Genomic DNA, 57,671 nt, shown 5'->3' with positions numbered 1-57,671 from the left:
ACCTACGGCGATGTGCAATTGTCTTTCGCGACGCTCGAGCTGGAAATCCATACCGATAAAGAAGATATCCGTGATGAGGTACAGAAAATTGTTGATTCGATCGAGGACGGCGTGACCGTTGTACCGAAGGAAGAACACTATGAACATCACGAAAACCACGAGCATGAACATCACTGTCATGACGGTTGCTGTGACCACGATCATGAACACGGCCATGAGCACCACGAGCATCATCACGATCATGATCACGGTCACGAACATGAACATCATCACGAGGGCGGAAAAATCAAGCTGATCCTACTGATCTTTGCGGCAGTCTGCTTTATCGCGGCATTAATCATGCACTTGATCGGAGGACTCGAGATCCCCTGCACCGCGTTAAGCGTTATCTCCGCAACACTTGCGGGCTATGACGTCGTGATCGAAGGCGTGAAGTCGGTATTCAAGCGCCGCATCGACGAGACCACGCTGATGACCGTCGCGGTGATCGCCGCGATGGTGCTGGGCGAATTTGTCGAAGGCGCGGCAGTCATGGTGCTGTTCGGCGTCGGCGAGCTGCTGGAGGATCATGCGGTTGAGAAATCCCGCCGTGATATCCGAAAGCTGGCTGATATCCGCCCGGATACCGCTTACCTCTGTGAAAACGGCAAGAGCCGCGAGATACCCGCCGAGGACGTCACGATCGGCTCGGTACTGGAGATTCCGCCCCATACGCGCGTCCCGCTCGACGGCGTGATCACAAGCGGCAGCACCACGATGGATACCTCCTCCCTGACCGGTGAATCCGCTCCGATGGATGCGACCGTCGGTACCGAGCTGCTCAGTGGCATGGTCAACAACGACAGTACCGTCTATATGCAAACAACCAAGGTATATGCAGACAGCGCGGCGACAAGAATCGTCAAGCTGGTTGAAGAAAGCAGTAAGAACAAGGGAGATCACGAGAAACTGATCACCCGATTCGCGGCTGTGTACACGCCTGTCATGCTCGGACTGGCACTCGTGATCGCGGTCATTCCTTCTCTCATTACCGGCGACTGGGCGGGCTGGATCCACAAGGCGCTGGTGTGCCTCGTCGCCTCATGTCCCTGCTCCATCGTGATCTCGGTGCCGCTGTCCTACTACGCGGGAATCGGAGCGGCGTCCAAGGCAGGCGTGCTGATCAAAGGCGGCAGATATGTTGAAGCCTTGGCGAAGGTAAAAGCATTTGCCTTTGATAAAACAGGTACCATAACAGACGATAAAATTTCTGTAAAAGAAATTAAGCCGACAAATCATTATTCTGAAAAAGAAATAATGCAACTTGCCGCTTCGGCAGAGGCGCACTCTGCACATCCGATCGCAGGCGCCCTGAAAGCCTATTGTGAACAGCATAATATTTCTTTGTTAGAATTAAACAGCCATAAGGAAATCAGCGGTCACGGCGTAAGCGCAGTATATAACGGCGACCTGATCACCGTTTGTAAGGCTGACGGAAAGGCGGGCACCTCCGTCCGTTTGAACGGTCAGGAGATCGGCGTGATCACCGTCAGCGAACATATCCGTGAGGAAGCTCCCAAGGTCCTCGATGAACTGAAAGAACTCGGCATATCCCATATCGCGATGCTATCGGGCGATAAACAGACGACCTGTGACGCGGTTGCCGCAGCTCTATCGATCGACAAGGTCTACGGCGGCCTGCTGCCCGAGGACAAGGTGCATACTGTCGAAAAGTTAATCCATGATAACGGCTCATGCTGCTTTGTCGGCGACGGTATTAACGACGCTCCTGTGCTGAGCATGGCGACCTGCGGCGCGGCGATGGGTCTGGGCTCAGACGCAGCGATCGAAGCCGCCGATATTGTACTCAGCTCCGAAAACCTCTCCTCTCTCCCCCGTGCGGTCCGCTTAGCACGCAAAACCATCGCGACAGTCAAGGCAAACATTACCTTCTCATTGGTTATCAAAGCTATCATTATTATTCTGACGATGATCGGCATACTGAGCAGTCACGCGCTGTGGTTGGCGGTATTCTCTGACACCGGCGTATGCCTGCTATGCGTGCTCAACGCGGTAAGACTGATCAAAAGCAAAAACTGAACCGGTACCACTCGTTTTCGGCAAACATAACCCTCAAAAACACGTCAATAATTAATTCTATTGACATTCCTACTCTTTTGCGCTACGATAAAGAGTAGGAATTTTCTTTATGAAGGTTGAATGATAATGAATCAAAATACACCCATTGCCGATACGGGCGATGTCAAAAAACAATATACGGTTTCACACACGCTTGTGAACGTTTATCTGACGTTGATGTTCAGCTTCTTTCCTCTGTTTCTCACCGAACAGTATGTGCATGCGAGGACGGATAAGTTTTGGCTTTACCTGATCCTAACCGCCGTTCTGATCATCAGCGTCGTGTTTAGCTCATCAATGAAAAGGCTCGGCGATAAAACGCCGGCTAAACCGAAGGGCTTTCTGCAATCCCTGAGCAGCACTGATATCATGATGCTGTGTTTTGTCGGTTTTGCGGCGATCTCAACCGTCACATCACCCCACATCTCGGATGCGTTCACGGGCTTCAAGGGACGCGACAACGGTCTGCTGCTGTTGACCGCCTACGCGCTGATGTATTTCATCATCACACGCAACTACCGCTACAAAGACTACGCCTTCGTCGGGTATCTGGTCGTATCGTCGATCGTAGCGCTCCTGACGGTGATCAACTACTTCTACATCGACCCGCTGAATATTTTCGCGGGCTACGGCGAGGATACCATCGTCGACTTCGGCTCCACTATCGGCAACAAGAATATCATTGCGGCGTTCATGTGCATGTTTCTGCCGATAGCGGTAGGCTTCTTCACCGTGACGGAAAAGCGCTACATGCGGATCCTCAGCGGATTCGCGATCATCTTCGCTTACCCCGGTATCCTGTGTGCGGATTCAAGCTCCAACATTCTGGGACTACTGGTGATCCTGCCGATCATGCTGATCATTTACTGCCGCAGCTATACCTACCTGAAGCGTTTCTTCGGCGCAATGACGATCCTGTTCATCTCCGGCAAGCTGCTGCATCTTTTTGCGATCCTCGTCGGGAATAAGAACAAGGGCTTTGAAGTATTCCAGCAGTTCCTGATCTACAGCCCGCAGATGTTCATCCCGATCATCATTTGCGGTACGATCTTTCTGCTGCTGTTCCTTGCAGGGAAAAACGGAGAGCCTAAGTATCCCGCCAAAGCACTGCAGATCACATTTAAGGTAGTTTTCGGCGTGATCATCATGGTACTGCTCGGATCATTCTTCTATTACAGCGTGATCGACAGAGAGTCCGATCTCGGCAATTATGAAAAGCTGCTGCGATTCAGCGACGCATGGGGTACTCACCGAGGATTCATGTGGCGGGTCAGCTTTGAAGAATACGGTAAATTCAATCTGTGGCAAAAGCTCTTCGGCGCGGGTCCCGATACTGCCTACTATGTTCTGGAGCCGCACTTCAAAGAACTCGCGGCACGTTTTGGCGACGCCTCTACGGACTGCGCGCACAACGAGCTGATCAACTACCTGCTCACCCAAGGCGTGTTCGGTTTGGCGGCATATCTGGGTCTGGCCGCCGCGACGCTTGTTCGCGGTCTGAAAACGGCGCGTAAGGAACCGCTGACGCTGGTATTCATGGGAGCAGTTCTCTGCTACCTCGTTCAATCGACGGTCAACCTCTACAATCCCATCGTAACCCCGCACTTCTTCATCTTCCTCACGCTGACGGAAGCGATCAGCAGAAGCACATCAACCGAATAACAGTACATATAACAAAAGCTTACGGATCATCAGAAACCGTAAGCTTTTCTTCTTCCTATTATTTTTTCATCGCGTCCTTTAGGCTTTTGACAGTGCCGTCGGGATAGGTGACGTCGACGTTATCGAGACGCTGCTTGACCTGAGCGCGGAAGCCCTTGAGGTAGATCTGATAGAGCTCCTTCTGGCGCTTTTGCTCTTCTTCGCTCAAACCTTCTTCACGTTTTTTCTTAGCGAGGGCATTGATCTCCGACAATAATTCCTGCATTTCCATAAGCTTATCCTTTCGCGCTGTCTAAATAATCCTGCAAGATGATAGAAGCGGCGACAGCGTCCACCTTCTGCTTGCGTTTCTTTCCGTATATGTTTCCCGAACTGAGATAGGCGTGGGCGGTGATAGTCGTGCCGCGCTCATCCTGCATCACATGAGGGAGTCCGGTACGCTCGGAAAGCCGGGCGGCGAGCTCACGGGCGCGGATAGCGCTCTCTCCTTCTGAACCGTCCATGTTACGCGGCAGTCCAATGACGAGGAGCTCCGCTTTTACGGAAGTTGCCTGTTCGGCAATCTTATCAATCAGTTTATCATCATTATACTCGGTGATCACACACAGCGATGAGGCGAGAAACCCGCTCTTATCTGATACGGCAAGCCCCGTGCGGGCGTGACCGAGGTCTACGGATAATACGATCATATGATTCTCCTGTTATAACAAAGATTGAACCCGCCGCAGCTCCGGCAAGCGATACAATACCAATTCATTCAATAATATTGAAGCTCTACCGTGACAGCACGGTTGGTAGGCATCGTAATATAGCCGATGTTAGACTCATCGATGCTGTAGTCCTCCAGATAACCGTTCACAGAAATGACATAGTCAAAGAAATACTGGGGTGATTCCTTAAACAGCTGCCGAACGGTATCTTCGAGATCCATTCCATCGCCGATATAAAAAGCAAAATACTGCTCGGAGTTTTTCGCCGCCGCAAGCAACGCATTCTTTACATCAACGCCGTCAAAATCATCGAGATGGGGCGTTTCGCGATAAAACCAGCTCATGGTCGGATCGACGCACTCGGGGATAAACATGTTCATCACATCTGCGCCGATATCATCCACCTCGCCGTTGATCTGACTGTCGTCAAGAGAAGTAAACATCGGCGCGTCCTCGTGATCGAGCGCCATCTGCTCGCTTGTCAGATTGAAGTAACAATAGCGCGAGTAGCTCTCCTCGCGATCATCCCAAGTCAGATCCACCATATACCATTTGTCGTCAAGCTTAACCGAGTTCCACATATGCAGCTCATCGCTCGATCTGCCGATGATATTGACGCAATCGACTCCGAGACCGTTGAGTAACATTTGAAAAGCGCGTGCATAACCCTCGCAGACGGTCAGCTTGTTCACCAAAGCACCGTAAACGGTGTATAGCTCGGGATCGTTATTATCGGTGTTTTCGACGTCTACGTTGGTATCATACGCGGCAATCCCCGCCAGGTAATCATGCACCCTCAGCTCTCGCTGGTATTCGGATAACCCATCGGGTACGGTCGCGTAGAATTCGCCCGCCGCCTGCCGAACCTTACCGAGCTTATCGGTGACTTCATCAGGAGACAGGCGCGAATAACCCTGCACGATCGTCATCTCATCGTTCGCATAATAGCCGATCGTGTTCGAAATCCAGAAGATCTCGGGACAATCGTCGCTGATCGCCTTCAGCGTAGTGCGAACCTGCGCTTCGGTCAGCGAATAACCGTCCAAGCGTATCTCGGGCATAGGATACTTCTGCGCTTCTTCACTGTACCGGGGCGAGACTTCATAGAAAGAATCAATCAGAATACCGTACAGCTTTTGCTCTCCTTCAAGCGGCAAAGCCTGATAAGAATAACGTGAAGGAACAGCCTCATATCCCTCGTTGTAAGTCGAGGGATCCGGCTCTATATTCAGATAAGGGTTATTATCGCCGTCTTTGATATCGGGATCCTTGATCGAGAGGGTCTTCATCAGCGTGCGGTGTACAGCCTGGCGGATCCTCTCACAGGAGCAAAGCGAGAGCGTCATTAAGGCGACAAGCAGCAGGGATAAAGCCCTGAATAATAGCTTTTTCAATATTTATCCTCACCGATCGGCAGGGTAGCGACAGCGTTCAGATCGCTCTTCGCTACATGACCCGCCAAGTATTCATAATAGCCCTGAGCGCCGACCATAGCGCCGTTATCACCGCATAAGGACTTTTCGGGCATAAATAGCTGATATCTGTCCTTACAGCGATGCATAAGCTCACGGCGAAGCAGTGAATTTGCCGACACGCCGCCCGCTGTCACAAGCGTCGTATAACCAAGATCATCCGCCGCCCGCAAAAAATTGTCGACCAAAAGACCGACAACCGCTTTTCGGTAAGAAGCGCAGACATCCGCAACGGGGATCTCCTCCCCCTTCTGCTGACGGTTGTGGATCAGGTTGATAACAGCGGTCTTGAGTCCCGAGAAGGAGAAGTCATAGGGTGATCCGTCCACACGCGGACGCGGCATCGGGAAAGCGGAGTCATCGCCGTCCTCGGCGATCCTGTCGAGCTCTACGCCGCCGGGATACGGGATACCCATAGCGCGAGCCGCCTTGTCGAAGGCTTCACCCGCCGCGTCGTCACGGGTACGACCGATCACACGCATATCGGTGTAATCCTTTACCTCGACAATATGGCTGTGTCCCCCTGATACAACAAGACAGAGAAACGGCGGTTTTAGTTCTTTATGTGAAATATAGTTAGCTGCGATATGTGAGCGCAAATGATGGGTCGGGATCAGCGGCTTTCCGGCAGCAAGAGACAATCCCTTCGCAAAATTCACGCCGACCAACAGCGCGCCGATCAGTCCGGGAGCATAGGTCACAGCGATCGCATCCACATCATCCACGGTACAATTCGCCGTTTTCAGCGCTTCATCGACCACGCCGACGATCGCCTCGGCATGACGACGGGAGGCGATCTCGGGAACTACGCCGCCGTAGAGCTTATGCTCCTCTACCTGAGAAGCGATAATATTGGAGAGAACGCTTCTGCCGTCCTCGACCACAGCTGCGGCAGTCTCGTCACAACTGCTTTCAATAGCCAGTATTTTCATAATTCTTCCTCATGATGATTGCATTTTCTTTGGGCTTATCATAATAGCCGCGCCTGATGGCGATCCGCTCGAAACCGAGTGACTCATACAGCGCGACAGCGGGCACGTTGCCCTCACGCACCTCTAAAAAAACGGTACAAAGACCGGTACAGTTCCGCAAAGCTTCATTAATCAGTGCGCGGGCGATGCCTCTGCGCCGATGATCGGGAGAAACGGCGATCTCAACGATACTGCCTTCGTCCATGATCTGCTCAAACGCGAGAAAACCAACTACCTTACTGTCCTCTACAGCGACAGTACATCGGGAATCCGCCTTCTCAAGCTCCGACTGTATCGACTCGACAGACCAACTGTTTTCGTCAAAGCATGTATCAAGCAGGTCTTTTACCGCCTCGACATGCTCGGGTTGCATCAAGGCGATCATGACAGTGTGGTCATCAGCGCTTTCACGGCGCCGACGATATCGTCACGGCACTTGCGATAGTCGTTCAGATCGCCGCCGTAGGGATCGGCGATATCCATACGCAGGTCATAGATGTCATCCGCGTTCGGCGCACGGTGCAGCACGCGCACATAGTCGGCGGGGATGCCGATGGAGCGCAGAATATCCGCGTGCTCTTCGCCAAGAGCAACAAACAGCGAATACTCGTTCAGATCGACCGCGGGCAGAAAGCGCGTGCGATGCATATTCAGATCCAGCCCGATCTCAGCAACAGCACGGATCGCGTTCGGCGACGCGGGTTGTTCTCCCACTGCCGCTACACCGGCGCTTTCGGCACGCCAGTCAAGCCCCTGCTGAACAGCAAGGGAGTTGAAGATCACCTCAGCCATCGGACTGCGGCAGGTGTTGCCGGTACAAACAAATAATAGCTTTTTCATCATTATTCTCCTTGTATCAAAACACTAACGCAAAGGAAAGTGATCGATGATACTCATAATATCAATATAGTGTAAAAAAGATACACTTGTCAACCTTTTGCCTCGTACCATGTCTCGCCCATCGAGGCTTCGGCAGTGAGGGGGATACTGAGCTTGACTGCATTCTCCATCTCCTCCTGCAGAAGCATAGCGACCTGCATACTCTCATAAGCGGGGGCTTCAACGATCAGCTCATCGTGAACCTGTAAGATCAGGCGTGCTTCTAAGCCTTCCTTTCTCAACCGTTCATCAACGCGTATCATCGCGATCTTGATGATATCCGCGGCTGTTCCCTGGATAGGAGCGTTGCGGGCAACACGCTCGCCGAACATGCGGGTGTTGCGGTTCGACGCGGAAAGCTCAGGCAGATAACGCCGTCTGCCCTCGAGGGTGGTGACATAACCGTCATTCTTCGCGCGCTCGATGACCTCGTTCATATAGCTGTCGATGGACGAAAAACGTCTGAGATAATTGTCGATATACTTCTGCGCCTCACGCACGGAAACGCCGATATCCTTCGACAGCGAGAAAGCGCCGATACCGTAGACGATACCGAAGTTGACCGCCTTGGCGCGGGAACGCATCAGGGGCGTTACCATGTTGATCGGCACGCCGAACACCTCGGAAGCGGTCACGGTATGGATGTCGATATTATCGCGGAACGCCTGCTGCATCGTCTTATCGCCCGAGAAATGAGCGAGCACGCGCAGCTCGATCTGGGAATAGTCCGCGTCAACCAGCACACAGCCCTCCTTTGCCTTGAAGAAGCGGCGGAACTCTCTGCCGCGCTCGGTACGCACGGGGATGTTCTGCAGATTCGGCTCGGTGGAGCTGATACGCCCGGTGCGGGTCTCGGTCTGGTTGAAGGAAGAGTGGATCCGTCCGTCGGGAGCGACCTTATCAATCAGCGAGTCACAATAGGTGGACTTGAGCTTCGCGACCGCGCGGTAATCGAGGATCTTCAGGATCACGGGATGCAGGGGGATCAGGCTCTCGAGCACCTCGGCGTTGGTGGAATAGCCGCTTTTGGTCTTTTTACGGGCGGGGAGGTTCAAATCTTCAAAAAGCGCTTTTGCGAGCTGCTTGGGGGAATTGATGTTGAACTCGTAGCCGACGTCCTCATAGATAGAAGCCTGCAGCTCCTGTACCTCGCGGCTGAGCTTCTCTCCGTAGGCACGGATGCCGTCCACATCGACGGCAAAACCGAGGTTCTCCATCCTCGCCAGCACCCGTGCGAGCGGGATCTCGATCTCATACAGCAGCTTATCGTTGCCGATCTCGTGAATATCATCGGCGAGGCGCTTACACAAGGCGGGCATCGCGTGGATATACGGGAGCCCCTCGGTCTCGTCCTCCGTCGCCGCTACAGGGATACTGTACTCGGCGCAGAGTCGCTCGAGCTCATAGCTCGAAGATGACGGACTGAGCAAATAGGCGGCAAGCGAGATATCGAAGGCGATATCGGGCTCGATCCCCTCCCGGTCACAGTAAGCGAAAATCGGCTTACTGTTATCTGTATATATTCTTTTGCCGCTGATTAACAACCTCTTAATTTCTTTAAAAGAATTAATTCTATATAATATTTCTTCTGTAGAAATATATGCAATAATCGGTTGAGATTGCCACGGGCTTTTTCCCTCGTGATGACTCTCTGTATGTTTTTCTTCAAAAGAAAATTTAACGTAAATATTTTTCTCTAAAAGAATTTTATCAAGTGTATCGGGATCGGCGTCTATCACCTTGAAGGTGCGTTGCGCATCCGGCGCGGCGGTCTTGTCCTCCGTAAGCTCCAGATCGAACTTCTTGATTAGGGAGAAGAGCTCCAGCCGCGCCATCAGTCGTGCGGCGGCAGTTTTGTCGCCCTCCCCTACCCGGTAGCTCTCAAGGTCGGTATCAACGGGAGCTGTCAGGCAGATCTCGCCGAGATCACGGCTCATAAAGCAATTGTCCTTCGACTTCTCGAGCTTTGCGCGCATGCCGGGCTTGATATCGAGCTCGTCGAGGTGGTCGTAAATATATTGAATGTTATCATACTTTTGGATCAGCTCAGTCGCGCCCTTCGGACCGATTCCCGCTACGCCGGGGATATTGTCGGAGGTATCGCCCTGGATCGCCTTGATCTCGATCAGCTTCTTCGGCTCGACGCCGTATTCTTCACAGACGACCTCGGGGGTATAAAGCATCGTACCGTTGAGGTTTTTAGAAAGGCGAACAGAAACGCTGTCGTTCACAAGCTGAAGACTGTCGCGGTCACCGGTGGCGATCACGCAGGTGTTACCGGAATCGGCGCATGCCTTACTGAGGGTACCGAGGATATCGTCTGCCTCATACCCCTCACAGGTAACGAGCTTATAGCCGAGATCGGTCAACAGCTCCTTGAGCGGCGCCATCTGCATATGCAGCTCCTCGGGCATGCCCTTACGGTTCGCCTTATAGAGATCGTACATCTTGTGTCGGAAAGTCTTAGCTTTAAGGTCAAAGGCGATCGCGACCGCATCGGGCTGAACATCCGCCTTCATACGCTCGAACATCGTCAGAAAGCCGTAGATCGCGTTGGTGAACTGACCGTCCTTAGTGGTCAGCGGCTTGATGCCGTAGAACGCGCGGTTCAATATGCTGTTTCCGTCTACTACTAACAGTTTCATAAAAGCACCTGCTTTACGGGACGTCGAGGCGCCGTCCCTCTACAAATCATAATCTATGTTGTACCTTACAGTTTATACACAACGTTGCCGGTGATCCAGTTGGTACGGTAGAGTCGCGGGACGCGCTTAGACACGGCGCAGAGCACTTCGTAGCTGATGGTGTCGCCCCAGCGGGCGATATCTTCAGCGGTGGGTTCACCATCCTTACCGTTGCCGAATACGACAACGACGTTACCGACCTCAGCTTCGGGGAAATCGGTCACGTCCAGCATGGTCTGATCCATGCAGATACGTCCGATGATCTTACAGTTCTTTCCGAACTTCTTGGTCTTATCCCATACGAACATATAACCGTCCTCGGCATAAGCGCGTATGTAGCCGTCCGCATAACCGACCGGCACGGTAGCGATCCGCATATCACGCTCGGCGGTATAGGTTCTGCCGTAACTGACGGTGGTACCTGCCTTGACGGTCTTGACATGAGAGATCAGGGTCTTGAGGCGCATAGCGGGACGCAGGTCAAGCGCATGGCGCATGCAGTCCGACGGCGCATAGCCGTACAGGATGATGCCCGCGCGAACCATATCGAGCCGCATCGCGGGATAATCCATGATCGCGCCGGAATTGGAGCAGTGGCGGATCTCAAAACGGATCCCCGCCCTCTCGAGCGCGTCTACGGTATGGACGTAGTTCTCATACTGTCTGAGTGTATAATCCTCACCGCGATCACCGTCATCCGCTACCGCAAAATGGGTGAAGATACCTTCGGGGATAATATGAGGTAAGGTACAAGCTTCTTTTATTTCTAATATAGAATTATTGTCACGGGGAAACTCCTGACACATAAAGCCGATACGGCTCATGCCGGTATCGAGCTTGATATGCGCCTTAACATCTACGCCGGACTGCTCGCACTGAGCCGACAGCTCACGGGCATAATCGAGGCTGTAGACTGCCTGAGAGATATTCTGACGTGAGAGATCGCGGCAGCGGTTCGCGGGCGTATAGCCGAGGATCAGGATAGGCTCCGTGATATCGGCACGCCTGAGCTCCAGCGCCTCATCAAGGTTGGATACGGCAAGGAAATCTACGCCAAGCTCATGATAGAGCTTACAGATCTCTACCGCGCCGTGACCGTAGCCGTCCGCCTTGACGACACAACAGAGCTTGACGCCCTCACCGATCTGCGCACGGATCGCCTCGTAATTATGCTTGATCGAATCCATATTGATCTCCGCCCAAAGCCGGCGGGTAAACAGTAAATTCTCTTCCAAATCTGTCACCTCGTAAAGAAATGCATATATAAGTATTATAATACAAACGGCGGCTTTTTACAATATATAGATAAAAATAATTGGCTTGACAAGGAATAGACCGAAGTATAGAATGGAGTACAGAATACATAAGGATGTGAAAACATGAAAAAAGCATCGAATCATACAAAGAGCAAGATCGTCTCGGCAGCGTGGCAGCTGTTCTATGATCAGGGCTTCGAGAATACGACCGTCGACGAGATCATCAAGCTATCCGGCACCTCCAAGGGATCGTTCTATCACTACTTCGACAGTAAGGACAACCTGATCGGCTCGCTTGCGTATCTATTCGACGAAAAATACGCGGAGCTGGAGCAAAAGCTCGACTATGACCGCGACGCGATCGAGAACATGATCTATCTCACCCGCGAGCTTTTCATGATGATCGAGAACAACATCGATATCGAGCTTTTATCACGTCTGTACGCGCAGCAGCTCTCTAAACGAGGCGAAAAAGAGCTGCTCGACCAGAGTCGGCTGTACTACCGCCTGTTAAAGAAGCTGGTACAGCAGGGACAGTCGCGCGGCGAGATCACACGCCGGAAATCCTCCGCGGAGATCGTTCGGCTGTACGCGATCGCGGAGCGGGCGCTGCTGTATGACTGGTGTCTTCACGGCGGGGAATATTCGCTCGCGGAGTATGCGGGGAACACCATGCCGCTCTTCCTCAGCGGCATCAGAGAGAGGCAATAAGTATAGGATTGCTGCCCAAATTTATTTTTCGTCAAGTATTCAGTCTGTTATAGAGTCTTGTTATAAAACAGCTTTATAACAGACTATTTATTATATTATCCTATAATTGTACTGAGTTTAGTCTATACTTTATTCTATCTTGCGTTTCACTCTTCGATGTGTTAAAATACAAAAGTGCAAATACAAATGACCGATCTGTTTTACGTCTATGACCGAACAAAATCGGTCCCTATATTTATTGGAGGGAAAAGAATGTCAACAAACACCATTATCATTCTGGTTGCTTTTGTCGTGTACATGGGAATCATGATCCTCATCGGCGCAATGAACAGCAAGCAGAGCAACAACGAGGACTACTTCCTCGGCGGCAGAGGTCTCGGCTCATGGACGGCAGCGCTCTCGGCACAAGCGTCCGATATGAGCGGCTGGCTGCTGATGGGTCTGCCGGGTGCGATCTATGTCGCCGGTACCGGCGAGGTCTGGATCGCGATCGGTCTTCTGATCGGTACCATACTCAACTGGTTCCTCGTAGCGCGCAGGCTGAGAAAGTACACCATCGTCGCGAACAACTCGCTGACCATTCCGAGCTTCTTTGAGAACCGCTTTCATGACAAGAAGGGCGTGCTCAAGATCGTTTCCTCGGTCATCGTCATCGTTTTCTTCGCGGTCTACACCGCCTCTGCTTTCGCTTCGGGCGCTAAGCTCTTTGCGAACGTATTCGGTACCGGCGCCGACGACCGCACTGCTTACATGATCGGTTTGATCGTCGCGGCTGTCGTTATTCTGGTCTATACCCTGCTCGGCGGTTTTAAGGCGGTCTGCTACACCGACTTTATCCAGGGGCTGCTGATGCTGGTCGCGATCCTGGCGGTTCCGATCATCGCGTATATCGGTATCAACGGCGACTTAACCGGCGCGCTGAGCGCAAAGGGCGTCAACGATCCCGCAGGCTTCGTCAGCCTGATGAAGGACGGTGACGGCAACCCGATCACCGCTGTATCCATCATCTCCAACCTTGGATGGGCGCTGGGCTACTTCGGCATGCCTCATATCCTCGTTCGCTTCATGGCGATCAAGAGCGACAAAGAAGTCAAGAAAAGCCGTATCATCGCTATCGTATGGGTCATCCTGTCTTTGGGAGCGGCTTCCTTCCTCGGTCTGATCGCACGCGGCTTCCTGAATGAGGATCTTGTCGCAAGCGGCAAGTCTGAGGTCGTATTCATCAAGACCATCCAGCAGATTTTCTCCAACAACGTCTTCCTTGTTTTCATCGGCGGCGTCTTCCTCTGCGGTATCCTCGCGGCGATCATGTCCACCGCTGACAGCCAGCTGCTGGTAACCGCCTCCGCGGTATCCGAGGATATGTACAAGGGCGTCATCAAGAAGGACGCGAGTGAGAAGAGCGCACTGAACGTCGGCAGGATCGCCGTCGTCGTCGTCGCGATCATCGCTTTCGTGATCGCTCTCGATCCCAACTCCTCCGTCATGGGTCTGGTATCCGACGCCTGGGCTGGCTTCGGCGCAGCCTTCGGTCCGATCATCCTGCTGTCCCTGTTCTGGAAGCGTTTCAACCTGCCCGGTGCTATCGCGGGTATGATCACCGGTTTCGCGACCGTTATCCTGTGGGACTACATCCCCTTCGGCGGCGAGACCCTGTACGCTAAGACCGGTCTGTACTCTCTGGTACTCGGCTTTGCACTGGCGCTGATTGTCGCGGTTGTTGCGACCCTCATCACCAAGGCTCCCTCGAAGGAGATCGTCGAGGAATTCGAGAAGGTCAATACTGTCGAGATCTGATATTTAATACTATTGCGAGGCATTTATGCCGCGGCAATCTCAACCGAATACAATCTTCCATCCGCTCCCGGTCATCGGGGGCGGTTTTTATATAACACCGGATACAGATGTAATGTTGAATGCGATTTCATCATGCCAAACATCATTTTTCTTTACGCAAATTAACAATGACACGATTTTTACCGATTATTACAAGAATGACACTAAGCACAAGATATTGTGGTATAGGGTTTTTCTGTCACAATAAATTGTTATAATTCTTTTAAAGATATCATTTTCAAAAATCATATCAAATTCCACAAAGAATTATTTATTTATCGTGTAAATTAACAATTGATTTCGCGGCGGTAATCTGTTATATTATGACAGGATTTTGACCCGTTCACAAGATATAGTGGCGGGCGTACTTTTTGTAACAAAAGAGTTACAGCAGAACCAAGATGAAGACAAAGGAGATTAAGTTAACATGATCCGTAAAATCGTGAAGCGTGACGGACGCGCGGTTGAATTCAACAAGGACAAGATCACAAATGCCATCTACAAGGCGGCGCACGCGATCGGCGGCAACGACTATGAGAGCGCCGAGAATCTCGCTGCAAAGGTAATGGAATACCTCGAGGCGGAGGATAACCAGACCCCCACCGTCGAGCATGTACAGGATACTGTCGAGAAGATCCTGATCGAGAACGGCCACGCAAGAACCGCAAAAGAATTCATTCTCTACCGCGCAGAACGTACCCGCGTGCGCGAAATGAACACCAAGCTGATGAAGATCTATGAAGATCTGACCTTTAAATCCGCTAAGGATAACGACGTCAAGCGTGAGAACGCCAACATCGACGGCGACACCGCAATGGGTACGATGCTCAAATACGGTTCCGAGGGCGCGAAGGAATTCTACCAGATGTATGTCCTCGATCCGAAGTTCTCGAAGGCGCACCGCGAGGGCGATATCCACATCCACGACCTCGACTTCCTCACTCTGACCACTACCTGCTGCCAGATCGATCTGTTAAAGCTCTTCAAGGGCGGCTTCTCCACCGGCCACGGCTTCATCCGCGAACCGAACGATATCTCTACTTATGCCGCGCTCGCGTGCATCGCGATCCAGTCCAACCAGAATGACCAGCACGGCGGTCAGTCCGTACCGAACTTCGACTACAGCATGGCGCCGGGTGTTACAAAGACCTATAACAAGCGTTATCGCGCAAATCTCAGCCGCGGCGCTGAGCTTCTTGCCGACGACGAGAATGCCAAGGATAGCATCGAGGCGATTTGTGCCGCCGCAGAGGCAGCTACCGGCGAGATGGCGAAGCTCGAATCCACCGCTGAGTATGAAGCGAAGGAGCTCGAACTTCTCACCGAAAAATACGGCGAGAAGATTGCCGGAAAGCTCCAGCGCTTTGCGAAGAAGCACGCGCTCGCCGAGACCGACCGCGCGACCTTCCAGGCGATGGAGGCTGTCGTACACAACCTCAATACCATGCACTCCCGTGCGGGCGCTCAGGTACCCTTCTCTTCCATTAACTACGGTACCGATACCACCCCCGAAGGTCGTATGGTCATCAAGAATATCCTGCTCGCGACCGAGAAGGGTCTGGGCAACGGCGAGACCCCGATCTTTCCCGTTCACATCTTCAAGGTCAAGGAGGGTATCAACTACAACCCCGAGGATCCGAACTACGACCTCTTCAAGCTCTCCTTCCGTGTATCGGCGAAGCGCCTCTTCCCCAACTACGCCTTCATCGACGCACCCTACAACCTCGCTTACTACAAGCCCGGTCATCCCGAGACCGAGATCGCATACATGGGCTGCCGTACCCGCGTCATCGGCAACCGTTACGATCCGAGCCGTGAGATCACCTACGGCAGAGGCAACCTGAGCTTTACCTCCATCAACCTGCCCCGACTCGCGATCCTCTCCAACAAGAACGTCGATTTCTTCTTCGATCAGCTCGACCGCATGGTCGACCTCGGTATCGCTCAGCTTCTCGAGCGCTTCGAGATCCAGTGCCAGAAGCACGTACGCAACTATCCCTTCCTGATGGGTCAGGGTGTATGGATCGACTCCGAGAAGCTCAGTATCGACGACGAGGTACGCGAGGTACTCAAGCACGGCACGTTAAGCCTCGGCTTCATCGGTCTGGCAGAGACGCTGGTCGCCCTGATCGGCAAGCATCACGGCGAGTCGGAAGAAGCCCAGCGCTTAGGCCTTGAGATCGTCTCCTTCATCCGCAAGAAGCTCGATAAGAAAGGCGAAGAGACCGGTCTGAACTTCACCTGTCTGGCAACTCCCGCCGAAGGTCTGTCGGGACGTTTCGTCCGCATAGACAAGGAGCGCTTCGGCGTGATCAAGGGCGTCACCGACCGCGAATACTACACCAACTCCTTCCATGTACCGGTCTACTATCCGATCAGCGCCTTTGACAAGATCAAGATCGAAGCTCCCTATCATGCGCTGACCAACGCCGGTCATATCTCATACGTTGAACTGGACGGCGATCCGTCCGAAAACCTCGAGGCATTCGAGCAGGTCGTTCGCTGCATGAAGGAGGAGGGCATCGGCTACGGCTCGATCAACCATCCTGTTGACCGCGACCCTGTCTGTGGCTACACCGGCATCATCGGCGACTACTGCCCGCAGTGCGGACGCAAGATCACCAAGGAAGGCTCCGGCGTCGAGCGTATCCGCCGCATTACCGGCTATCTCGTCGGTACCCTCGACCGCTTCAATAACGCGAAGAAGGCGGAGGTGCAGGACCGCGTCAAGCACAGTATTCTCGAAGATGATTGCGGCTGTGAGTTGGAAGCGATCTAATCCCAAAAACTAATTCACATAGGGCGGGGACTCACTCCCCGCCCTGTTTAGTCACATAAAGGAGCAAATCATGGATCATCAAAAAACACCCCTCAGGCTTGCGGGCGTAGTGCGTGAGAGCATCGTAGACGGTCCCGGTATCCGTATGACGGTATTCGTACAGGGCTGTCCGCATCACTGCAAGGGCTGTCACAACGAGCACACATGGGATTTTGACGGCGGCTATATGAGCTCTGTCGAGCGCATTTTGGAGGAAGCGGCAAAGGATAAGCTGCTGTACGGCATCACGCTCTCCGGCGGAGAGCCGTTCACTCAGGCTGAATCGCTCACGGTACTCGCCAAGGGCGCTCACGAGATGGGCTTGAACGTATTCTGCTTTACCGGCTATACCTTTGAAAAGCTCTACAGCATGTTTGACACTCACCCCGAGTACAAAGCGTTGCTGGAGCAATGCGACTGGCTGGTGGACGGGCCGTTCATCGAGGAAGAAATGAGCCTGATGCTCCATTTCCGTGGCAGCCGAAACCAGCGTATCCTGAATGTCAAGGAATCGCTCGCGCAGGGTAAGGCGGTATTATCCGATATCAATTGAACAAACAGCGAAAGGCGTCGGATCACTCCGGTGCCTTCTCTTCGTGTGTCTTTACAAAACCAGATAGAACTGTTGCGTTTGCAATAGCCTAACTGCTTTACTGTGCGGTCGCAAACTGCTGCTTGAGCTGATCGACCTTCTGCTGTTCGACCTGAGCGACGTTATACCAGCCCTTGTCGGTCATCTTCGCGAAGATCTCGCTCTGCATACTCAGCGAATCGTCATAAGCGGCGTTGAACGCACCCTGTACGTTGCTGTTAGCGGACTCGACCGCGCCGTGCATATACAGGTCGCAGCAGCCCTTCTCGAGAAGCAGAAGATTCTGCATCAGATTTCTGTCATCCATGTTTCTTTCCTCCTTACAGCAGTCCGTAGAAACGGCTGAAGATCTCTTTGTGGCGTGCGGCGTACTTCTCTACGCAGGATCTCAGAGCGGGATCGCTCAGGCTCTGCGCGGTCTCGGCGCACTTCTGCTGAAAATACTGCTCATGTCCGAGGGCGTCCTCAATATAAAGCAACTCTTTGTCGGTCATATCATTACCTCCTGAATATTTGGTAATGATAGTATGGGCGTACAAATTAAGATTATACAAACATACATCAAAAAAAGCCTGCTCCGAAGAACAGGCTTTTTTCTATAAAAGAATTTTAAACGATTAATACATACCGCCCATATCGGGTGCGGCGGGAGCAGCGGGAGCGGGCTCCTTGATGTCGGCAACAAGGCTCTCGGTGGTAAGAACCATCGCAGCGACAGAAGCCGCGTTCTGCAGAGCGGAACGGGTGACCTTGGTCGGATCAACGATACCGGCAGAGATCATGTCGGTGTATTCCTCGTCGAGCGCGTTGAAGCCGTAGCCAACCTTGCCCTCGCGCTTGATGTTCTCAACGATAACAGATCCTTCAAGGCCTGCGTTCTTCGCGATCTGCTTGATCGGGGCTTCGAGCGCCTTGAGAACGATCTGTACGCCGGTCTTGGTATCGCCGGTAGTAGTCTCGAGCAGCTTCTCAACCGCGGGGATCGCGTTGATCAGCGCAACGCCGCCGCCTGCAACGATACCTTCCTCAACAGCCGCCTTGGTAGCGGAGAGAGCGTCCTCGATACGGAGCTTCTTCTCCTTCATCTCGATCTCGGTAGCAGCGCCGACCTTGATGACAGCTACGCCGCCGGCGAGCTTCGCCAGACGCTCCTGCAGCTTCTCGCGGTCGAAATCGGAGGTAGTGGACTCGATCTGCTGACGGATATGGCTGACGCGGTTCTTGATCTCGTTCTGATCACCTGCGCCGTCAACAATGATGGTGTCTTCCTTGGTGATCTTGACCTGACGCGCGCGACCGAGCTGATCGATAGTAGTGTCCTTAAGCTCCAGACCGAGATCGGAGGTAATCACGGTACCGCCGGTAAGAATCGCGATATCCTGCAGCATCTCCTTACGTCTGTCGCCAAAGCCCGGAGCCTTGACCGCAACGCAGGTGAAGGTGCCACGCAGCTTATTCAGCACAAGAGTAGTCAGCGCCTCGCCCTCAACGTCCTCAGCGATGATGACGAGCTTTCTGCCGCTCTGGACGATCTGCTCGAGCAGAGGCAGGATCTCCTGGGTATTGCTGATTTTCTTATCGGTGATCAGGATGAGCGCGTCGTCGATCTCAGCGACCATCTTATCGGTATCGGTGACCATGTAGGGAGCGATATAACCGCGGTCGAACATCATACCCTCGACGACCTCGGAATAGGTTTCGGCGGTCTTGGACTCCTCGACCGTGATAACACCGTCGGTGGAGACCTTCTCCATCGCCTCGGCGATCAGCTTACCGATATATTCATCAGCAGAAGAGATCGTGGCAACGCGAGCGATGTCATCGGTACCGGAGATCGCCTTGCTGTTCTCGGTGATTGCCTTAACAGCCTCATCGACCGCCAGCGCGATACCTTTCTTCAAAACCATGGGGTTCGCACCCGCGGCAACGTTCTTCATACCCTCGTTGACAAGAGCCTGAGCGAGCAGGGTTGCGGTAGTGGTACCGTCACCGGCTACATCGTTGGTCTTGACGGAAACTTCTTTCACGAGCTGAGCGCCCATATTCTCAAAGGCGTCCTCAAGCTCGATCTCCTTCGCAATGGTAACACCATCGTTTGTAATCAGCGGAGCGCCGAACTTCTTATCCAGAACAACGTTGCGTCCCTTGGGACCTAATGTGATCTTAACGGTATCGGCGAGCTGGTCGATACCGGACTGGAGCGCCTTGCGGGCGTCCTCACCGTAAGCAATCTGTTTAGCCATAAGTCATAACCTCCCGAATTATTCTACGATTGCCAGAATATCACTCTGACGTACAATAGTGTACTCTTCGCCGTCGACCTTGACGTCGGTACCGGCATACTTAGACGCGATAACCTTGTCGCCGACCTTCAAATACATTTTCACCTCGTTGCCGTCTACGATTCCGCCGGGGCCAACTGCGATAACATTCGCGTACTGGGGCTTCTCCTGAGCGGCAGTGGACAAAACAATACCGGAAGCGGTTGTCTCCTCCGCGTCGTCGAGTTTTAAGACGACCTTATCGAGTAAGGGTTTGATTGTCATATCTATTCCTCCTTATAATGTTAAGCTGTGATTTAGCACTCTCTATCTTTGAGTGCTAAACATATTTTATACCATATTATTGGAAAAATCAAGGGGGTTTTTGCGATTTCATAAAAAGTTAATAAATACAGCTCTGCTATACAAAAAACCGCCTGCAAAACGCAAGCGGTATTCATAGTTCGGTTATTCCTTTAAGGTTTCGGCTGCCGCGGTCTCGGTCGGAATCTGAACCTCGGTGGGTTTTTCATAGACCTGTACCTTAGACTGTGCGGTAGCAGGAATCTTAATGCCGAGTTTATCGACAACCTCCTGATTGATCAGGTTATCACAGTCGTGCTTATAAATCACGCTCAGGGTCGCGGGATCCTTCTTGTTAAACAGGATATCGACCGCCATACCCGCCGCTTTTCTGCCGATAGAGCTGTGATTGACCACGCTGGTAGCGAAAGCGCCCTTCGCAAGCGTCGCTTCATCGCCGCAGATAACAGGGATCTTGTTTTCAATCGAAAAATCAGTAATCGTCTTGAGATGCTTATTCAGGAACTTATCGACAGGGATATAGACTACATTGGTCTTAGCCGTCTTGATTTTATCGAGCGTTGACAGAAGTGTTTTCTCACTATCTACGATATACTTCTCACAGGTCAGACCGATGTTCTCCGCTTCCTTTGAGGCGATGATACCCTGGGAAACAGCGTCGGTATCAGTGCCGCTGTACATAACCGCAATACTCTTGGCTTCGGGTAAGAGCAGCTTGACCAGATCGATCTGTTCAAAGCAGGGCGGAAAGCTCGATACGCCGGTCACATTACCGCCGGGCGCTTCATTGGTTGCGACCAACCCTATCTCATCAGGGCTGTTGACCGCACCGAAAACAACGGGGATATCCTTGGTGGTATCCTTCGCCGTCACACTCGCGTAGCGTCCGATGGTATAGAGAAGATCACAATCACCTGTCGCAAGCTGTTTGATTTTCGCCGCGCACTGTTCTTTATCATCCTCAACAATATAGACGATATCCAGGTTTCCCAGTACGCCGCGTTCATTGAGCTCGGAGATAAAGCCCTCATAGCACGCCTTGCTGGCGTCGCCGAGTCCGTTCTGAACGATGCCGACCTTATAAAGCTTCTCGGGCTGGGTCTCAGGTTCATCGGTCGTCGCAGGGAACAGCGTCTCAAGCGGCGCGACAGTCTCAACATTTCCGAGACCTGTAGGATAAAAGAACCGATAAACTGCGTAGCCCGCTCCGCCGATCACGGCAAAGATCAGGATAACGCTGATAGTAACAATGATCGTTTTTTTCATGAAATCCTCCTTTGGCAGTCGATCGACTGCATTGGATTCAGTTTTTCAGCCGTATTGAGCATCAAAGAGTTCTGTGCCAGGCTGCAGATCGAAGTATTATCCTTATATATAATAGTCTATTTTTATACAAATGTCAAATTTCAGCCGTTTTGCAAGAAATAACAGCCCTCGAAGGAACCATTCGAGAGCCGTATCCTTTTATTTGAAATACTGATACACCTGACATTTCAGCGTTCCGTTGTAGAGCTTACGGCGCTTGTCAGCCGGTCTGCCGAAAAGCTGCTCAAAGCTGTCATCAGGGGAAATGATCGTATAGGAATGGAAAGGCAGCTTTAAAAACTTCTCTCCCATCACGCGGTACAACTCACGAGCCTCGCGAATATCAAGCATCCGCTCGCCGTAGGGCGGGTTGGTGATCACGCTGACGCGCTCATGATCGTCGGTGTAATCGCGGATATCGCGCTTCTCAAAAATGATCCTGTCGCCGACTCCGGCAAGCTCGGCATTGCGTCGAGCGAGGGTGAGCACCTCGTCATCGATATCGTAACCGTAGGCAATGAAGGACACATCACGCCTCTCCCCCGCTCTCGCTTTGTCGCGTTCCGCTTGGATGACAGTAGGATCGACCTGGCTCCATTCCTCAAAAGCGAAAGAGCGATCGATGCCGGGCATAATATTCAGCGCCTTGCGCGCCGCTTCAATGAGGATGGTGCCGCTGCCGCAGAACGGATCGACGACGGTGTGATTCGGTCGCACACGGGCGAGCTCTGTCATCGCCGCAGCGAGCGTCTCCTTGATCGGAGCGCCGCCGGACAGAGAGCGGTAGCCGCGCTTGTTCAATGCTTCGCCCGTGGTATCAAGGTAAATACTGACGCGGTTTTTGAAGATACGAAACTGGATCTGATGGATACCGCCGTCCTCTTCAAACCAGTCGGTACGGTAAGATTCACGGAGCTTTTCGACGACCGCCTTTTTGATGATCTTCTGGCATGCAGGAATCGAATTAAGGGCAGAATCCAGGCTGCTTCCCTTGACCGGGAAAGCATTATGCTCGCCGATAAAGGCGCTCCAATCCGATGCCCTTACACCCTCGAACAGCGTATCGAAATCCCGTGCCTCGAACTCCGACATCAGGATAAAAATACGCGCGCACAGACTCGAACAAAGATTAGCTCGAATCATCGTCGCGTAGTCGCCGCTGAACAGTACTCTTCCGTTCTCGGCACGAACGCCCTCGATTCCTTTGAATTTCAGCTCATTTGCCGCTAATCCTTCAAGTCCCAGAAGACAGGGAGCTACAAACCGCATACTATCAACTCCATACAGAAAGCGGACAGCAGGAACGCTGTCCGCTTAGGGTTATTCATTCATTCGATCGGTTACCGGAGCGTTACTCGCCTACGGTCGGCACAAGCAGACCGTACTTGCCGTCGTCACGCAGGTAAACCACGTTGACCTCGTTGGTCTCAGCATTGGTGAACACAAAGAACTTGTGTCCGACCATGTTCATCTGCAGAATCGCCTCGTCGACCGAGATCGGCTTGACGGGAATCTCCTTGGTGCGTACTACAGAGTAATCCTCCTCTGCTACGGGCTCATCCACAGGAGCAACAAGCTCCTCGAGTGAGCCTTGTCTGAGGCGCTTTTCCAGCTTCGACTTATTCTTACGCAACTGACGTCCCAGCACGTCTACGCACTTATCAACAGCGTCGTTCATCTCAGGCATCGTCTTCTCAGCTCTGTAAACCATCGACTTGTCGCGGATGGTGATCTCAACAGTCTGAGAGTTTTTATCTACGGTAACAACAACAAACGCCTCAGCATCATCGGAAAAGATCTTGTCGAACTTTTTGAGCTTTTTCTCGACTCTGTCTTTGAAGTTGTCCCTCAGATTAACCTTGCGTTCGGTATAGGTAATCTTCATAATAATGCCTCCCAGCAATAATTTATTTACGACCGCCGCCGTTCCCACGACGGGAATAGCCGCGGCTCTCGCCACGCTTAAGGTCGGACATCTTGTCCTCAGAGGTACGCTTGAACTTGCTCATCATATCCTCGAAAGAACCGCCCGACGAGGAGCTCTGCCACTCGAAGTCACCGGGAGAGGTAACGGGAGGAGCGGGCTCGTATTTTCTCTTGGGTTTTCTCTGATCAAACTGCTTAGGCTTACGGGAGCCGGCAGATTTTTTTGCGCCGTCGACGGGCTTCTCCATCTGCTTTAAGGACAGCGCCACCTTACCGTCTTCGGACACGGACAGCACCTTGACGGTGACAGCCTGTCCGATCTTTAAAACGCTCTTGATATTCTCAACGTAAGAATGAGAAATCTCGGATATATGGATCATACCGCGAGAGCCGTCCTCCGTCTCGACAAACGCGCCGAAGCCGGTAATGCCTGTGATCTTTCCGTTTACAATTGCACCTACACTTAAAGCCATTCAGATTATAACCCCTTAATTAATCTATCAAACCGCATACGCGGGATAACGCTTTTACTCGCCGGTAACGTTAACAAAAACCCTCTCGCCCTCACGGATGTAATCGAGGTCATCACGGGCGATCTGCTCCACCAGCGCCGAAAAATCAGAGCCGGTAGAATCATAGAGCTTCTGCATCTCATCGTTCTTGATCTCCTGTACGGTGATCTGCTCCTCGAGCTGATCAAGCTCGGCACGGCGCTCACGGATCTGCGCCTGGATACCGATTATGGAAACCATCGAATAAATCAGGAAAGCGACCGCAGCCAAAGAAAGCAGCACAAATACGGGTCGGGAAATAAAGCTCCTACCCTCTTCGCGCTCCTTCTCAGGCGCCGCCGCCTTTACTTCTGCTTTTTTTGAACTTCTTCTGCTCATGTATTCTATCCTTTCGATCGGCTCCGGCCTTCACCTTTGCCGAGCGGTGAATTTTCAATCGACCGATTGCACAATGATACAACCTATCTATTATTACACCTACATTATACACTAAACCATGTGTCATTTTCAATAGCAAATCATAAGTTTTTTCAATTATTTTGTGAACCTTTTGTATAGTTTTGCGCAAAAATGAAGTCAAAGGTGTATAAATCTTGCCCATTATGCTGCCGACGGTAAATCGATAAAGCAGAAAAGCCGCCGCTTCGCCGGCTACTACAAAAACCCGTACCTCCCCTTTATTGAATGGTAACGCCATGATCGACGTTGCAAAACCGCACAACGCAAAGAACAGGATATCCGTTACTGTCACCGCAGTACGCCTCAGCTTAAACAACATTCGTAAAGCTCGCAGGATATCGTAAGCAGCTCCCATCACAAGCCCTAACGCTAATGACCACAGGAAATAGGCTCCCTGTGCCGAGAGTGATAACCCCATCAGCGGAACAATCGCGAACGCAGAGAACCCGACGAAGCGCCGAGGTACTGCAACGAAGTGATCCTGCCGTCGATCACGACGTCACCACTGTCGAGGCTGAGCTTACTGATATGCAGTCCGCTTCCCTTGACGACCAGAGAACAGTCGGAGAGCTTGACGCTGATGGTCTGCTCGTCAAAGCCCGGTACATCCTCCACACCGGTCAGGGTGAGCAGACTGCGGTTATCGAGCGTAAGCAGATGCGGCTTTTTAACGGTATTATCGGACAAAAAAATCCCCCCATAATCTTATCAATAGATTATATGGGAGGATCAAAAGATTTATGATTACTCGATTAAAGAGGCGTGTACATCGTGCCTGCGTCTTCCTTACGGACAGTCTCGGCAACCTTTTCGACGCGGAATTTGACGGAGCGGGACTCGAAATTCAGTTCCACCACATCGCCGACCTTCACATCATAGGACGCGCGGGCAACCTTGCCGTTGACTGTCGCCTTGCCCGCGTCGCAGACCTCGTTAGCGACGGTACGGCGCTTGATGATGCGCGATACCTTCAAATACTTAAAAACCTTTATCATCTATTGCGCTATATTTCGTATAGCTTTGTTGGGCTCCTTGACAGGCGCCAGCCTGTCTGCGTCTCCCGTCGCGCTATCCGAAACATATCACTAATATCTGATTAAATCTTTTTATCAAGGATTAGTATAACGTTATTATAGCTGCGAATCCGTCCAACGTCAAGTGGCTGCACTATTACGAAGAACGAAAAAGTCCCGACGAATCGGGACTTTCATATAGGACAGTAAGCACTGTCAACAGCGCGAGATGATCCGTGCCGTCGATTACTTTTCACTCAGAAGCTTGTTGAGCTCCTCCATAAAGGTGTTGATATCCTTAAACTGGCGATAAACGGAAGCAAAGCGAACATACGCGACCTCGTCGACGTTCCTGAGCTGATCCATGGTCAACTCGCCGATATGCAGTGAAGTCACCTCGCGGTCGAGAGAGCTCTGGAGCTGTGCCTCAATAAAATCGACCATTTTCTCGATCTGCTGGACAGAGACCGGGCGCTTTTCACATGCGCGCAGAATACCCCCGGTCAGCTTAGCGCGGTCAAAGACCTCGCGACTCTTGTCACGTTTGACCACAACGATCGGAACGGTCTCGATCACCTCATGGGTGGTGAAACGTTTGCCGCACTTGAGGCATTCACGGCGGCGTCGAATACGCTCGCCCTCATCCGCGGGACGGGAGTCGATAACCTTGCTTTCTTCATATCCGCAATAAGGACACTTCATCTTTACACCCCATATCATGTATTATATTTCTACAAAGAAATTATAATGCATAGATATAGTATTGGCAAGTAAATTTTTTGTAATCTGTTGTTACAAAACAGTAGGCTTACATCAAGGGTTTCAGCGCACGATCGAAGATACCGTTCATCTCGGCGATCGCGATACCGTAGTTGACCATGGGGATACCCGCCGATTCAGCTGCACTCTGGCGATACTGCATCTCCTTCTCATTGAGCATACAACCGCCGCAGTGGATGATAACCTTGTAAGGAGAAAGATCATCGGGGAAGCCGGTACCGGAGGTGAAATCATAAGAGATATCTGCGTTTGCATACGCTTTCAGCCAAGCGGGAAGCTTCACGGTGCCGATATCGCCGCACTGGCGGTGATGGGTACAGCCCTCAGAGATCAGTACCTTATCGCCGTCCTTCAGGGATTTCAGGGCGTTTGCGCCCCTGATCAAACCGTCCAGATTACCTTTATAGCGCGCGAAAAGGATCGAGAACGAGGTCATTGGGATATCGGCGGGAGTATCGGCGGCGACCCGCTTGAACGCCTGGGAATCGGTGATCACCAGAGCAGGGCGAGCTGTAAGCTTTGCGAGAGTCGCTTTCAGCTCCGTATCCTGACAACAGAGCACAGTGCAGTGGTGATCGAGCAGTTCGCGTAATACCTGCTGCTGGGGCAGAATGATACGTCCCTTGGGAGCAGATTCGTCGATCGGGATGACCAAAACGACGGTATCGCCCTCGGAAAGGAGATCGGCAACAATAAGCTTAGGCTTTGAATCGCTCTTGACCAGCGTTGCTAAACGCTCCTTCAACTCTCCTATCCCCTGACCTGTCAAGGCACTGACATACAGCTCATGCTCTTTGGGCTTTGGAGTTTCGGGCAAAAGATCGGATTTATTATACGCGATCAGATACGGCAGTCGGCGGCTCTTGAACTCTTCCAAAAGTGCCCGATCCGCATCGGTAATTCCAACCGTCCCGTCAACGACCAGAACAGCGATATCCGTCTTGCGGAGCACCTCGCGGGTGCGTTCGACCCTGAGCGCGCCGAGAGTGCCCTCGTCATCAAAGCCCGGGGTATCGATGATGACCACGGGACCCAGCGGCAGGAGCTCCATCGCCTTCTGCACGGGATCGGTCGTAGTACCGAGGGTATCAGACACGACGGAGATCTTCTGATTGGTAACAGCGTTGACGACGCTGGATTTACCCGCGTTGCGGCGTCCGAAAAAAGCGATATGCGGCCGCTCGGCGGAAACAGTAGTGTTTAACGACATAGTAATGCCTCCGGCAGATAATAGTTAAGTAGACAATGATTAATTCGAGTACGCAAATCGCGCAGTCAGATTTTTCGTCAGAGTGTCCAAACAATCCGCGTGCATACTGTCGTATGGATAAGGATTTTTGGGCAGTTTGGCGGAAAAGCTGCAGCATACTGTCGTATGGATAAGGATTTTTGGGCAGTTTGGCGGAAAAGCTGCAAGTGAGTTGCGTGCTCAGCCGTCAGGCGTGAATTAATCAGTGGCTACTTAAGAGATAACAGTGAAGGGGGCTGCGCCCTCACCCGATCAACAGGAATTCAAAACGCAAAGCGTTTCCCGCAACCGTAAACCGTTCACCATTAACCGTTCTCCGATCAGAATCTGAAATCTCTGCGGTTAGAGCTCTTGATATCCTCGATATTCTGCGCCGCGATCGCACGCACCTTCTCCTTGGGGATGCGCCTCAGTTCCTTCTCGATCATATCGAAGCCGATCGCCTTTGTCTCGGGAGAGGCGTAGTCTACAAGGTACTCGGCAAGCGTCATCAGCGCATTGGGATGGCAGCAATTGAGTATCTGTCCGCTCTTACACAGCGACATAAAGCGGTCGCCGGTTCGCCCCTCGCGGTAGCAGGCGGTACAGAAGGACGGGATATGGCCGCTCTGCATCAGCCACGCGACAACCTCGTCGAGAGTGCGCTGATCGGACACATCGAACTGCTCGGTATCATGGGGGCGGAGCTTCTGGGTATAGCCGCCGACGGAGGTACGCGAGCCGCCGGATACCTGAGAGATACCGAGACGCAGAAGCTTACTGCGGACGGCCTCGGACTCGCGGGTGGAGATAATCATACCGGTATAGGGTACCGCCAGTCGGATGCAGGCGGTGATCTTCTCGAAGGTCTCGTCGTCGATACCGCCGTCGAACTCGTCGGGGTCAATATCGTCGGCGCGCTTGACGCGGGGTACGGAGATCGTGTGCGGGCCTACGCCGTGGACAGCTTCGAGGTGCTCCGCATGCATCAAAAGACCCGCGAACTCATACTTATACAGCTCCAGTCCGAACAGCACACCCAGACCGACGTCGTCGATACCGCCGAACATCGCTCTGTCCATCGCCTCGGTGTGATAATCGTAATCGTGCTTGGGACCGGTGGGATGCAGGTGGAGGTAGCTCTCCTTATGGTAGGTCTCCTGGAACAGGATATAGGTGCCGATACCCGCGTCCTTGAGCTTGGTGTAGTTCTCTACGGTGGTAGCGGCGATATTAACGTTCACACGGCGGATCGCGCCGTTCTTGTGCTTGATGCTGTAGATGGTGTCGATACACTCGAGGATGTACTCGATCGGATTCATCACAGGATCCTCGCCGCTCTCGATCGCGAGGCGCTTGTGACCCATATCCTGCAGGGCGATGACCTCCGCCTTGACCTCCTCCTGGGTGAGCTTCTTGCGGGGGATGGTCTTATTCTTCATATGATAGGGGCAGTACAAACAGCCGTTGACGCAGTAATTGCTCAGATACAGCGGCGCAAAGATAACGATACGGTTGCCGTAGAAGGCGAGCTTGATCTCCTCGGCGATCTCATAGATACGCTTGGTGACCTCGGGATCCTCACAAGCAAGCAGAACGGAGGCTTCGCGGTGAGTCAGACCGTTGCAGCGGCAACCGCCGGCGGTCGGGATCGGGCGAGCCTTCTCGAGGATCGAGTTGATCAGCTCCATATTGTTCTTGTTCTTCTCCGCGTATTCCAGTGTTTCGCGAATCTCTTCATCGTTGATAAACTCCTCCGCATGGAGGGATTTCGGATCATAAACAGCCATGATAATATCTCCTTTATAATAATTACATTCAGTTGATGTTGCCGCAGCCCGCTACGGAGCCTAAAAGCAACAAGCTAAATAGAGGCGTATGCGGTCTTGACCGAGACGCCCTCGAGAGAGCCGATCCGACCGCTCAAAGCGGCGATCTTATCCTGTGGCGCGTCGACCGCTACGCTGATCAGCCGCACACCGCGCTCCTTATAGGGTACACCCATACGTCCGATCACATAGTCCGAGAAGTTCGACAGTAGATTGTTCAGCTCAGCGGTAGAGCTGTCGTTCTCGACGATAATGCTGATGACAGCAACTCTTGTTTCCATAATACCTCCTTTACAGCGGCTTCGTTTACCGCAGGCAAAGTGACAAAAAAGCCGCGCTCTGCGGCGCGGCAAATACACTTGTCCCATGATAGGATAAAAGTCAACTTGTCGGCGCCTTCTACTCAGGACAGCAGAGCTATCCTTTATGTCAGGTCATCCTATGATTCTATAGTACCACAACCGCGCGATTTCGTCAATGGAAATCAAGGAAAAGGGGCGCGAAATATTTGACATTTTCCGACAAGTTCTGTATAATCCAGTTAGTTCATACTAAGCAGTTGAGAAAGCTGCGGCTCCTTTAAAGCCGCGCAATGAGACTATTGAGTATAAAGAGGCATGCCTATGATCAGCGAAAGCGGCAGAGCGCGCATCTACAAATTTGATAATGTAAAGCTGTTGGTAATGGTGCTGGTCGTCGTCGGCAGCTTTGCCGAGGAGTTCACCGACAAGAGCGATATGTTCCGCAGCTGGTTCGTTTTTGTCAGCTCATTCACCGCGCCGATGTACATCTTCCTCAGCGGGCTGTTCCACAAGCAGTACAAAAAAGACAGCAAGCCGAATATCCAGAAGGCGGGTTACTATCTGATACTGGGAATCCTTTTGAAGATCATCATCTTCCTCATGCGCCGCTGGAACGGCGAGGACGTGGGATTGGATATGTTCGGCGGTGCTACGATGGAGTGGTACCTCTTCGTCGTATTCATGTATAATGTCACGATGTACCTGCTCAGGCGCGTAGATTATCGAATCGTGCTGATCGGAACGGTGCTCATCGGAACGCTGGCGGGATTTCTGCCGCTGAGAGATGAATTCTATCTAATGCGCTACTGCGTCTTTCTGCCGTTCTTTGCGGCGGGTTATTACCTGACGCCGCATACGGTACGCCGTTTTTCTCATAAAACGCAGGTCAAGCTGGCGGGCGTTGCCTTCCTGATCGTGTACTTTGTGCTGTGCTTCAGGATGCGTGAAGCGATCTATCCCCTTAGGATGCTGTTCACGGGGCGTAATCCCTACAATATTATTCCCATCGAGGGCTGTACCTTCTATCACAGACTGCTGTGCTACGGCATCTCGGCGGTACTGATCATCTCGGTACTCGCCTGTGTGCCTAACCGCAAGGTACCCCTGCTGACGCGCATGGGGCGCAACACACTGGGCGTCTATTTCTGGCACTATCCCGTGGTGCTTCTGCTCTGGCACGTGGGCGCGTACGACCTGCTGTTGCCGCTGGGCGATCCGTTGTGGAAGATCACGGTCCTGACGATCGCGGTCATCGTAGGCCTGCTGCTCTCAATGAGAGTATTCAGCATTCCGCTCAAAAAACTGGAAGCACTGCTTGCAAAGCTCCCCCTTGTTCCCTCCCTGATCCTGTACGGCGTGATCCTTGCCGCTGCTGTCGTCGTCAATCTGGTGACGGTTTAAAGCCAAACTTAAAATGACGAACCCCGCAAGGCTTTCAACCAAAAGCCCTGCGGGGTGTTTTTATACATTATCTCACCAGTTTATCCCAGAGGACGACCTCTCCTTTTACGAGGGTCTTTTGCATGTCGATCACGCGCTGGTTCTCACTGCCTCGAAACTGGAGCATCAAGCTGCGGCGCTCCTCCATATAGGGACCATCAACCAAGATGTCGACCAAGCGGAGCAGTTCATCAGTATCGGGGGTGTGCTTACGCCCGCCATCTACCAGATCACGATCATAGACAAAGCCGGTAAACGCCCAGACGGTCTTTTCGGGAAAACGCTCCTTTACCCGTCTGACAAACGGCAGCAAGGCAAGCTGATTCTCAGGCTCAAAGGGCTCGCCGCCGAGGAGAGTCAAGCCGTCGATATAGGAAGGCTCAAGACTTTCCAGAATCACGTCCTCCGTTTCTTTTGTAAACGGTTCACCGTAGGAGAAGTCCCATGTCTCGGGCTGGAAGCAGCCCTTACAGCGGTTGGTACACCCGGACACAAACAGCGTCGTGCGTACCCCTTCCCCATCGGCGATATCATTATATTTGATGTTGCAATAGTTCATAAAAGGTAAGAGGCAGAAATCGAAAGCCGGGAATAGAAGGCAGTATGATCACATAACCATTTCCGCCGGATAAACAACTCCTCGCTCCTCACTTCTCACTCCTCACTATTAAAGATGCAGAACGCGGTCGCGGATCTCCTGAGTGCGTCCCTGGTTCCAGTACTGAGTACCGATGTAGCCGCAGGTACGGCGGGCAACGTTCATCTTATCCTGATCGCGGTTGCCGCAGTTCGGGCACTCCCATACGAGCTTGCCGTCCTCCTCTACGATCGAGATCTCGCCGTCATAACCGCAGACCTGGCAGTAATCGCTCTTTGTGTTCAGTTCAGCGTACATGATGTTGTCATAGATGAACTTCATGACCTGCAGAACAGCCTTGATGTTGTTCTGCATATCGGGAACCTCAACATAGCTGATCGCGCCGCCGGGACTGAGTGCCTGGAACTTCGCCTCAAATTTAAGCTTCGAGAACGCATCGATCTCCTCGGTGACATGAACATGGTAGGAGTTGGTGATATACCCCTTATCGGTGATGCCTTCGATCACACCGAAGCGCTTCTGCAAACACTTCGCGAACTTGTAGGTCGTGCTCTCGAGCGGCGTGCCGTAGAGCGAAAAATCGATGCGGTGCTTCTCCTTCCAGCCCTTACAGGCGTCATTCATATGCTGCATCACCTTGAGGGCGAAGGGCTCGCCGTCGGGGTCGGTATGGCTCTTGCCGGTCATGTACTTGACGCACTCGTACAGTCCCGCGTAGCCCAGAGAAATGGTGCTGTAGCCGCCGTAGAGCAGCTTGTCGATGGTCTCGCCCTTCTGTAATCTCGCGAGAGCGCCGTTCTGCCACAGGATCGGAGCAGCGTCGGAGAGCGTACCCTTGAGTCGGTTGTGGCGGCACATCAAAGCGCGATGGCACAGCTCAAGCCGCTCGTCAAAGATCTGCCAGAACTTCTCCATATCGCCGCCGGAGGACAGAGCGATATCGGGCAGGTTGAGGGTTACGACGCCCTGGTTGAAGCGACCGTAGTACTTCGGCTGACCGTTCTCATCCACATAAGGGGTCAAAAAGCTGCGACAGCCCATGCAGGTGTAACAATGGCCTTCGCCGTTCTTGTCTATCTTCAGCTCCAGCATCTTCTTCTCGGAGATATAATCGGGAACCATGCGCTTTGCAGTACACTTTGCGGCGAGCTCGGTGAGATACCAGTAAGGCGAATCCTCATGGATGTTCTGCTCCTCGAGCACATAGATCAGCTTCGGGAACGCGGGGGTGATATACACGCCCTTCTCGTTCTTTACACCCTGAATACGCTGTTGTAAGGTCTCTTCGATAATCAGGGCGAGATCCTTCTTCTCCTGCTCGTTGCGGGCTTCGCCGAGGTACATGAACACGGTAATGAACGGTGCCTGACCGTTAGTTGTCAGCAGGGTGACGACCTGATACTGGATGGTCTGGACGCCGCGGTTGATCTCCTCGCGGACACGTCGCTCGACGATCGGCTCGACCTTCTCCTTAGTCGGTATCACGCCGAGTTCATCGAACTCCTTCAAGACCTGCTTGGTGATCTTCTGACGGGAGACCTGTACGAAGGGCGCTAGGTGGGTCAGCGAAATCGACTGCCCGCCGTACTGGTTAGAGGCGACCTGTGCGATGATCTGGGTCGCGATATTACACGCGGTAGAGAAGCTGTGGGGCTTCTCGATCATCGTACCGCTGATGACAGTGCCGTTCTGCAGCATATCCTCAAGGTTGACGAGGTCACAGTTGTGCATGTGCTGGGCAAAATAGTCCGCGTCATGAAAATGGATGATACCTTCCTCATGCGCCTTAACGATATCCTCGGGCAGAAGGATTCGTTTGGTTATATCCTTGCTGACCTCGCCCGCCATATAGTCGCGTTGAACGGAGTTGACGGTGGGGTTCTTATTGGAATTCTCCTGCTTGACTTCTTCGTTATTGCACTCGATGAGGGTCAGGATCTGGTTATCGGTGGTGTTAGCGACGCGCGCGAGCGAGCGGGTGTAGCGATAGCGGATATAGAGCTTGGCGGTCTCGTATGCGCCGAGCTTCATGATCTCGGTCTCGACGAGCTCCTGGATCTCCTCAACGGACAGAGCGCGGCTGACGCAGGCGCCGGTATCGGCGATCGTCTTGGCGATACCCTCGATCTGGGCGTCAGTGAGAAGTCTGCCGTTGATGTTGGCACAGTCCGCCTTACGGACGGCGTCAATGATTTTTTGCGGGTTAAAGGTCTCTTCAGAGCCGTTACGCTTGATAATCTTCATGTTGCTCTCCTTTGTTTCTGTTTATCTGATATCTGTTTTCAAGCACAGTACTATCTCAATATTTTGGTGTGGAACTCTAGTATAGCAACAATATATTGTGGTGTCAACAACAAAAACACAATATCTCGGTTACAGCTTCGTCATTATTACAGAGAGGAAATTAGGTGTTTAAAATAATTTTGAAATAGTTATTGACAAAACCGGAATCATCTACTATAATACAAACAAACAGCTGTTTAAAAATATTTTGAAATAGAATGCCATTGAGATTGAACAAGCATCGAAATGTCATATTCTGCAGGAGGTGACTGTATGCCGTTAGGAAAAACCTTTAAGACCCTGTCCGATCCTCTCAGACGGGAGATCCTGACGCTGATCAAGCAGCATTACCGCATGTCGGCGGGTGAGATCGCCGAGGCGCTGGGGATCTCGCCGCAGTCGCTGAGCTACCATCTGAAGCTGCTCAAGGAGAGCGGTCTCGTGTTTGAGACAAAGGAAAAGAACTTCATCTACTATGAGCTGAACGCCTCGCTGTTCGACGAGCTGATCTTGTGGCTGAAGCAGTTCTGAACAATCGACCATATCGATCCTCCCCTGTCGGGGTGCTTCCCATAGAAAAAGGAAGCAGAGAAAGGAGTATATCATGAAAAGATTCAAAGCGATCCTCACCGCTATCCTGGCGGTTTTACCGATGATTTATACCGCGATCACGGTTTTCTTCATCATGCCCGACACCGTCGCGGCACACATCAACATCCACGGTCAGGTCGACCGCTACGGTTCGAAGTATGAAGCTTTCCTCTTACCTGCGATCATATTGGTTATGTATATTATAATATTCTTTATTAGAAAATTCACAATGAAATCATCGACCGATGACGACCGGACGCTCCGCAACCTCGACATCGGCGATACGGTTGTCATGCTGTTGCTGGTCTTACTGAACGCGATCGACGTCTTTGTCCTGTTCATGATGATGAAGCCCAAAGCCGTAATGAACGCCGAGAGTATCGCGACCGCCATCGTCTCCGTCATCGTCGGCGTCGTCTTTATCCTGCTGGGCAACATTATGCCGAAAACCAAGCCCAACGCGTTCTTGGGAATGCGGCTGAGCTTTGCGATGGATACCGACGAGCACTGGTACATCGCCAACCGCGCCGGCGGTATCGCGATGGTACTCTCGGGACTGGTCACCATCGCGGCAGGGCTGATTCTACGCAATGTCGGCTATGTTTTTGTCATGGTGATCGCGCTGATTGTATTTTTAACAGTTGCAATTCTTTATTCTTATGTTAAAATAAAGAAGAAGTAACGAAGGGCGGCCGTTTCGCGGTAATTCCGAAGCCCTCAGTCAGCGTTGCTGACAACTCCCTCAGAAAAGGGAGTCGGAACAGGAGTGTCTTATGCGAATATTTCGAATAGCTGAGATGAATATCGCCGTAGAGGCGAAATATGAAGAAACCTACGAGTATATGAGGGATTTTCTCTCCGACAGCGATAACTATGAGTTGTATATCGAGCCGACAGACGAGATGATACAGTACGAACTGGAGCTGGGCGAGGAGATACACGGCACCGCACAGAGCTTGTATATCTGTGAATCGGTCGCTATTCTGCGCGTTATCTGCGATTACATCATTGAAAGAGAGGGTTTCTTTCTGCACTGCTCCTGTTTGAGCTGTAAAGGAGACGCGATCATCTTCACCGCTCCTTCGGGAACGGGTAAGAGTACCCATTCTGCGCTGTGGCGCAGGCACTTCGGAGATGACGTCATAATGATCAACGATGATAAGCCGTTGGTTCGCAGAAAGGACGGCCGTTTCTATATCTACGGTACGCCGTGGAACGGCAAGCACAGCATCGGGAATAACATCAGTGCTCCGATCAAAGCCATCGTTTTTCTGGAGCAGGCTCCCGAAAACAGGGCGACTCCCCTCTCCCCGATCGACGGGCTGAGCCTCCTTCTTCAGCAAACGGTCCTGCCGAGTAACAAAACACAGTTGTCTGTACTGCTCGATCTGCTCGGAAGACTGGTAGAGACCGTTCCCCTGTATAAGCTGGGCTGCACCATCTCGGACGAAGCGGTCACAACGATCTATCAAGCGATCTATCCGGAATAGGATAAATGGTTGAGACATATTTATAGACAAAGCCTGACTCCGCCAAAACGGAATCAGGCTTTTTTCTTAATTAGAATTATTATCTTTTGAAGATCCTTCCGCGGTTTTTGACCGCGCGGCGGATATCGAGCACAATGATACATACGGTCGCGATAATGATCACTAAAAGGATGATTCCTACGCCCCATACGGCGGCAGGGTTGACCGACCTTTTCTCGACACTGCTGACCTCTGCGGAAGCAGAGCAGGCTTCAACGAAACGTTTCTGCATATACGCGTAGATATCATCGTCGATGTTCGAGAAGGTGTAGCACTTATCGAGATACTCCTGCGGCGGGTTGAACAGCTCTGAGGAAACAATCTCTTCATCGAGCAGTTCGAGCGCGCCGGTGTTGGGAGTTCCGTAGCAGATATACTCCGCGTTAGCTGCCGCGATCTCGGGTTCGCACATGAAGTTGATGAACAGCTCGGCGTTCTCCTTGTTCTTGCAATTTGCGGGGATGCACATCGCGTCGTTGAAAAGATTCGACCCCTCCTCAGGCAAACAATAGGCCAGATCCTCGTTATTATCCATCATAGTCATGATGTCGCCGGCGTAGTAGGCGCACAGACCGCTCTGGCTGCCCTCCATCTCGGTGAACACCTGATCCATGACGTATTTCTTCAGCACAGGCTTCTCGTCGATCAGCTTCTGAGTCGCGCGATCAATATCCTCGCGGGTAAAGGTTGTAGAACCCGGATCAATCGGCGGATCGCAAAGCTGCATGGCGATCGCCATCGCGTCACGGGAGTTGTTGAACATCAGGATACCGTCGTCCTTATACTTTGGATCCCACATATCCTTGAAGCCCGTGATAGAGCCCTCTTCAATCATCTTGGTATTATATCCGATCGCGACAAAGCCCCAGGTATAAGGCACACTGTATTCGTTATCGGGGTCATACGCCATATTCTTGAAGCGATCGTCGATATACTTGTAGTTCGGAATATTGCTGAAATCAAGCTTTGCGAGCATGCCCTCCTCGCGCAGACGCGCAGCCATGTAGTCGGAGGGGAAGATCACGTCATATGTGGAGTTGGAATTGGTCAGTACGTTGTATAACTCCTCGTTTGTTTCAAAGTTGGTATAATTGACCTTAATATGATAGCGCTTCTGAAACTCAGCGATAACATCCAACATACCGTCGTCACCGGGAGAAACGTATTCACCCCAGTTATAGACGTTGACTTCACCCTGATAGCCGCCGTCATAATCCGCCTCGTCGCCTGTCGCGCCGGAGTTACCCGAGGAGCAGGCGGAAAGCGCAAGTACAGGCAGTAGGATCGCCGCGGATAGGATCAAAAGAAAGAATCGTTTCATCGAGCTTCCTCCTTATCCCTGCGTGCAGAAACAAAGTTCGAAGTCAGCAGAATAGCAATGACTATAACAAACATCAGCGCCGAAAGGGCATTCGCCTTGGGATTGATGCGCTGGTGGGTCATGGTGTAGATCTGGATCGGCAGGGTCTGGAAACGCGAGCCGCGGGTGAAGTAGGTGATAACAAAATCATCCAGCGAATAGGTGAAGCTGATAAGGAAGCCGGAAAAGATACCCGGCAGCAGTTCGTGAAGCACGACCTTGAAAAACGCCTGCAGCGGCGAACAGCCGAGGTCGAGAGCGGCTTCATAAAGCGAACTGTCCATCTGCTTGAGTCGCGGGGTGACGTTGAGGATTACATAAGGCGTACAGAAGCCTATATGTGCTAAAAGCACCGTCCAGAAGCCCATCTCAAAGCCCATCATCACGCCGGCGAAGGTGAACAGGAGCATCAGCGATACGCCCGTTACGATCTCGGGGTTAATGATCGGGATGTTGGACACGTTCTGGATTGCGGAGCGTACACCGCCCTTGAAGTTATAGATACCGATCGCCGCAAAGGTACCGAGGATCGTAGAGATAACCGACGCAAGGATCGCGACAAGCAGCGTATTATACAGACTGCCCATGATCTGGGCGTCGTTAAAGAGCGCCTCATACCACTTGAAGGTGAAGCCCTTCCATACGGAGGTCTTGCCGTCGTTGAAGGAATAGGCGATCAGATAGATGATCGGCAGATAGAGGAACGCCATGATGATGCCGAAATAGATCTTGGAACTCAGCTTTTTCATCAGCTCACCGCCTCCTCATCACCGAATCGGTTCATAAAGACCAGACACCCGAGGATGACCACCATCAAAACCAGCGCGATCGCGGAGCCGGTATGATGATCGCTCTGGAATACGCGCTCGATGACGTCGCCGATCATGAACTGGGTACCGCCGAGATACTGAGCGACGAGGAAGGTCGACGCGGTAGGAACAAATACCATCGTCACACCGGAGATGATGCCCGGGATCGACAGCGGGAAGATGACCTTGCGAAATACGCCGATACCGTTACAGCCCAGATCCTGAGCCGCTTCGATCAAAGAGGGGTCGATCTTGCTCATAACGGTATGCAGCGGGAGGATCATGAACGGCAGAAACTCATAGACCATGCCGACCACAACTGCTCCGGAATTACCGATCAGGGTAATGTCGATACCGAAGAAGTTGAGAATCATGTCGAGCGGACCGTAGTTCTGCAGGATCAGCACCCACGCGTAGATACGCAGCAGGAAGTTCATCCACATCGGTACCATCAGGAACATAACGATCGTGCTCTGCGCACGCTGAGAACAGCGTGAGATAGAGAACGCCAGCGGGTACGCGAGCACCAGGCAGATCACGGTAGAGATCAGTGCGATCAACAGAGAATACAGGAAAACCTCGCTGTAAACGGATGCGTTTTTGAAAGATTCAAGCGAAAAATGTCCTTTGGTATCGGTGAAAGCATAATACACCACCATGACAAGCGGTACGATGGTAAAGACCAGCATCCAGCCGAGATACGGGATCGCGGGGCGCTTTGACTTCATTAACGAACGCTGCTTGTGCGACGCGGCAGATACCCGGGGCCTTGCAGCGGAAGCAGAAGCGGTGGAATTACTACTCATCAGCCGCCACCTCGCTGATCTCAGCCTTGCTGAAATCGAAACAAAGCGGAACGTAGGTCGCTACCTGCTCGTCGATATCGCTCTGCATGATCCACTTACGCTCGTCGGACTCAAGGATGATCTCGTTATGCTCACCCTTCCAGATAACCGACTCAATATAGACCTCATCGAGCTGACCTACGCCGTCGCCTGCGATATACAGCGCGTTGGGCGGGAGGACGATCTTGAGCTTTGTCCCCTCCTTGTAGTAGGTATCGGGGATGGTGACCTCACTGCCCTCGAGCAGAAAGGTAGTAGTATTATTTTCTTTATCGGAATAATAAACCTCAGCAAAAATATCATTCGTGGGGTTTAAGAACATTTTATCCATGATATGGATGTTGAAAGGATCAACACGCATACCAATCCTGTCCCCCACCTTTTGTGCGACGGTGGAGTGGATGAGCCAATGGCAGTTGTTGCAGCGAACGCTGATCTCGAAGTGGACGCCCTTGAAGATGACGTCCTCTACAACGCCGGAGAGCTTCGCCTGATCGGGGGCGACGACCTCGATATCCTCGGGGCGAATCACAACATCAACGGGCTTGTTCTTCTCAAAGCCCTTATCCACACAGTCGAGCTCGACGCCGAGCAGACGGACCTTACAGTCCTCGAGCATGGTGCCGTTGATGATGTTCGCCTCGCCGATAAAGTCGGCGACAAAAGCGTTGGCAGGCTCATTATAAATATCTTCAGGAGTACCGACCTGAGCGATCACGCCGTTGTTCATAACGCATACGCGGTCGGACATGGTCAGCGCCTCTTCCTGATCATGGGTAACATATACAAAAGTCTTCTGGGTTTTTTGTTGAAGCTGCTTTAATTCGATCTGCATATCCTTTCTCAGCTTCAAGTCGAGCGCGCCGAGCGGCTCGTCGAGCAAGACGACCTTAGGGTCGCACACCAGAGCGCGGGCGATGGCGACGCGCTGCTGCTGACCGCCGGAGAGCTCGCGTACGGGACGCTTCTCATAGCCCTTGAGGTCAACGATAGCAAGCATCTGCTTTACCTTTTGCTCGATTTCGGATTTCGACAACTTCTTCAGCTTTAGGCCGAAGGCAACGTTATCAAACACGTTCAAATGCGGGAACAGGGCGTATTTCTGAAACACCGTGTTCACGTTGCGTTTGTGAGGCGGCAGGTCATTGATCTGTTCCCCCTCAAAATACACCTCGCCGCTCTGCGGGGTCTCAAAGCCCGCGATGATACGCAGGGTCGTGGTCTTGCCGCAGCCGGACGGACCGAGCAGCGTGATGAACTCCTTGTCGAATATGTCGAGGCTGATATTATTCAATATCACCTCATTCGAATACTTGAAATTGATATCCCTCAAGGATACGACTGCATTTTGCTTCAACTATCTAACCTCCTTAGTTTTGAACGGATCATATCCGAACAACCGCTTTTGCGCTTTACAGCATGAATAATATCGCAAAGCGTCATTTTCAAATTATATATTTCATGTTGCACTTTGTCAATATAAAGCGATAAAATTTCCGCGAAATATTAACTAAAATAACGTCGATAATTCTACTATTATATAGAATCATATGATATTGACTTTTTACGCAGATAAGTTATAATATTTGTATCTGTGTGGTGCCGTATTTCAGGCAGATTTTTCCATTGGCACCTGTAAGGAGAGTTTTATGTTTCAGATATTTCAAGAACACCGGGGGTTTGGTAAGCAAATCATGCTCCTGGCGAAGAACGAGCTGATCAAAAAGTACAAGGGCGCGGTCATCGGTCCTCTGTGGAGCGTTGTCAAGCCGCTGTTTACCCTGTTCGTCTACTGGTTCGCCTTCGAGGTAGGTCTCAAGAGCGCCGGTAACGTCAAGGTCATCTTCCCGGAGCTGGGACATGCGGGCGGTACCTTCGAGTACAGCCGATTCCTGTTCATGCTGGTCGGCTTCATCCCGTGGTTCTTCATCAACGAGAGCATCGTACAGGGCGCGAAGTCCATCCGTGAGAACCGCCAGTTCGTCAACAAGGTCAGCTTTCCGGTATCAACCATTATGACCTACACCTCGGTCGCAAGACTTTACGTCCATATCTTTCTGACCGTACTGATGTACATCTACCTCTGCTTCGTCGGCGGCACCATCAAGCTGCCGGGCGCCGAGGAGGTCACGGCGGGCATCATGCCGAGCGTCTATAACCTGCAGATATTCTTCTACATGCCGCTGATGTTCATCTTCTTCCTCGTGCTGTCATGGTCGACAGCGCCGATGTCCGCTTTCTCGCGCGACTTTGAGAACATGATCGTATCCGTCATGTCGGGTATCTTCTGGCTGTCCGGTATCATCTACGACTCCTACCTGCTGACCGGCAAGAATCCTCCCGCAGACTGGATCAGAAAGCTAATGATGTTCAACCCGATCAACTTCTTCGCGAACGGCTACCGCAACTGCTTCCTGTATCACCGCTGGTTCTGGGAGTATAAGACCGAGCTGTTCATCTTCCTCGCTGAGTTCCTTGTCGTTATTCTCCTGGGCATCTTCAACTACAACCGTCTGCGCAAGAGACTGCCCGACGTACTGTAAGGAGGTAATATCATGTCAGAAGCAATTATCTCTTTCAAGAACGTAAGTAAGGAATACACCCTGTATAAAAACGACCGCGAGCGCTTCCGCGCGCTGTTCTTCAAGCCCAAGGGCGCCAAAATCAACAAGGCGCTCAAGAACGTCACCTTCGACGTCCACCGCGGCGAGAGTATCGGTATCATCGGCGATAACGGCGCGGGTAAATCCACCATCCTCAAGATGATCACCGGCGTCGCCTTCCCCAGTGAGGGCGAGGTTTACGTCGGCGGTAAGGTCGCGGCGCTGCTCGAGCTGACCGCGGGCTTCTCCACCGAGATGACCGGCAGAGAGAACATCTACCTCAAGGGCTACATCCTCGGACTCAAAGACGCATATATCCGCGAGATCGAGGAGCGTATTATCGATTTCGCTCAGCTCGGCGACTATATTGACCAGCCTGTCCGTACTTATTCGAGCGGTATGAAAATGCGTTTGGGCTTTGCGATCAACGTCAATATCGACCCGGATATCCTCGTCGTCGACGAGGCGTTATCCGTCGGTGACGCAAGCTTCAAGCGCAAGTGTAAGGATAAGATCAACGATATCATCGCAAGCGGCACCACCGTCCTCTACGTCAGCCATAACCCCGAATCCGTCATTGAGATCTGTGATCGTGCCCTGTATCTGAGGAAGGGTCAGCTGATGTTCGACGGCGAGGTACACGAGGCTTTCAATATGTATAAGAAGGTCAAGGAAGAGGAAAAGGCTAAAAAGGCGGCCGAGAAGAAAAAGAAGGACGCCGAGAAGAAAGCCGCGGAAGAGAAAAAATCAGCAGAAAAGAAATAATCGTTTTATCCTATGATTGAAACCGTTTTCAAGAACGAGATATACATGAGCGCCCGCTACATCAAGAGCAAGGGGCTGCAGCAGGACGGCGTCGCCATCGTCGGCACCCATCACTGCGCCGAATATCTCAAGGCTACAACAAAATATCTCGGGAGCGAGGCTCCCCTCTACCCTGCCGCCGCTGCGATCAACGGCGGCTTTAGCCGTTTATGGTATATTGCCGAGGAGGATCGCATTGACGAGGATGATATCAAAAGTGCGATCGCTTTGTGCGAGAAAAGCCATGCGAGACTGGTTGTTATTATTCTTTTATCGAACATTCCAGCCGGTGATACCATTCAGAAATATGCCGAGATGGAGCTGTTGACCGTGATGAATGATCGGCTCGGCGGTCTCAGAAAGCTGCTCGGCACATATAACGACGTCTGTTTATTATTCTTTGACAGAATATTCAGTGCCGATTTCGACTGCTTTGATCTAGCGGATATCGCGAAGGAAGCACAGAATGACCGCACTGTCAGCCTGACCCAGAGCATGGCGAACCGCTACACCTCGGCGCTGTATATCAGCGACGCGATCGACGCGGTCTACACCGTCAGTAAGCTCGGACATCCCGGCAACGCCTACAACGCCTCATCCTTCTACCTCAGTGAATACGAGCTCAGAAGCGAGGTCTACACCATGCTCGCGCGTCACGGGATACAATTACAGATCAACGGTGAGCCGACTCAGCCGGCGTATGCCGCGATCAGCAACGGCAAGCTGAAATCCCTCGGTTACGAGAACGCTTGTTCCTTCTCCGATGCGCTGCGTTACAGCCTGCTCCACCATCTGGAGCGGTTCAGCATCCAGACCGACCGTATCCACGACGGCTACAGCGGCAAGCTCAATACCCTGCGCGAGATCGAGAAGGATATGCTCAGGGAGATCGACCGAATATGCCGTGCGAATGATATCAAGTACTTTATCAGCTACGGTACGATGCTGGGCGCCGTCAGACACGGCGGCTTCATCCCGTGGGATGACGATGTTGACGTCGCCATGCTGAGATCGGAGTTTGAAAAATTCCGTCAAATTGCTCCAAAAGAATTAAACGACCGATTCAGCTACGAAAGCCATACCAACCATAACGGATACCACTACTTTTTCGATCGGATCACGGCGAAGGACACCTATTTCGCCTCCAAATACTCCGACGGCTACGAAATGCACAAGGGGATCTCGGTCGATATCTTCGTCGTTGATAATGTTCCCGCCGATCCAAAGGCGGCACACCGTTTCTGGAAGCATTTGATGCGCAAGCGTATGCTGATGAACGTGCGCTGGAAGGATACCGCCCGCAAGGGCAAGGCGTATCTGCTGAGCAAGCTGCTGCTGCCGATCCTTCGCCTGCGCTCGATGGACGGCTATTCGCGATCCTACGAGAAGGCAGTCCGTAAATATGAGCATAAGGAGACCGGATGGGTCATGCCCGCATCCTCCGACCATAAATACCGCGGAACCTTCCCCATCGAGACCTTTTCCGAAGTCATCCCCTATCGATTTGACGATGTAGACACCTTCATCCCCGTCGGATACAAGGACTTCCTGACCGCATGGTACACCGAGAGCTACATGGAGATGCTCCCGCTAAGTGAACAGAACCCCTTCCATGATTATTACCGACTCGATTTAGGCAGTAACATAGAAGAAAACAGCGATATCCACTTCGACTACATGGGTGAGCTGAGATAAAGGAGATCATTATGATTTTTGCAGTTATTTTAGCGGGCGGTACCGGCTCGCGCATGGGTTCGACCGATATGCCCAAGCAGTTCTTGGAGATCAAGGGCAAGCCGATCCTGAACCATACTCTGGAAAAATTCCTTCCCAACCCCGCCTTCGAGAAGATCATCGTCCTCTCTCCGCGCGCGTGGCTGGGTCACACCAAAGAGATCATCCGTAAATATACCGGCATGAGTGATCGGATCGCAGTCATCGAGGGCGGCAAGACCCGCAACGAGACCATCATGAACGCGATCGCCTATATCGACGAGCACTACACACTCGACGATGATACCGTGATCGTGACCCACGACAGCGTTCGTCCGTTTGTCACACATCGGATCATCGAAGAAAATATAAAAACAGCTCTCAGCTGCGGCGCGTGCGATACCGTCATCCCCGCTACCGATACCATCGTCGAGGGCAATAACGACAAGATCACCGCGATCCCCGATCGTCGGCTGATGTATCAGGGTCAGACGCCGCAGAGCTTCAAGGCGAAGCTTCTGCGCGATACCTACATGAGTCTGAGCGATGAAGAAAAGGAGATCCTCACCGACGCGGCGAAGATCCTGGTCATGAAGGGCATGGACGTGAAGCTCGTGCAGGGCGAGACCTTCAACATCAAGATCACCTATCCCTATGATCTGCGTATTGCCCGCTCCCTGCTGGAAGATGAGGACGCGCGATGATCAATACAGTCTACCGCCTGTGCGCTCCGCGCAGGTTCGAGATCGCGTTCAGTGAGATCGGGATGGACAGCGGCGTGATCGTCCGCCCCACCCACCTCTCTATATGTAACGCCGACCAACGGTACTATCAAGGTACCCGCGACCCGAAGGTGCTCCGCGAAAAGCTCCCGATGGCGCTGATCCATGAGGCGATCGGACAGGTCGTCTATGACGCTACCGGCAGCTTTACACCCGGCGACCGCGTGGTGATGGTACCCAATATCCCGATTGAAAGCGACGAATATATCGCCGAGAATTATCTGCGCTCCAGCAAGTTCTGCGGCAGCTCCGTCGATGGCTTCATGCAGGAGTACTACAGCATCACTCCCGAGCGGCTGGTCAAGCTCCCCTACGGGATCGACCTCGACGTTGCCGCGTTCACTGAGCTGGTATCCGTCAGCGTACACGCTATCAGCCGCTTTAAGAAGATCGCTCACGAGCGCCGCGACATCATCGGTGTATGGGGCGACGGCAACCTCGCCTACATCACTTCGCTTCTGCTTAGATATATGCAGCCTAAATCAAAAATCTATGTTTTTGGTATCAACCGAGAGAAACTCTCTGACTTCTCCTTTGCCGACGGCACCTTCCTGACGACCGAGATACCTGCGGAGATGCAGATCGACCACGCCTTCGAGTGCGTCGGCGGCAACGGCTCGCCGATCGCGATCGAGCAGATCATCGGTCTGATACGCCCGGAGGGCACCATTTCGATCCTCGGCGTCAGCGAATATCCCGTTGCGATCAATACACGCATGATGCTCGAAAAGGGACTGAGAATGTTCGGCACGAGCCGCTCCGGTCAGGATGACTTTCGCACGACTGTCTCACTTTACCATAAACACCCGGAGATCCCGCTCTATCTGAGCCGTCTCGTCGGCAACACCGTCGAGATCAACCGGTTTGCAGACATCAAAACAGCTTTCGAGACAGATATCAAGAAGGCTTACGGTAAAACGATCTTACACTGGAATCTATAACGACAAAGCCCGAACCGCAAAGGCTCGGGCTTCTTTATATCGTTTATTATTCTGTTTTTGAATTATGTTTAATTCTTATCAAGAATTAAACGTGAATTTCTCACCGTCATAGTCGCAGGTGATAGGCTTCTTGCTGTCGAAGTCAGGCTCCAGCATCTTTTCGCTCAACGCATCCTCGATGTTAGTGGTGATGGCTCTGCGCAGCGGACGCGCACCGTAGGCATCATCAAAACCTGCGTCAGCGACCTGAGCGATCGCCCGCTCGGTGAAGCTGACGGTCACGCCGAGCGTCTCCAGACGCTTGCTGAGCGTATTCAGCATCTTGCCGGCGATCTCCTCGATCTCGGGCTTCGTGAGCTTATTAAAGACAATGATGTCATCCACACGGTTGAGGAACTCGGGACGGAATACCTGCTTGAGCTCGCTCATGACCAACTCGCGGACGTTCACATCGCTGCTCTCTTCATTATTCTTGAAACCTAATACGCTCGCGTGCTCGATGATACGGCGTGCGCCGACGTTAGAGGTCATGATGATGATGGTGTTCTTGAAGTCCACCGTGCGACCCTGGCTGTCGGTCAGTCTGCCGTCCTCAAGAATCTGCAGAAGCATGTTGAACACATCGGGGTGAGCCTTCTCGATCTCATCGAACAGAACGACCGAATAAGGCTTGCGGCGAACCGCCTCGGTCAGCTGACCACCCTCGTCATAGCCAACGTAGCCGGGAGGCGAACCGACCAGACGAGAGACCGTGTGCTTCTCCATATATTCGGACATATCCAGACGGAGCATCGCGTTCTCGTCGCCGAACATAGCCTGCGCTAACGCCTTGCACAGCTCGGTCTTACCGACACCGGTCGGTCCGAGGAAGATGAACGATCCGATGGGACGCTTGGGATCCTTGATACCGACTCTGCCGCGGCGGATTGCTCTCGCGACAGCGGAGACCGCTTCATTTTGACCGACCACACGCTCATGCAGGATCTTCTCCATATTCAACAGGCGCTCGCTTTCCTCACGTGTCAACTCGACGACCGGGATCTTCGTCCACGAGGATACGATCGCAGCGATATCCTGCGCGCTGACCTCGTGTGCGCTCTCCTTGCTCTGCTCCTGCCAGCTGTCCTTCGCCTTGTTCAGCTGTTCGGTGATGTTCTTCTGTTCGTCGCGAAGCTGAGCGGCACGCTCAAAGTCCTGCTCGTTCACAGCGGCGGTTTTCTCACTTTCGAGCTGTTCGAGCTCTGCTTCAAGCTCCTTGACTTCATTCGGATAAGTCAGCGCACTCAGCCGAACCTTAGAAGCCGCCTCATCGATCAGGTCGATCGCCTTATCAGGCAAATAACGATCAGCGATATAACGAGAGCTGAGCGTAACGGCAGCTTCGATCGCTTCGTCGGATATCTTCACCTTATGATGTGCCTCATAGCGGTCGCGCAGACCCTTAAGGATCGCAATCGCGTCCTTCTCGCTCGGCTCACCAACCTTGACGGGCTGGAAACGGCGTTCCAGAGCAGCATCCTTCTCGATATACTTGCGGTATTCCTCAAGAGTCGTCGCGCCGATGACCTGGAAGTCGCCGCGTGCGAGCGAGGGCTTGAGGATATTTGCCGCGTCTGCGCTGCCCTCCGCGGCGCCGGCGCCGATGATGGTATGCAGCTCGTCGATAAAGAGGATGATATTCTTGCTCTTCTTTACCTCGTCGATAGCGTTCTTGATCCTGTCCTCAAAGTCGCCGCGGTACTTGGTACCCGCGACCATACCGGTGAGGTCGAGAGCGACGACGCGCTTGTCACGCAGATGCTCGGGAACTTCGCCGTTCGCAATCTTCAGTGCCAGACCTTCGGCTATTGCTGTCTTGCCTACGCCGGGTTCACCGATCAGACAGGGATTGTTCTTTGTACGACGTGAAAGGATCTGAATGATCCGCTGGATCTCCTCGTCTCTGCCGATCACGGGATCGATCTCACCGTTCTTTGCCGCTTTTGTCAAATCGCGGGAGAAGCTGTCGAGGGTCTTGCTGTCGCCGTCGGGCTCAGACTGTGCGCCGCCGTTCTCACGGAAGCCGCCCGGCTCCTCGCCCTGTAAGCGGGCGCTGAGACGGTCTGCGACCGACTGAGGGCTTACGCCGAGAGCGCTCAGGCAGCGGATCGCATAACTGTCACGATCGGACAGAAGCGCGACCAGCAGATGCTCGGTGCCGACATAGCCGGAACCTGTACGCGACGAGTACATCACAGCTGTCTGCATCACGCGCTTGGTTCTGGGCGTGAAATCATCGGGAGTCAAAGCGGTCTTTCTGCCGCTGCTGTTTAACAGCTCCTCTACCTTATCGGCAGTCACACCGCTGTCGTTGAGCGCCGCAAAAGCAACGCCGCTGTTCTCTTTGCACAAACCGAGAAGCATATGTTCGGAACCGATATAATCGTGGCCGAGCTTCTCTGCGCTTTCAATCGCCAGATTGACCGCTTTGTTCGCTTTTTCGGTAAAGCCTTTAAAATTGTATTTCATATACCCAACCTCCTTTGATGCCAAAGGCAATTAATCATTATATTAATTATTCAAATCTTTTTCTGATTATTTCCGCGCGCTTGATATCGCGGTCGCGGGGTGAGAGATCCTCACCGAATCGCGTCATAATTGACGCGGGCTGTATTTCGACAATCAGCCTGTCGATGCTGTCGGTCGAGAGGGTCTCGAGCTTCTTTGCACTGACTCCCAGTCTGACAAGTGACAGCAGCGTCATCGCCTCGTTGTGATCCATCAGCAGAGCGCTCTTCAATGTGCCGAGAGCTCGATGGATGCGATCCTCTAGCTCGATCTTTGAGAGCGCAGTTTCACGCGCGCGCATCTCCTGAGCGATCAGCTGGGTGGTGATGTTCCTGAGGTTCTCGATCGCAGCCTTTTCGGAAATACCGAGGGTGACCTGATTGCTCAACTGGAAGAAGGCGCCGGCGGGCTTGGTGCTTTCGCCGTACAATCCGCGCATCGTCAGTCCCAGCTTGCTGAGGTTCGCGCCGATACGATAGACCGCGCCGCTCATCTCAAGCGCCGGCAGATGGAGCATCACCGACGCGCGCATACCGGTGCCGAGATTGGTCGGACACTGGGTCAGATAGCCCAGACGTTTATGGAACGCGAACGCTAATTTCTTTGAAAGAATATTATCGATCTCATTCGCAATTTTGAACGCCTCATCCGGTTCAAATCCATCCTTAATAACCTGCAGGCGGATATGATCTTCCTCGTTGACCATGATCGAAATTGCGTTATCGTCGCTGAGAAACACCGCTCTGCCTTCCTTTGCACTGATAAAATCAGGGCTGACCAGATGGCGTTCGATCATCGCGACGCGGATCGCGTCGGATACCGAATCGAGGTCGATGCGGTGGAAGCGGATATCGCTGTCCTTCAGCGCCTCACCTACTTTATCGACGATCTCACACGCCTTGTCGGCAGGCAGTCGGATCGGAAAGGGATAATCCTTCAGATTTCTTGCCAATCGAATCCTGGTCGATACAACAGCCTCACTCATAATTAACCCTCCAGCTCCTTGATTTCGTCACGCAGCTGAGCCGCGCGTTCAAAGTTCTCATCTTCAATCGCCTTCTTCAACTCAGCTCGCAGGGAATTAATCTTATCCTCCGCCGGAGCTGTTTTATCAGCACTTGTATCGCTCTCATTGACGGTATATTCGATCACGTCAGGGCGTTTGCCCTTGTGCTCGGTATTGCCGTGGATGCTGCGGATGGTAGGCATCAGCTCATTGAAGAAGGTGTCATAGCAATCCGCGCAGCCGACCTTGCCGGTACGCTTGATATCGTTCAGGGTACTGCCGCAGGTGCCGCAGTGAGCCGCGCCGGAGATAGCAGGCAGCGCGTTTGAGAAGAAGCTCGAAAGCAAACCGCCGAAATCTGCCGAAAAATCAGGGAACATCTGATCATAACCAAGTTCATGCGCGCACTCGGGACAGAGCATGTACTCGGCATACTCGCCGTTAATCATTGTTTTGATGTGGGTAGTGGCTTCATGTTTCTTACAATGTTGACATAACATGGAAATTCCTCCTTTACATGTACAAAGCGCATTTTCATGCCGCGGGCGATTCATGACTTAAGTCAGTTCATGCCGCGGACAATTCTTTTCACTTTATTCTATCATTTATTGTTAAATCTATGTGTCGAGCAGTGTCAGCAGCATATTTTTGAATACCGACGCTCGAAGGCTGTCACGATACTGCTGCGGTACGCTGAGATAAGTCCTCTCACCCATCGCCGCCGCCATCAGCTTAGCGGTCGCGGGATCGAGCACCTGTCGGCTGAGCATGTTGTCCAGCATCACCTCGGCGGTCGCTTTATCAAGCGTACTGCCGATCGCGTTGACGATGTGCATGATCGTACCGCTTCGAGTGGTATTGATACGAGTGATACGGATGTAACCGCCTCCCCCGCGCCTTGACTCTACGATATAGCCCTGCTCGGGCGTGAATCGCGAGGTGATGACATAGTTGATCTGACTGGGGACACATCCCAGCGTCGTAGCGAGTTCATTTCGCTTGATCTCGGCTTCGCCGTCCTGTCGTTCCAGTATATCTTTAATATATTGGGCGACCAAATCGCTCATACGCATTTTACTGACCTCTAATCCGTCTAGTTGTCGTTTGTCTTTCTCTGACCTTGACTATAGTGTACACCATTGGTCAAAGAAAGTCAAGGTCAAATTTAAAGATTCACAAATTGTTCATAAACACAATCATATTTCTAATTTAGAAATATAAACAACAATAGAAAAGGCACTGTAATCGCTACAGTGCCTGATACTTCGTTATGCAGTTTTACAGAACCTTACGCAGGAAGTCCTGAGTACGCTCATTCTGCGGATTGCCGAAAACCTGATCGGGAGTGCCTTCCTCACAGATAACGCCGTCCGCCATGAACAGTACACGGTCGGATACCTCGCGCGCAAAGCCCATCTCATGGGTAACGACGATCATCGTCATGCCCTCGGCGGCAAGCTCTTTCATAACGTCCAGAACCTCGCCGACCATCTCGGGGTCGAGAGCGGAGGTAGGCTCGTCAAACAGCATGATATCGGGATTCATCGCGAGCGCGCGGGCGATCGCCACACGCTGCTGCTGACCGCCGGAGAGCTCTCCGGGGAAGGAATCCGCCTTATCAGCCAGTCCGACGCGCTCCAAAAGCTCCACGCCCTTGGCGTACGCCTCGGTCTTGGTCATCTTCTTGAGCGAGACCGGAGCCATCATGATATTCTTGATGACGGTCATATTCTGGAAGAGGTTGAACTGCTGGAACACCATGCCGATGTTCTCGCGCACCTTATTGATATTGACCTTCTTATCGGTAATATCAAAGCCGTCGATCTCGATCTTGCCCGAGGTAGCGTCCTCGAGCTTATTCATACAGCGCAGAAAGGTGGATTTGCCGGAGCCGGACGGACCGATCACGCAGACGACTTCGCCTTCATAGATGGTCGCGTCGATACCGGTCAGAACCTCGTTCTTGTCAAAGTATTTATGAAGGTTGGTAACAACGACCTTCTTATTTGATCTGTTAATGTTCGTCACGATGTCTCTTCCCCTTCTTCGCTTCGTATTTTAACTTCTTCTCGATGTAGCTCGAAACCAGCATCAGGATGGAGATGACCAGCAGGTACATCAGCGCAACGACCGCGTAGGTCGCGAAGTACACATAGGTACTGCCGACGTAAGTCTTCGCCTTATTAACGACCTCAGCCATACCGATAACGGAGAGGATGGAGGTATCCTTGATGGTGATGATGAACTGGTTGACCAGCGAAGGGATCGAGAACTTGATTGCCTGAGGCAGAACGACCTTAAGCATGGTCTGCGCCTGTGACAGACCCAGCGAACGCGCCGCTTCGCTCTGTCCCTTCGGAACAGCCATGATTCCGCCGCGGTAGATCTCGGCGAGATAGGCGCCGGCGTTCAGCGAAAGGGTGATGATGCCCGCAGTAAATGCGTCAAGACGAAAATCGGGGTTGATCGTCATCTGCACGAGCTGAGGTAAACCGAAGAACACCATCAAAGCCTGTACCAGCATAGGAGTACCGCGGATGATCCAGATATAGACGCCCGCGATCGCGCGCAGAACAACATTCTTCGACATCTTCATCAAACACATGAACAAACCGATGATCATGCCGATCACGATAGAGATGAGCGATACCCTGACGGTCAGCCACAGACCGTCAAGCAGCATCGGCAACGCTTGTTGAAAAACTCTTCCAAAATCCATATACTACAACTGCCTTACATAAAGTTCAGCACGATAAGCGAATACCGTGCTGAACAGAATTAAACTAAGATATGATCAACGATCGGATCAATAACCGTACTTCGCGAGGATCTCCTTGTACTTGCCGTTCTCCTTGATGTTCTTCAGACCGTCGTTGAACATCTCGATCAGCTCAGGATTCTTGCCCTTCTGAACCGCGAAGCCGTAGCCCTTAACGTTCGCGGGCTCCTCGGAGATGATGGAGAGATCAACCTCACCGGACTTGATCGCGTAACCGATAACGGAAAAGTCCTCAACACAAGCAACATCAGTGCCGGTCAGAACCGCCTGATACATGTTATCGGAACCCTCATAATAGTTGATGGTGAAGCCGTACTGCTCCTTGATGGACTCAGCATACTCGCCGCCGACAGTAGAGGTCTTAGCGGCAACGGTCTTGCCCTTGAGATCTTCGAGCGTAGTGCCTGCCTTGGCAACGATAACCTGACCGTCGTCAAAGTAAGCGTCGGAGAAGTCGAAGGTCTCCTTGCGCTCGTCGGTGATAGTCATACCGGCGATCATCGCGTCAGCCTGACCGCTCTGGACAGCGCCCATAGAAGCGTCGAAGCCCTCGTTGTGCATCTCATACTTGATGCCCTGATCCTCAGCAATCGCAGCCATGATATCCATGTCAACGCCGACATAGTTATTTGTCGCGGTATCGAGATACTCGAACGGCGCAAAAGCGTTGTCGGAATAGATCACGTAGGTCTTTGAGTCGTTGGTCTTAGTGTCAGCAGACGCCGTATCCGCGGGCTTGGTCTCAGTTGTCGCATTCTTGTTACCGCAACCGGCAAGAACCGCTACGGAAGCGATCATCGCAACTGCCAGCAGAAGTGCAAATACTTTTTTCATCATGTTTCTCCTCTTTCTTTAATAAATTAATACGTTATCGCGGTAAATCGCGATAAAATCAAACAACCTCTGTAATTATACACTAAGGGGTAATTTTTGTCAATAAATTTTAAATCAGTTTATCTGTAAAAACGGCATAACTATCAGCTTTGCTCCAAAAGATCGTCACACAGCGTACAAAGAAGCATAGTATATGGTGTAGCTGATGATTTCATCACCTATAAGAGAACTTAGGAGGAAACAATATGTGTAACAATAACGGTTTATTCGGCGGCAACAGCTGCTGCGGTATCATCATTCTGCTGATCGTCCTGTGGGCTTGCTGCGGCAACAACGGCAACAACGGTTGCGGCTGCGGCTGCGGAAACGACTGCGGCTGCTGATCACTGATCGCTCAAAAAAACGGGGCGCTTCACGCGAAGCGCCCCACCCTTTATACAATAAATCAGACAAGCTTTTCTGTCCATTCCTGCTCACGGAAACCGACAAGTACATAATCATCTCCAATCAGCAGCGGACGCTTAACGAGCATACCGTCCGTCGAGAGAAGGCTGAGCTTCTCCTCGTCGGTCATCGAAGGCAATCGATCCTTCAGCCCCATGCTCTTGTAGAGCTGTCCGGAGGTGTTGAAAAAGCGCTTGATCTCAAGACCGCTTTTACGAAGCCACACCCCGAGTTCCTCAGCGGAAGGGTTATCCTCCTTGATATCCCGGTAATGGTAGTTTATCTTCTTCTCATCCAGCCACTTCTGCGCCTTCTTACAGGTCGAACAGCGCGGGTAACACAGTAACAGCATAGTACGCTCCTTAATAATATTCATCATATTCCGCCTCGGTCTCATATCCGGGGACGGGTGTCTCGGTAGGCGTGGGCGGGTCGGTGGGTACGGGAGCAGGCGGATCGGTCGGTTCGGGAGCCGGCGGATCGGTCGGAGCGGGAGCCTCGGTGACCGGTGCCTGCGTCGGCTGAGGCGCCTGGGTAGGCGGTTCGGTCGGCTTTTCGGTCGGCTTCTGAGTCGCCGGGACGGTCGCCACGGTCGAAACAGTCGGTTTATTGTTCTTGTTGGTGTTCTGCGTGATGGCACGCACAGCGATAAAACCGATCGCGATGATCAGGATCGCGATAACAACGCCCAAGACCACCCACAGCCATGTATTTTTCTTTTCAGGAATATTTTCCTCCCTGAAATACTCGTCCAGCCGATCATCGTAGGGATTCTCTTCCTCAGTGTATTCGTCGAAGGAATCATTGATGATCTCGCGGTCATCATACGGCTCCTGCCCGGGAACACCGTTATCCTCAAACCGTCCGAAATCATACACTCTTGTTCGATCCGAGATATCGTCGGCGTTCTGCTGATCAACGTCCAACGGCGTTACATCAAAGCCTGTATGCTCGTTCATATCGGAATGGGAGTAGATCTCCTCCGGCTCGGGACGGGCATGACGGAGCGTCTGCTCGGGGATCTCGGCGCCGCAGTAACGACAGAACTTCGCACCGTCGATCACTTCTTTTCCGCAGTTATCACAAAACATGGTATCACCCTTTCGTTATAAAATCATATGCTCGTATATTAATACAAATGTGGAGCGTTGTCAAACCCTACAACCACTTTTTCTTCTTGAAATAGAACAGGCTGCCGATCAGGATCAGAGCGCTGAGAATGATGATGACGGGATAGCCCCAGTCGCTCTCCAGCTCCGGCATGTGCCGGAAGTTCATTCCGTACCAGCCGACGATCAGCGTCAGCGGCATGAAGATGGTCGTCACGACCGTCAGCACCGTCATGATACGATTCTGCTTGATATCCAGATGCGCCTTATAGATATCGCGTATCTGCAAAGCGTGATCGCTGACCGCCTTGGCGGTATCGCGAAAACGCTCGATACGGTTGACGAACAAGCGAAAGTAACGCAGGTTATCATGCTTGAAGAAGTTGTTCTCGTTCTCCTCGAGCTCCTGTGTAAAGTCGAGCAGCTGCTCATAGTGTACGCGCAAGGCGCGCAGATCGCCGCGGATCTCGTTCGCGCGTTCTACGTTGTCGACGTTGTCATCCTCTCGCTCGATATCGTCTTCGATCGCATTGAGCTCGACATCATAGCTCTCCAGGATATCGCGGTCGTCGCTGATGATCTGTTCGAGGAAGTCATACAAAAAGCGTTCCAGGCTGGGCAGTCGCCACTTCTTGGACATGCGGATATCATTGATGATCTTCTGAGCGGTACCGCCGTCATCGATGAAGACGATACCCTTCTCATCCAGCGCGAATGCGAATCGCCGCTGGATCTCATAATCCGTGCGGTCGGGAATGCTGAATGTACCCGTCAGGGAGTCGTAGTTGACCTCCGCCTTGGTTGAGTGGATCTCCGACGTCTGCGGCTCGATATCGATACCCATCTCGAAGCTGTCTTTCTGCTTCGCCCATTGTGCCGACGTCAGAACCGCTACATACTGGCCGCCGCTTTTCAGGTGTTCAAAATCCGTTTCCTCCAAGGTCTGGCGAATCAAATAATACAATGAACCTCACCCCGATCTGCGTCCGCATACTGTCGTATGGATAAGGATTTTTGGGCAGTTTGGCGGAAAAGCTGCAAGTGAGTTGCGTGCTCAGCCGTCAGGCGTGAATTAATCAGTGGCTACCAAGTGTCTATAATATCATTATACAACTCTCGGACAATAATGCAAGATTTTTCATCGTTCGGTTGACTTTTGCAAAAATACGGCTTGCCGTCCATCCGGACAACAAGCCGTATCGCCGCTTCTACTAATCTTTTTACGCCGCTCCGATGAGCTTTGACCATGTATCAATACCAACGACGCCGTCGACATTGACATTATTATCTTTCTGAAATGATCTAACGGCATAATCTGTATTTCTGCCGAAGATGCCGTCGATTGTCAGCGGGAGCTTGTCCGCGCCGAGGTAGTCGCTCGCCCTCAGAAGCCTTTGCAGGGTCTTGACCTGCTTCTCGCTGTTGCTGTAGCCCTCCTTCGCAAGGTATCTCATTCGCAGCTCGCAGGTCGCGGTGATCAGCTCGGGCTTGGAGGCTGACTCTCCCCCGCTGCCCTTCGTCCAGCCGTTGTAGCCGCCCTGTTTGATGATCGTCGGGTAATCGCGGTAGCAGATATCCTTGTCGATCACGCCGACGCCGCTGATCGAATTACTCTCGAGGTAATTGACCTCGCCTCCGTACTGCCACATACCGAGATTATCCCCGGTGTACTGACAGGTACTGTTCCACTGGGCGATCCACAGGTCACAGGACATATAAACGCTCTTGTCGATATATTCGCCGAGCCAGTAGATGCCGGTGTAGATCATCGGGTAATAGCCCGCCTTGCGGATCCCCTCGATGAAAGTACCTACCACCTCGGTGATCGTCGCCTTATTGAAACAGTCGCGACGGGTATAGTAGGCGCTGTCCTCTACGTCCAGCGCGATCGGCATGGTGGGCTTCTTGCCCTTCAACAACCGCTTGACATGCTGCACCTCGGATAATGCCTCCGATTTACAGGTAGCATACGAGTACAGGTACACGCCCCACGGCAAGCCGAGCGACTCCGCCTTCCTGACGTTCGCCTCAAACTGCGCGTCGTCCTGCGTCAGCAGATCGGAGCCGTAACCGCAGCGGATCATGACGTAATCGTACCCCGCCGCTTTGACTTTACCAAGATCGATATTTCCGTTCGCGTAGGAGATATCGACTCCCTTTGCGTTCTTAACGCTCATGCTTCTTGTCCTTTTTCTCGGGAACGGAGGTCGGATTCGACGCCGCGTCGATCAGACCCTCGCCGACGATGTACGCAATCACGGCAGCGCCCGCCATGATCAGAGCGGTGATCTGCGTGGTCTTGTCCTGAGGGTAGTTGAAGAACACCAGCAGCATGGCGACGAACTCCGCCACCGCCGCCCAGAACTTGCGTGAAGTCAGTTTGAATTTCAGGTTCATACACTCATCCTTTCTGTTTCTGATTGTCATTACGAGGCATTTATGCCGTGGTAATCTCAACCTGTTTACTTATGCTCAAGGTCATCGATCCGATGATTTACGACCTTGATGTCTTTTTCGATCAGCTTGACCGCTTCTTCCACCTTATAGGTGCGCTCGATCAGCTGATTATGCTTGTCCATCTTCTTTTCGAGCTGCTCGATCCGCTGCGCCTGCAGCGCGTCGCGCTTGTCGATTTCGGCGATGACCCCCTTGTGCTGTGAACGCGACTGGATCACCGCGACGATGATCGCCGCGATCGCCGCCGACCCGCCCGAGATCACTGCCGTGATGACGGGTATCATTTCGCCCGCGAGTTGCAATCGTTTCATCCTTTCGTGATAGAATACCCCTCTCAATCATGTCGAGATAATAAAAAAAGTTGCATAAAACTATGCAACCGTAATAATTATCAAAAAACTATCCGACAAAGTACGCTGATTTCATAAAAAAGGAACCCCGCTGCACGCACAATATCATTAAGATAAGGAAAAAATAAAGTATAGGAATACAGTCGAGAAGAGAAACTCGGCTGTATTTTTGTAATGAAGGTACAACAAGAAGACCGGA

The 57,671-nt window shown here is 52.2% G+C and carries 58 protein-coding genes and 1 pseudogene (1 of these 59 running past the window's edge); 16 read left to right on the top strand and 43 right to left on the bottom strand.

What is annotated here, in order from left to right:
* Both R2I50_RS04595 and R2I50_RS04590 read left to right on the top strand, forming a co-directional pair.
* Positions 1–2,079, top strand: the 3' portion of a protein-coding gene (locus tag R2I50_RS04595; RefSeq protein ID WP_316607945.1) for a heavy metal translocating P-type ATPase. It extends 75 nt beyond the left edge of the window; 2,079 of the gene's 2,154 nt are visible here — the last part of the coding sequence; the start codon falls outside the window, past its left edge; the stop codon is at positions 2,077–2,079.
* A 120-nt stretch (positions 2,080–2,199) separates the two neighbouring features.
* Positions 2,200–3,780, top strand: coding sequence for an O-antigen ligase family protein (locus R2I50_RS04590; RefSeq protein ID WP_316607944.1), 1,581 nt, complete (start codon positions 2,200–2,202; stop codon positions 3,778–3,780).
* Positions 3,781–3,838: 58 nt separating this feature from the next.
* Here R2I50_RS04590 and R2I50_RS04585 read toward each other — a convergent pair whose 3' ends face one another.
* From R2I50_RS04585 to alr, 8 genes are all read right to left on the bottom strand, one after another.
* Positions 3,839–4,051 carry a DUF896 domain-containing protein gene (locus tag R2I50_RS04585; protein ID WP_316607943.1) on the bottom strand — a complete coding sequence of 71 codons (213 nt, stop codon included), beginning with the start codon at positions 4,049–4,051 and terminating at the stop codon, positions 3,839–3,841.
* A gap of 4 nt (positions 4,052–4,055) precedes the next feature.
* On the bottom strand, positions 4,056–4,469 hold the full coding sequence (gene ruvX / locus R2I50_RS04580) for a Holliday junction resolvase RuvX (protein WP_316607941.1): 414 nt from the start codon (positions 4,467–4,469) through the stop codon (positions 4,056–4,058).
* A 68-nt stretch (positions 4,470–4,537) separates the two neighbouring features.
* Positions 4,538–5,884: a transglutaminase domain-containing protein gene (locus R2I50_RS04575; RefSeq protein WP_316607940.1), complete on the bottom strand. Its 1,347-nt coding sequence runs from the start codon at positions 5,882–5,884 to the stop codon at positions 4,538–4,540.
* Positions 5,881–6,894: a tRNA (adenosine(37)-N6)-threonylcarbamoyltransferase complex transferase subunit TsaD gene (tsaD, locus tag R2I50_RS04570; protein WP_316607939.1), complete on the bottom strand. Its 1,014-nt coding sequence runs from the start codon at positions 6,892–6,894 to the stop codon at positions 5,881–5,883. The genes R2I50_RS04575 and tsaD overlap by 4 nt, the downstream gene beginning before the upstream one ends.
* Positions 6,875–7,318 carry a ribosomal protein S18-alanine N-acetyltransferase gene (gene rimI, locus R2I50_RS04565; protein ID WP_316607938.1) on the bottom strand — a complete coding sequence of 148 codons (444 nt, stop codon included), beginning with the start codon at positions 7,316–7,318 and terminating at the stop codon, positions 6,875–6,877. The genes tsaD and rimI overlap by 20 nt, the downstream gene beginning before the upstream one ends.
* Positions 7,315–7,773, bottom strand: a complete 459-nt coding sequence (locus R2I50_RS04560; RefSeq protein ID WP_316607937.1) for a low molecular weight protein arginine phosphatase — start codon at positions 7,771–7,773, stop codon at positions 7,315–7,317. Before R2I50_RS04560 ends, rimI begins: the two co-directional genes overlap by 4 nt.
* An 89-nt stretch (positions 7,774–7,862) precedes the next feature.
* Complete coding sequence (gene polA / locus R2I50_RS04555) at positions 7,863–10,457, bottom strand: DNA polymerase I (protein WP_316607936.1); 2,595 nt, start codon at positions 10,455–10,457, stop codon at positions 7,863–7,865.
* 65 nt (positions 10,458–10,522) lie between these two features.
* The gene (gene alr, locus R2I50_RS04550) at positions 10,523–11,731 is read right to left on the bottom strand and encodes an alanine racemase (RefSeq protein ID WP_316607935.1); all 1,209 of its coding nucleotides are present in this window, start codon (positions 11,729–11,731) and stop codon (positions 10,523–10,525) included.
* A 144-nt stretch (positions 11,732–11,875) separates the two neighbouring features.
* Between alr and R2I50_RS04545 the strand changes: the two genes are divergently transcribed.
* The 4 genes from R2I50_RS04545 (at position 11,876) to nrdG (R2I50_RS04530) (ending at position 17,670) form a co-directional block, all read left to right on the top strand.
* Positions 11,876–12,463 (top strand): TetR/AcrR family transcriptional regulator, encoded by a 588-nt coding sequence (locus R2I50_RS04545; RefSeq protein WP_316607933.1) that lies wholly within the window; start codon positions 11,876–11,878, stop codon positions 12,461–12,463.
* 252 nt (positions 12,464–12,715) lie between these two features.
* Positions 12,716–14,260, top strand: a complete 1,545-nt coding sequence (putP, locus tag R2I50_RS04540) for a sodium/proline symporter PutP (RefSeq protein ID WP_316607931.1) — start codon at positions 12,716–12,718, stop codon at positions 14,258–14,260.
* Positions 14,261–14,726: 466 nt separating this feature from the next.
* Positions 14,727–17,078: an anaerobic ribonucleoside triphosphate reductase gene (locus R2I50_RS04535; RefSeq protein WP_316607930.1), complete on the top strand. Its 2,352-nt coding sequence runs from the start codon at positions 14,727–14,729 to the stop codon at positions 17,076–17,078.
* 70 nt (positions 17,079–17,148) lie between these two features.
* Positions 17,149–17,670 (top strand): anaerobic ribonucleoside-triphosphate reductase activating protein, encoded by a 522-nt coding sequence (nrdG, locus tag R2I50_RS04530; protein WP_316607929.1) that lies wholly within the window; start codon positions 17,149–17,151, stop codon positions 17,668–17,670.
* 97 nt (positions 17,671–17,767) lie between these two features.
* Here the strand turns inward: nrdG (R2I50_RS04530) and R2I50_RS04525 are convergent, their stop codons facing one another.
* From R2I50_RS04525 to R2I50_RS04450, 16 genes are all read right to left on the bottom strand, one after another.
* On the bottom strand, positions 17,768–18,016 hold the full coding sequence (locus R2I50_RS04525) for a spore coat protein (RefSeq protein ID WP_186833304.1): 249 nt from the start codon (positions 18,014–18,016) through the stop codon (positions 17,768–17,770).
* 13 nt (positions 18,017–18,029) lie between these two features.
* On the bottom strand, positions 18,030–18,203 hold the full coding sequence (locus tag R2I50_RS04520) for a hypothetical protein (protein ID WP_186833305.1): 174 nt from the start codon (positions 18,201–18,203) through the stop codon (positions 18,030–18,032).
* Between the two features lie 123 nt (positions 18,204–18,326).
* Positions 18,327–19,952 (bottom strand): chaperonin GroEL, encoded by a 1,626-nt coding sequence (gene groL, locus R2I50_RS04515; RefSeq protein ID WP_186833306.1) that lies wholly within the window; start codon positions 19,950–19,952, stop codon positions 18,327–18,329.
* A gap of 18 nt (positions 19,953–19,970) precedes the next feature.
* Positions 19,971–20,255: a co-chaperone GroES gene (groES, locus tag R2I50_RS04510; RefSeq protein WP_186833307.1), complete on the bottom strand. Its 285-nt coding sequence runs from the start codon at positions 20,253–20,255 to the stop codon at positions 19,971–19,973.
* Between the two features lie 183 nt (positions 20,256–20,438).
* Positions 20,439–21,560 carry an ABC transporter substrate-binding protein gene (locus tag R2I50_RS04505; protein WP_316607928.1) on the bottom strand — a complete coding sequence of 374 codons (1,122 nt, stop codon included), beginning with the start codon at positions 21,558–21,560 and terminating at the stop codon, positions 20,439–20,441.
* Between the two features lie 198 nt (positions 21,561–21,758).
* A complete protein-coding gene (locus R2I50_RS04500; protein WP_316607927.1) occupies positions 21,759–22,868 on the bottom strand; it encodes a class I SAM-dependent RNA methyltransferase in 1,110 nt (369 codons plus the stop codon).
* Positions 22,869–22,950: 82 nt separating this feature from the next.
* Positions 22,951–23,484, bottom strand: coding sequence for a ribosome hibernation-promoting factor, HPF/YfiA family (gene hpf, locus R2I50_RS04495; RefSeq protein WP_316607925.1), 534 nt, complete (start codon positions 23,482–23,484; stop codon positions 22,951–22,953).
* A 22-nt stretch (positions 23,485–23,506) separates the two neighbouring features.
* Positions 23,507–23,998, bottom strand: coding sequence for a S1 RNA-binding domain-containing protein (locus tag R2I50_RS04490; protein WP_316607924.1), 492 nt, complete (start codon positions 23,996–23,998; stop codon positions 23,507–23,509).
* A gap of 54 nt (positions 23,999–24,052) precedes the next feature.
* The gene (locus tag R2I50_RS04485; protein WP_316607923.1) at positions 24,053–24,415 is read right to left on the bottom strand and encodes a septum formation initiator family protein; all 363 of its coding nucleotides are present in this window, start codon (positions 24,413–24,415) and stop codon (positions 24,053–24,055) included.
* Entirely contained in the window at positions 24,366–24,914 is a 549-nt protein-coding gene (gene yabQ / locus R2I50_RS04480; RefSeq protein ID WP_316607922.1) for a spore cortex biosynthesis protein YabQ, read from the bottom strand. Before yabQ ends, R2I50_RS04485 begins: the two co-directional genes overlap by 50 nt.
* Positions 24,914–25,183 (bottom strand): YabP/YqfC family sporulation protein, encoded by a 270-nt coding sequence (locus R2I50_RS04475; protein ID WP_316607920.1) that lies wholly within the window; start codon positions 25,181–25,183, stop codon positions 24,914–24,916. Before R2I50_RS04475 ends, yabQ begins: the two co-directional genes overlap by 1 nt.
* A 65-nt stretch (positions 25,184–25,248) precedes the next feature.
* Complete coding sequence (locus R2I50_RS04470) at positions 25,249–25,488, bottom strand: RNA-binding S4 domain-containing protein (RefSeq protein WP_316607963.1); 240 nt, start codon at positions 25,486–25,488, stop codon at positions 25,249–25,251.
* 267 nt (positions 25,489–25,755) lie between these two features.
* Entirely contained in the window at positions 25,756–26,211 is a 456-nt protein-coding gene (nrdR, locus tag R2I50_RS04465; protein WP_316607918.1) for a transcriptional regulator NrdR, read from the bottom strand.
* A gap of 106 nt (positions 26,212–26,317) precedes the next feature.
* The gene (gene hydF, locus R2I50_RS04460) at positions 26,318–27,499 is read right to left on the bottom strand and encodes a [FeFe] hydrogenase H-cluster maturation GTPase HydF (protein ID WP_316607917.1); all 1,182 of its coding nucleotides are present in this window, start codon (positions 27,497–27,499) and stop codon (positions 26,318–26,320) included.
* Between the two features lie 359 nt (positions 27,500–27,858).
* Positions 27,859–29,307, bottom strand: a complete 1,449-nt coding sequence (hydG, locus tag R2I50_RS04455; protein WP_316607916.1) for a [FeFe] hydrogenase H-cluster radical SAM maturase HydG — start codon at positions 29,305–29,307, stop codon at positions 27,859–27,861.
* Positions 29,308–29,381: 74 nt separating this feature from the next.
* On the bottom strand, positions 29,382–29,627 hold the full coding sequence (locus R2I50_RS04450) for a TM1266 family iron-only hydrogenase system putative regulator (protein ID WP_316607915.1): 246 nt from the start codon (positions 29,625–29,627) through the stop codon (positions 29,382–29,384).
* 342 nt (positions 29,628–29,969) lie between these two features.
* Between R2I50_RS04450 and R2I50_RS04445 the strand changes: the two genes are divergently transcribed.
* Positions 29,970–31,049, top strand: coding sequence for an acyltransferase family protein (locus tag R2I50_RS04445; protein ID WP_316607913.1), 1,080 nt, complete (start codon positions 29,970–29,972; stop codon positions 31,047–31,049).
* Positions 31,050–31,116: 67 nt separating this feature from the next.
* On the opposite strand, the gene nrdG (R2I50_RS04440) is transcribed toward R2I50_RS04445, so the two are convergent.
* Both nrdG (R2I50_RS04440) and nrdD read right to left on the bottom strand, forming a co-directional pair.
* Entirely contained in the window at positions 31,117–31,647 is a 531-nt protein-coding gene (gene nrdG / locus R2I50_RS04440; RefSeq protein WP_316607912.1) for an anaerobic ribonucleoside-triphosphate reductase activating protein, read from the bottom strand.
* Between the two features lie 108 nt (positions 31,648–31,755).
* Entirely contained in the window at positions 31,756–33,930 is a 2,175-nt protein-coding gene (nrdD, locus tag R2I50_RS04435) for an anaerobic ribonucleoside-triphosphate reductase (RefSeq protein ID WP_316607911.1), read from the bottom strand.
* A 312-nt stretch (positions 33,931–34,242) separates the two neighbouring features.
* On the opposite strand from nrdD, the gene R2I50_RS04430 reads away from it, so the two are divergent.
* The 3 genes from R2I50_RS04430 to R2I50_RS04420 all read left to right on the top strand — a co-directional run bounded on the left by R2I50_RS04430 (position 34,243) and on the right by R2I50_RS04420 (position 36,050).
* Entirely contained in the window at positions 34,243–34,500 is a 258-nt protein-coding gene (locus tag R2I50_RS04430; protein WP_316607910.1) for a metalloregulator ArsR/SmtB family transcription factor, read from the top strand.
* 73 nt (positions 34,501–34,573) lie between these two features.
* Positions 34,574–35,242 (top strand): DUF1648 domain-containing protein, encoded by a 669-nt coding sequence (locus R2I50_RS04425; RefSeq protein WP_316607909.1) that lies wholly within the window; start codon positions 34,574–34,576, stop codon positions 35,240–35,242.
* Positions 35,243–35,333: 91 nt separating this feature from the next.
* A complete protein-coding gene (locus tag R2I50_RS04420) occupies positions 35,334–36,050 on the top strand; it encodes a hypothetical protein (protein WP_316607908.1) in 717 nt (238 codons plus the stop codon).
* A 79-nt stretch (positions 36,051–36,129) separates the two neighbouring features.
* Here R2I50_RS04420 and R2I50_RS04415 read toward each other — a convergent pair whose 3' ends face one another.
* From R2I50_RS04415 to R2I50_RS04400, 4 genes and pseudogenes are all read right to left on the bottom strand, one after another.
* Positions 36,130–37,410, bottom strand: coding sequence for a spermidine/putrescine ABC transporter substrate-binding protein (locus tag R2I50_RS04415; RefSeq protein WP_316607907.1), 1,281 nt, complete (start codon positions 37,408–37,410; stop codon positions 36,130–36,132).
* The gene (locus R2I50_RS04410; protein ID WP_316607962.1) at positions 37,407–38,201 is read right to left on the bottom strand and encodes an ABC transporter permease; all 795 of its coding nucleotides are present in this window, start codon (positions 38,199–38,201) and stop codon (positions 37,407–37,409) included. Before R2I50_RS04410 ends, R2I50_RS04415 begins: the two co-directional genes overlap by 4 nt.
* Positions 38,198–39,064 carry an ABC transporter permease gene (locus R2I50_RS04405; protein ID WP_316607906.1) on the bottom strand — a complete coding sequence of 289 codons (867 nt, stop codon included), beginning with the start codon at positions 39,062–39,064 and terminating at the stop codon, positions 38,198–38,200. Before R2I50_RS04405 ends, R2I50_RS04410 begins: the two co-directional genes overlap by 4 nt.
* 361 nt (positions 39,065–39,425) lie before the next feature.
* Positions 39,426–40,460 (bottom strand): annotated as a pseudogene (locus tag R2I50_RS04400) (ABC transporter ATP-binding protein); the annotation flags it as partial.
* A 292-nt stretch (positions 40,461–40,752) separates the two neighbouring features.
* On the opposite strand from R2I50_RS04400, the gene R2I50_RS04395 reads away from it, so the two are divergent.
* From R2I50_RS04395 to R2I50_RS04375, 5 genes are read left to right on the top strand one after another with little or no spacing between them, the layout of a single operon-like run.
* Positions 40,753–41,646: an ABC transporter permease gene (locus R2I50_RS04395; protein WP_316607905.1), complete on the top strand. Its 894-nt coding sequence runs from the start codon at positions 40,753–40,755 to the stop codon at positions 41,644–41,646.
* A 12-nt stretch (positions 41,647–41,658) separates the two neighbouring features.
* A complete protein-coding gene (locus R2I50_RS04390; RefSeq protein WP_316607904.1) occupies positions 41,659–42,471 on the top strand; it encodes an ABC transporter ATP-binding protein in 813 nt (270 codons plus the stop codon).
* A 12-nt stretch (positions 42,472–42,483) separates the two neighbouring features.
* Positions 42,484–44,205, top strand: a complete 1,722-nt coding sequence (locus R2I50_RS04385; protein ID WP_316607903.1) for a LicD family protein — start codon at positions 42,484–42,486, stop codon at positions 44,203–44,205.
* Between the two features lie 11 nt (positions 44,206–44,216).
* Positions 44,217–44,927 carry a 2-C-methyl-D-erythritol 4-phosphate cytidylyltransferase gene (locus tag R2I50_RS04380; RefSeq protein WP_316607901.1) on the top strand — a complete coding sequence of 237 codons (711 nt, stop codon included), beginning with the start codon at positions 44,217–44,219 and terminating at the stop codon, positions 44,925–44,927.
* Complete coding sequence (locus R2I50_RS04375) at positions 44,924–45,946, top strand: alcohol dehydrogenase catalytic domain-containing protein (RefSeq protein WP_316607900.1); 1,023 nt, start codon at positions 44,924–44,926, stop codon at positions 45,944–45,946. Before R2I50_RS04380 ends, R2I50_RS04375 begins: the two co-directional genes overlap by 4 nt.
* A 78-nt stretch (positions 45,947–46,024) precedes the next feature.
* Here R2I50_RS04375 and R2I50_RS04370 read toward each other — a convergent pair whose 3' ends face one another.
* The 7 genes from R2I50_RS04370 to R2I50_RS04340 all read right to left on the bottom strand — a co-directional run bounded on the left by R2I50_RS04370 (position 46,025) and on the right by R2I50_RS04340 (position 53,112).
* A complete protein-coding gene (locus R2I50_RS04370; protein ID WP_316607899.1) occupies positions 46,025–48,454 on the bottom strand; it encodes an ATP-dependent Clp protease ATP-binding subunit in 2,430 nt (809 codons plus the stop codon).
* A gap of 46 nt (positions 48,455–48,500) precedes the next feature.
* Positions 48,501–49,478 (bottom strand): protein arginine kinase, encoded by a 978-nt coding sequence (locus R2I50_RS04365; RefSeq protein ID WP_316607898.1) that lies wholly within the window; start codon positions 49,476–49,478, stop codon positions 48,501–48,503.
* A 2-nt stretch (positions 49,479–49,480) separates the two neighbouring features.
* On the bottom strand, positions 49,481–49,999 hold the full coding sequence (locus tag R2I50_RS04360) for a UvrB/UvrC motif-containing protein (protein ID WP_316607897.1): 519 nt from the start codon (positions 49,997–49,999) through the stop codon (positions 49,481–49,483).
* Between the two features lie 117 nt (positions 50,000–50,116).
* A complete protein-coding gene (locus R2I50_RS04355) occupies positions 50,117–50,572 on the bottom strand; it encodes a CtsR family transcriptional regulator (protein ID WP_316607896.1) in 456 nt (151 codons plus the stop codon).
* Between the two features lie 205 nt (positions 50,573–50,777).
* A complete protein-coding gene (locus R2I50_RS04350) occupies positions 50,778–51,527 on the bottom strand; it encodes an amino acid ABC transporter ATP-binding protein (protein WP_399552832.1) in 750 nt (249 codons plus the stop codon).
* Positions 51,514–52,218, bottom strand: coding sequence for an amino acid ABC transporter permease (locus tag R2I50_RS04345; protein WP_316607895.1), 705 nt, complete (start codon positions 52,216–52,218; stop codon positions 51,514–51,516). Before R2I50_RS04345 ends, R2I50_RS04350 begins: the two co-directional genes overlap by 14 nt.
* Positions 52,219–52,305: 87 nt before the next feature.
* Entirely contained in the window at positions 52,306–53,112 is an 807-nt protein-coding gene (locus R2I50_RS04340; RefSeq protein ID WP_316607894.1) for a transporter substrate-binding domain-containing protein, read from the bottom strand.
* A 245-nt stretch (positions 53,113–53,357) separates the two neighbouring features.
* Here R2I50_RS04340 and R2I50_RS04335 point away from each other — a divergent pair, with 245 nt between their 5' ends.
* On the top strand, positions 53,358–53,495 hold the full coding sequence (locus R2I50_RS04335) for a hypothetical protein (RefSeq protein ID WP_316607893.1): 138 nt from the start codon (positions 53,358–53,360) through the stop codon (positions 53,493–53,495).
* 62 nt (positions 53,496–53,557) lie between these two features.
* On the opposite strand, the gene R2I50_RS04330 is transcribed toward R2I50_RS04335, so the two are convergent.
* From R2I50_RS04330 to R2I50_RS04305, 6 genes are all read right to left on the bottom strand, one after another.
* A complete protein-coding gene (locus R2I50_RS04330; RefSeq protein WP_316607892.1) occupies positions 53,558–53,908 on the bottom strand; it encodes an arsenate reductase family protein in 351 nt (116 codons plus the stop codon).
* 10 nt (positions 53,909–53,918) lie between these two features.
* Entirely contained in the window at positions 53,919–54,647 is a 729-nt protein-coding gene (locus R2I50_RS04325) for a zinc ribbon domain-containing protein (RefSeq protein ID WP_316607891.1), read from the bottom strand.
* A 67-nt stretch (positions 54,648–54,714) separates the two neighbouring features.
* Positions 54,715–55,629, bottom strand: coding sequence for a CorA family divalent cation transporter (locus tag R2I50_RS04320; protein ID WP_316607890.1), 915 nt, complete (start codon positions 55,627–55,629; stop codon positions 54,715–54,717).
* Between the two features lie 256 nt (positions 55,630–55,885).
* Positions 55,886–56,842 carry a GH25 family lysozyme gene (locus tag R2I50_RS04315; protein WP_316607889.1) on the bottom strand — a complete coding sequence of 319 codons (957 nt, stop codon included), beginning with the start codon at positions 56,840–56,842 and terminating at the stop codon, positions 55,886–55,888.
* Positions 56,832–57,062 carry a hypothetical protein gene (locus tag R2I50_RS04310; protein WP_316607888.1) on the bottom strand — a complete coding sequence of 77 codons (231 nt, stop codon included), beginning with the start codon at positions 57,060–57,062 and terminating at the stop codon, positions 56,832–56,834. Before R2I50_RS04310 ends, R2I50_RS04315 begins: the two co-directional genes overlap by 11 nt.
* A 65-nt stretch (positions 57,063–57,127) precedes the next feature.
* A complete protein-coding gene (locus tag R2I50_RS04305; protein ID WP_316607887.1) occupies positions 57,128–57,433 on the bottom strand; it encodes a hypothetical protein in 306 nt (101 codons plus the stop codon).
* Positions 57,434–57,671: the final 238 nt, after the last annotated feature.

It is taken from the genome of uncultured Ruminococcus sp. (assembly GCA_902785355.1).
Classification (GTDB): domain Bacteria; phylum Bacillota; class Clostridia; order Oscillospirales; family Acutalibacteraceae; genus Ruminococcoides.
The sequence above is the reverse complement of the archived record's forward strand: the minus strand, read 5'-3'. Positions and strand labels throughout refer to the sequence as shown.

Coding starts and splice junctions, on each gene's coding strand:
- R2I50_RS04590 (WP_316607944.1), top strand. CDS start 2,200: ATGATAATGAATCAAAATACACCCATTGCCGATACGGGCGATGTCAAA.
- R2I50_RS04585 (WP_316607943.1), bottom strand. CDS start 4,051: ATGGAAATGCAGGAATTATTGTCGGAGATCAATGCCCTCGCTAAGAAA.
- ruvX (WP_316607941.1), bottom strand. CDS start 4,469: ATGATCGTATTATCCGTAGACCTCGGTCACGCCCGCACGGGGCTTGCC.
- tsaD (WP_316607939.1), bottom strand. CDS start 6,894: ATGAAAATACTGGCTATTGAAAGCAGTTGTGACGAGACTGCCGCAGCT.
- rimI (WP_316607938.1), bottom strand. CDS start 7,318: ATGATCGCCTTGATGCAACCCGAGCATGTCGAGGCGGTAAAAGACCTG.
- R2I50_RS04560 (WP_316607937.1), bottom strand. CDS start 7,773: ATGAAAAAGCTATTATTTGTTTGTACCGGCAACACCTGCCGCAGTCCG.
- polA (WP_316607936.1), bottom strand. CDS start 10,457: ATGAAACTGTTAGTAGTAGACGGAAACAGCATATTGAACCGCGCGTTC.
- R2I50_RS04545 (WP_316607933.1), top strand. CDS start 11,876: ATGAAAAAAGCATCGAATCATACAAAGAGCAAGATCGTCTCGGCAGCG.
- putP (WP_316607931.1), top strand. CDS start 12,716: ATGTCAACAAACACCATTATCATTCTGGTTGCTTTTGTCGTGTACATG.
- R2I50_RS04535 (WP_316607930.1), top strand. CDS start 14,727: ATGATCCGTAAAATCGTGAAGCGTGACGGACGCGCGGTTGAATTCAAC.
- nrdG (WP_316607929.1), top strand. CDS start 17,149: ATGGATCATCAAAAAACACCCCTCAGGCTTGCGGGCGTAGTGCGTGAG.
- R2I50_RS04525 (WP_186833304.1), bottom strand. CDS start 18,016: ATGGATGACAGAAATCTGATGCAGAATCTTCTGCTTCTCGAGAAGGGC.
- R2I50_RS04520 (WP_186833305.1), bottom strand. CDS start 18,203: ATGACCGACAAAGAGTTGCTTTATATTGAGGACGCCCTCGGACATGAG.
- groL (WP_186833306.1), bottom strand. CDS start 19,952: ATGGCTAAACAGATTGCTTACGGTGAGGACGCCCGCAAGGCGCTCCAG.
- groES (WP_186833307.1), bottom strand. CDS start 20,255: ATGACAATCAAACCCTTACTCGATAAGGTCGTCTTAAAACTCGACGAC.
- R2I50_RS04505 (WP_316607928.1), bottom strand. CDS start 21,560: ATGAAAAAAACGATCATTGTTACTATCAGCGTTATCCTGATCTTTGCC.
- R2I50_RS04500 (WP_316607927.1), bottom strand. CDS start 22,868: ATGCGGTTTGTAGCTCCCTGTCTTCTGGGACTTGAAGGATTAGCGGCA.
- hpf (WP_316607925.1), bottom strand. CDS start 23,484: ATGAAGATTACCTATACCGAACGCAAGGTTAATCTGAGGGACAACTTC.
- R2I50_RS04490 (WP_316607924.1), bottom strand. CDS start 23,998: ATGGCTTTAAGTGTAGGTGCAATTGTAAACGGAAAGATCACAGGCATT.
- R2I50_RS04485 (WP_316607923.1), bottom strand. CDS start 24,415: ATGAGCAGAAGAAGTTCAAAAAAAGCAGAAGTAAAGGCGGCGGCGCCT.
- yabQ (WP_316607922.1), bottom strand. CDS start 24,914: ATGGGGTTATCACTCTCGGCACAGGGAGCCTATTTCCTGTGGTCATTA.
- nrdR (WP_316607918.1), bottom strand. CDS start 26,211: ATGAAGTGTCCTTATTGCGGATATGAAGAAAGCAAGGTTATCGACTCC.
- hydF (WP_316607917.1), bottom strand. CDS start 27,499: ATGTCGTTAAACACTACTGTTTCCGCCGAGCGGCCGCATATCGCTTTT.
- hydG (WP_316607916.1), bottom strand. CDS start 29,307: ATGGCTGTTTATGATCCGAAATCCCTCCATGCGGAGGAGTTTATCAAC.
- R2I50_RS04450 (WP_316607915.1), bottom strand. CDS start 29,627: ATGGAAACAAGAGTTGCTGTCATCAGCATTATCGTCGAGAACGACAGC.
- R2I50_RS04445 (WP_316607913.1), top strand. CDS start 29,970: ATGATCAGCGAAAGCGGCAGAGCGCGCATCTACAAATTTGATAATGTA.
- nrdG (WP_316607912.1), bottom strand. CDS start 31,647: ATGAACTATTGCAACATCAAATATAATGATATCGCCGATGGGGAAGGG.
- nrdD (WP_316607911.1), bottom strand. CDS start 33,930: ATGAAGATTATCAAGCGTAACGGCTCTGAAGAGACCTTTAACCCGCAA.
- R2I50_RS04430 (WP_316607910.1), top strand. CDS start 34,243: ATGCCGTTAGGAAAAACCTTTAAGACCCTGTCCGATCCTCTCAGACGG.
- R2I50_RS04425 (WP_316607909.1), top strand. CDS start 34,574: ATGAAAAGATTCAAAGCGATCCTCACCGCTATCCTGGCGGTTTTACCG.
- R2I50_RS04420 (WP_316607908.1), top strand. CDS start 35,334: ATGCGAATATTTCGAATAGCTGAGATGAATATCGCCGTAGAGGCGAAA.
- R2I50_RS04415 (WP_316607907.1), bottom strand. CDS start 37,410: ATGAAACGATTCTTTCTTTTGATCCTATCCGCGGCGATCCTACTGCCT.
- R2I50_RS04405 (WP_316607906.1), bottom strand. CDS start 39,064: ATGAGTAGTAATTCCACCGCTTCTGCTTCCGCTGCAAGGCCCCGGGTA.
- R2I50_RS04395 (WP_316607905.1), top strand. CDS start 40,753: ATGTTTCAGATATTTCAAGAACACCGGGGGTTTGGTAAGCAAATCATG.
- R2I50_RS04390 (WP_316607904.1), top strand. CDS start 41,659: ATGTCAGAAGCAATTATCTCTTTCAAGAACGTAAGTAAGGAATACACC.
- R2I50_RS04385 (WP_316607903.1), top strand. CDS start 42,484: ATGATTGAAACCGTTTTCAAGAACGAGATATACATGAGCGCCCGCTAC.
- R2I50_RS04380 (WP_316607901.1), top strand. CDS start 44,217: ATGATTTTTGCAGTTATTTTAGCGGGCGGTACCGGCTCGCGCATGGGT.
- R2I50_RS04375 (WP_316607900.1), top strand. CDS start 44,924: ATGATCAATACAGTCTACCGCCTGTGCGCTCCGCGCAGGTTCGAGATC.
- R2I50_RS04370 (WP_316607899.1), bottom strand. CDS start 48,454: ATGAAATACAATTTTAAAGGCTTTACCGAAAAAGCGAACAAAGCGGTC.
- R2I50_RS04365 (WP_316607898.1), bottom strand. CDS start 49,478: ATGAGTGAGGCTGTTGTATCGACCAGGATTCGATTGGCAAGAAATCTG.
- R2I50_RS04360 (WP_316607897.1), bottom strand. CDS start 49,999: ATGTTATGTCAACATTGTAAGAAACATGAAGCCACTACCCACATCAAA.
- R2I50_RS04355 (WP_316607896.1), bottom strand. CDS start 50,572: ATGCGTATGAGCGATTTGGTCGCCCAATATATTAAAGATATACTGGAA.
- R2I50_RS04345 (WP_316607895.1), bottom strand. CDS start 52,218: ATGGATTTTGGAAGAGTTTTTCAACAAGCGTTGCCGATGCTGCTTGAC.
- R2I50_RS04340 (WP_316607894.1), bottom strand. CDS start 53,112: ATGAAAAAAGTATTTGCACTTCTGCTGGCAGTTGCGATGATCGCTTCC.
- R2I50_RS04335 (WP_316607893.1), top strand. CDS start 53,358: ATGTGTAACAATAACGGTTTATTCGGCGGCAACAGCTGCTGCGGTATC.
- R2I50_RS04330 (WP_316607892.1), bottom strand. CDS start 53,908: ATGCTGTTACTGTGTTACCCGCGCTGTTCGACCTGTAAGAAGGCGCAG.
- R2I50_RS04325 (WP_316607891.1), bottom strand. CDS start 54,647: ATGTTTTGTGATAACTGCGGAAAAGAAGTGATCGACGGTGCGAAGTTC.
- R2I50_RS04315 (WP_316607889.1), bottom strand. CDS start 56,842: ATGAGCGTTAAGAACGCAAAGGGAGTCGATATCTCCTACGCGAACGGA.
- R2I50_RS04310 (WP_316607888.1), bottom strand. CDS start 57,062: ATGAACCTGAAATTCAAACTGACTTCACGCAAGTTCTGGGCGGCGGTG.
- R2I50_RS04305 (WP_316607887.1), bottom strand. CDS start 57,433: ATGAAACGATTGCAACTCGCGGGCGAAATGATACCCGTCATCACGGCA.